52 protein-coding genes and 1 tRNA gene (2 of these 53 cut by a window edge) are annotated in these 56,218 nt (G+C 65.4%); 23 read left to right on the forward strand and 30 right to left on the reverse strand.

The features are described 5' to 3' along the window. From BM118_RS30710 to BM118_RS30740, 7 genes are all read right to left on the reverse strand, one after another. A protein-coding gene (locus tag BM118_RS30710; protein ID WP_011083554.1) for an Hsp20 family protein crosses the window boundary here: on the reverse strand, positions 1–270 show its 5' portion. Its footprint begins 156 nt before the window's first position; the window shows 270 of its 426 coding nt (coding positions 1–270); its start codon is at positions 268–270; its stop codon lies beyond the left edge, outside the window. Positions 271–610: 340 nt separating this feature from the next. Continuing rightward, positions 611–1,696 (reverse strand): sn-glycerol-3-phosphate import ATP-binding protein UgpC, encoded by a 1,086-nt coding sequence (locus BM118_RS30715; protein WP_092190337.1) that lies wholly within the window; start codon positions 1,694–1,696, stop codon positions 611–613. A 20-nt stretch (positions 1,697–1,716) separates the two neighbouring features. After that, entirely contained in the window at positions 1,717–2,565 is an 849-nt protein-coding gene (gene ugpE, locus BM118_RS30720; protein WP_092190339.1) for a sn-glycerol-3-phosphate ABC transporter permease UgpE, read from the reverse strand. Beyond that, positions 2,565–3,446 carry a sn-glycerol-3-phosphate ABC transporter permease UgpA gene (gene ugpA, locus BM118_RS30725; RefSeq protein ID WP_092190680.1) on the reverse strand — a complete coding sequence of 294 codons (882 nt, stop codon included), beginning with the start codon at positions 3,444–3,446 and terminating at the stop codon, positions 2,565–2,567. The genes ugpE and ugpA overlap by 1 nt, the downstream gene beginning before the upstream one ends. Positions 3,447–3,495: 49 nt before the next feature. Continuing rightward, positions 3,496–4,812 (reverse strand): sn-glycerol-3-phosphate ABC transporter substrate-binding protein UgpB, encoded by a 1,317-nt coding sequence (gene ugpB, locus BM118_RS30730; protein WP_092190341.1) that lies wholly within the window; start codon positions 4,810–4,812, stop codon positions 3,496–3,498. A gap of 378 nt (positions 4,813–5,190) precedes the next feature. Beyond that, positions 5,191–6,396, reverse strand: a complete 1,206-nt coding sequence (locus BM118_RS30735) for a CaiB/BaiF CoA transferase family protein (RefSeq protein ID WP_092190343.1) — start codon at positions 6,394–6,396, stop codon at positions 5,191–5,193. Positions 6,397–6,604: 208 nt separating this feature from the next. Next, the gene (locus tag BM118_RS30740) at positions 6,605–7,030 is read right to left on the reverse strand and encodes an organic hydroperoxide resistance protein (protein ID WP_011083560.1); all 426 of its coding nucleotides are present in this window, start codon (positions 7,028–7,030) and stop codon (positions 6,605–6,607) included. A 152-nt stretch (positions 7,031–7,182) separates the two neighbouring features. On the opposite strand from BM118_RS30740, the gene BM118_RS30745 reads away from it, so the two are divergent. Next, positions 7,183–7,644, forward strand: coding sequence for a MarR family winged helix-turn-helix transcriptional regulator (locus BM118_RS30745; RefSeq protein WP_177234853.1), 462 nt, complete (start codon positions 7,183–7,185; stop codon positions 7,642–7,644). 11 nt (positions 7,645–7,655) lie between these two features. On the opposite strand, the gene BM118_RS41835 is transcribed toward BM118_RS30745, so the two are convergent. The 3 genes from BM118_RS41835 to BM118_RS30760 all read right to left on the reverse strand — a co-directional run bounded on the left by BM118_RS41835 (position 7,656) and on the right by BM118_RS30760 (position 8,615). Further along, positions 7,656–7,898 (reverse strand): GIY-YIG nuclease family protein, encoded by a 243-nt coding sequence (locus BM118_RS41835; RefSeq protein WP_177234854.1) that lies wholly within the window; start codon positions 7,896–7,898, stop codon positions 7,656–7,658. Positions 7,899–8,029: 131 nt separating this feature from the next. Next, positions 8,030–8,105, reverse strand: a tRNA-Ala gene (locus tag BM118_RS30755). Positions 8,106–8,204: 99 nt separating this feature from the next. Next, a complete protein-coding gene (locus tag BM118_RS30760; RefSeq protein ID WP_092190349.1) occupies positions 8,205–8,615 on the reverse strand; it encodes a TIGR02300 family protein in 411 nt (136 codons plus the stop codon). Positions 8,616–8,776: 161 nt separating this feature from the next. Between BM118_RS30760 and aroA the strand changes: the two genes are divergently transcribed. The 14 genes from aroA to BM118_RS30830 all read left to right on the forward strand — a co-directional run bounded on the left by aroA (position 8,777) and on the right by BM118_RS30830 (position 22,035). Beyond that, a complete protein-coding gene (gene aroA / locus BM118_RS30765; RefSeq protein WP_177234855.1) occupies positions 8,777–10,114 on the forward strand; it encodes a 3-phosphoshikimate 1-carboxyvinyltransferase in 1,338 nt (445 codons plus the stop codon). Then, positions 10,111–10,749 (forward strand): (d)CMP kinase, encoded by a 639-nt coding sequence (cmk, locus tag BM118_RS30770; protein WP_092190353.1) that lies wholly within the window; start codon positions 10,111–10,113, stop codon positions 10,747–10,749. Before aroA ends, cmk begins: the two co-directional genes overlap by 4 nt. Before the next feature lie 267 nt (positions 10,750–11,016). Further along, a complete protein-coding gene (gene rpsA, locus BM118_RS30775; protein WP_177234856.1) occupies positions 11,017–12,723 on the forward strand; it encodes a 30S ribosomal protein S1 in 1,707 nt (568 codons plus the stop codon). Between the two features lie 355 nt (positions 12,724–13,078). After that, positions 13,079–14,059, forward strand: coding sequence for a signal peptide peptidase SppA (sppA, locus tag BM118_RS30780; RefSeq protein ID WP_092190357.1), 981 nt, complete (start codon positions 13,079–13,081; stop codon positions 14,057–14,059). Positions 14,060–14,230: 171 nt separating this feature from the next. Next, positions 14,231–14,536, forward strand: a complete 306-nt coding sequence (locus tag BM118_RS30785; protein WP_008539997.1) for an integration host factor subunit beta — start codon at positions 14,231–14,233, stop codon at positions 14,534–14,536. 72 nt (positions 14,537–14,608) lie between these two features. Next, on the forward strand, positions 14,609–15,001 hold the full coding sequence (locus tag BM118_RS30790; protein WP_092190359.1) for a lipopolysaccharide assembly protein LapA domain-containing protein: 393 nt from the start codon (positions 14,609–14,611) through the stop codon (positions 14,999–15,001). A gap of 66 nt (positions 15,002–15,067) precedes the next feature. Next, the gene (locus tag BM118_RS30795; RefSeq protein ID WP_092190361.1) at positions 15,068–15,727 is read left to right on the forward strand and encodes a phosphoribosylanthranilate isomerase; all 660 of its coding nucleotides are present in this window, start codon (positions 15,068–15,070) and stop codon (positions 15,725–15,727) included. Next, positions 15,724–16,941, forward strand: a complete 1,218-nt coding sequence (trpB, locus tag BM118_RS30800; protein ID WP_092190363.1) for a tryptophan synthase subunit beta — start codon at positions 15,724–15,726, stop codon at positions 16,939–16,941. The genes BM118_RS30795 and trpB overlap by 4 nt, the downstream gene beginning before the upstream one ends. After that, positions 16,938–17,774: a tryptophan synthase subunit alpha gene (trpA, locus tag BM118_RS30805; RefSeq protein WP_092190365.1), complete on the forward strand. Its 837-nt coding sequence runs from the start codon at positions 16,938–16,940 to the stop codon at positions 17,772–17,774. The genes trpB and trpA overlap by 4 nt, the downstream gene beginning before the upstream one ends. Before the next feature lie 112 nt (positions 17,775–17,886). After that, positions 17,887–18,828 (forward strand): acetyl-CoA carboxylase, carboxyltransferase subunit beta, encoded by a 942-nt coding sequence (gene accD / locus BM118_RS30810; protein ID WP_027546854.1) that lies wholly within the window; start codon positions 17,887–17,889, stop codon positions 18,826–18,828. Next, a complete protein-coding gene (locus BM118_RS30815) occupies positions 18,825–20,168 on the forward strand; it encodes a bifunctional folylpolyglutamate synthase/dihydrofolate synthase (RefSeq protein ID WP_092190367.1) in 1,344 nt (447 codons plus the stop codon). The genes accD and BM118_RS30815 overlap by 4 nt, the downstream gene beginning before the upstream one ends. Positions 20,169–20,314: 146 nt before the next feature. Next, positions 20,315–21,055 carry a metallophosphoesterase family protein gene (locus BM118_RS30820; protein WP_177234857.1) on the forward strand — a complete coding sequence of 247 codons (741 nt, stop codon included), beginning with the start codon at positions 20,315–20,317 and terminating at the stop codon, positions 21,053–21,055. Between the two features lie 81 nt (positions 21,056–21,136). Then, entirely contained in the window at positions 21,137–21,562 is a 426-nt protein-coding gene (locus BM118_RS30825; protein ID WP_092190371.1) for an SRPBCC family protein, read from the forward strand. Further along, on the forward strand, positions 21,559–22,035 hold the full coding sequence (locus BM118_RS30830) for a MarR family winged helix-turn-helix transcriptional regulator (protein ID WP_092190373.1): 477 nt from the start codon (positions 21,559–21,561) through the stop codon (positions 22,033–22,035). The genes BM118_RS30825 and BM118_RS30830 overlap by 4 nt, the downstream gene beginning before the upstream one ends. Before the next feature lie 54 nt (positions 22,036–22,089). On the opposite strand, the gene trxA is transcribed toward BM118_RS30830, so the two are convergent. From trxA to ubiE, 11 genes are all read right to left on the reverse strand, one after another. Continuing rightward, a complete protein-coding gene (gene trxA, locus BM118_RS30835) occupies positions 22,090–22,410 on the reverse strand; it encodes a thioredoxin (protein ID WP_008540017.1) in 321 nt (106 codons plus the stop codon). Positions 22,411–22,478: 68 nt separating this feature from the next. Beyond that, positions 22,479–25,988 carry a double-strand break repair helicase AddA gene (addA, locus tag BM118_RS30840; RefSeq protein WP_177234858.1) on the reverse strand — a complete coding sequence of 1,170 codons (3,510 nt, stop codon included), beginning with the start codon at positions 25,986–25,988 and terminating at the stop codon, positions 22,479–22,481. After that, on the reverse strand, positions 25,982–29,128 hold the full coding sequence (addB, locus tag BM118_RS30845; RefSeq protein WP_092190377.1) for a double-strand break repair protein AddB: 3,147 nt from the start codon (positions 29,126–29,128) through the stop codon (positions 25,982–25,984). The genes addA and addB overlap by 7 nt, the downstream gene beginning before the upstream one ends. Positions 29,129–29,371: 243 nt before the next feature. After that, positions 29,372–30,094 (reverse strand): nucleotidyltransferase family protein, encoded by a 723-nt coding sequence (locus tag BM118_RS30850; protein ID WP_092190379.1) that lies wholly within the window; start codon positions 30,092–30,094, stop codon positions 29,372–29,374. A gap of 166 nt (positions 30,095–30,260) precedes the next feature. Then, complete coding sequence (locus BM118_RS30855) at positions 30,261–30,578, reverse strand: PilZ domain-containing protein (protein ID WP_092190381.1); 318 nt, start codon at positions 30,576–30,578, stop codon at positions 30,261–30,263. A gap of 87 nt (positions 30,579–30,665) precedes the next feature. After that, entirely contained in the window at positions 30,666–32,198 is a 1,533-nt protein-coding gene (gene tsaE / locus BM118_RS30860) for a tRNA (adenosine(37)-N6)-threonylcarbamoyltransferase complex ATPase subunit type 1 TsaE (RefSeq protein ID WP_092190383.1), read from the reverse strand. Beyond that, positions 32,195–34,699, reverse strand: a complete 2,505-nt coding sequence (locus BM118_RS30865; protein ID WP_092190385.1) for a PAS domain-containing sensor histidine kinase — start codon at positions 34,697–34,699, stop codon at positions 32,195–32,197. The genes tsaE and BM118_RS30865 overlap by 4 nt, the downstream gene beginning before the upstream one ends. Positions 34,700–34,890: 191 nt before the next feature. Then, positions 34,891–35,349 (reverse strand): dUTP diphosphatase, encoded by a 459-nt coding sequence (gene dut, locus BM118_RS30870; protein ID WP_092190387.1) that lies wholly within the window; start codon positions 35,347–35,349, stop codon positions 34,891–34,893. Next, positions 35,346–36,785: a bifunctional phosphopantothenoylcysteine decarboxylase/phosphopantothenate--cysteine ligase CoaBC gene (gene coaBC, locus BM118_RS30875; protein ID WP_092190389.1), complete on the reverse strand. Its 1,440-nt coding sequence runs from the start codon at positions 36,783–36,785 to the stop codon at positions 35,346–35,348. The genes dut and coaBC overlap by 4 nt, the downstream gene beginning before the upstream one ends. 57 nt (positions 36,786–36,842) lie before the next feature. Beyond that, on the reverse strand, positions 36,843–38,417 hold the full coding sequence (gene ubiB / locus BM118_RS30880; protein WP_092190391.1) for a 2-polyprenylphenol 6-hydroxylase: 1,575 nt from the start codon (positions 38,415–38,417) through the stop codon (positions 36,843–36,845). Then, positions 38,414–39,175, reverse strand: coding sequence for a bifunctional demethylmenaquinone methyltransferase/2-methoxy-6-polyprenyl-1,4-benzoquinol methylase UbiE (ubiE, locus tag BM118_RS30885; protein ID WP_092190393.1), 762 nt, complete (start codon positions 39,173–39,175; stop codon positions 38,414–38,416). The genes ubiB and ubiE overlap by 4 nt, the downstream gene beginning before the upstream one ends. A gap of 81 nt (positions 39,176–39,256) precedes the next feature. Here ubiE and mutM point away from each other — a divergent pair, with 81 nt between their 5' ends. Next, positions 39,257–40,138 carry a bifunctional DNA-formamidopyrimidine glycosylase/DNA-(apurinic or apyrimidinic site) lyase gene (gene mutM, locus BM118_RS30890; protein WP_092190395.1) on the forward strand — a complete coding sequence of 294 codons (882 nt, stop codon included), beginning with the start codon at positions 39,257–39,259 and terminating at the stop codon, positions 40,136–40,138. Between the two features lie 260 nt (positions 40,139–40,398). Here mutM and BM118_RS30895 read toward each other — a convergent pair whose 3' ends face one another. Both BM118_RS30895 and BM118_RS30900 read right to left on the reverse strand, forming a co-directional pair. Further along, the gene (locus BM118_RS30895; protein ID WP_092190397.1) at positions 40,399–41,142 is read right to left on the reverse strand and encodes a ParA family protein; all 744 of its coding nucleotides are present in this window, start codon (positions 41,140–41,142) and stop codon (positions 40,399–40,401) included. A 245-nt stretch (positions 41,143–41,387) separates the two neighbouring features. After that, on the reverse strand, positions 41,388–42,749 hold the full coding sequence (locus tag BM118_RS30900) for a serine protease (protein ID WP_177234859.1): 1,362 nt from the start codon (positions 42,747–42,749) through the stop codon (positions 41,388–41,390). A gap of 267 nt (positions 42,750–43,016) precedes the next feature. On the opposite strand from BM118_RS30900, the gene BM118_RS30910 reads away from it, so the two are divergent. Next, the gene (locus BM118_RS30910; protein ID WP_092190402.1) at positions 43,017–43,820 is read left to right on the forward strand and encodes a HesA/MoeB/ThiF family protein; all 804 of its coding nucleotides are present in this window, start codon (positions 43,017–43,019) and stop codon (positions 43,818–43,820) included. An 8-nt stretch (positions 43,821–43,828) separates the two neighbouring features. Here the strand turns inward: BM118_RS30910 and BM118_RS30915 are convergent, their stop codons facing one another. Further along, positions 43,829–44,836: an aldo/keto reductase gene (locus BM118_RS30915; protein ID WP_092190404.1), complete on the reverse strand. Its 1,008-nt coding sequence runs from the start codon at positions 44,834–44,836 to the stop codon at positions 43,829–43,831. Between the two features lie 117 nt (positions 44,837–44,953). Between BM118_RS30915 and BM118_RS30920 the strand changes: the two genes are divergently transcribed. Next, complete coding sequence (locus tag BM118_RS30920; RefSeq protein ID WP_092190406.1) at positions 44,954–45,865, forward strand: LysR family transcriptional regulator; 912 nt, start codon at positions 44,954–44,956, stop codon at positions 45,863–45,865. 3 nt (positions 45,866–45,868) lie between these two features. Here the strand turns inward: BM118_RS30920 and BM118_RS30925 are convergent, their stop codons facing one another. Further along, complete coding sequence (locus BM118_RS30925; protein WP_092190408.1) at positions 45,869–46,870, reverse strand: 2-hydroxyacid dehydrogenase; 1,002 nt, start codon at positions 46,868–46,870, stop codon at positions 45,869–45,871. A gap of 328 nt (positions 46,871–47,198) precedes the next feature. Here BM118_RS30925 and BM118_RS30930 point away from each other — a divergent pair, with 328 nt between their 5' ends. Then, positions 47,199–47,729, forward strand: a complete 531-nt coding sequence (locus BM118_RS30930; RefSeq protein ID WP_011083590.1) for an SH3 domain-containing protein — start codon at positions 47,199–47,201, stop codon at positions 47,727–47,729. 149 nt (positions 47,730–47,878) lie between these two features. On the opposite strand, the gene irrA is transcribed toward BM118_RS30930, so the two are convergent. Next, positions 47,879–48,370 carry an iron response transcriptional regulator IrrA gene (gene irrA, locus BM118_RS30935; protein ID WP_092190410.1) on the reverse strand — a complete coding sequence of 164 codons (492 nt, stop codon included), beginning with the start codon at positions 48,368–48,370 and terminating at the stop codon, positions 47,879–47,881. Positions 48,371–48,721: 351 nt separating this feature from the next. On the opposite strand from irrA, the gene fabA reads away from it, so the two are divergent. The 4 genes from fabA (at position 48,722) to BM118_RS30955 (ending at position 53,592) form a co-directional block, all read left to right on the forward strand. Then, positions 48,722–49,243 carry a 3-hydroxyacyl-[acyl-carrier-protein] dehydratase FabA gene (gene fabA / locus BM118_RS30940; RefSeq protein ID WP_092190412.1) on the forward strand — a complete coding sequence of 174 codons (522 nt, stop codon included), beginning with the start codon at positions 48,722–48,724 and terminating at the stop codon, positions 49,241–49,243. A 40-nt stretch (positions 49,244–49,283) separates the two neighbouring features. Continuing rightward, positions 49,284–50,507: a beta-ketoacyl-ACP synthase I gene (gene fabB / locus BM118_RS30945; RefSeq protein WP_092190414.1), complete on the forward strand. Its 1,224-nt coding sequence runs from the start codon at positions 49,284–49,286 to the stop codon at positions 50,505–50,507. A gap of 153 nt (positions 50,508–50,660) precedes the next feature. Further along, positions 50,661–51,458: an enoyl-ACP reductase FabI gene (fabI, locus tag BM118_RS30950; protein ID WP_092190416.1), complete on the forward strand. Its 798-nt coding sequence runs from the start codon at positions 50,661–50,663 to the stop codon at positions 51,456–51,458. 148 nt (positions 51,459–51,606) lie between these two features. Beyond that, entirely contained in the window at positions 51,607–53,592 is a 1,986-nt protein-coding gene (locus tag BM118_RS30955) for an autotransporter family protein (RefSeq protein ID WP_244550283.1), read from the forward strand. 10 nt (positions 53,593–53,602) lie between these two features. On the opposite strand, the gene BM118_RS30960 is transcribed toward BM118_RS30955, so the two are convergent. The 4 genes from BM118_RS30960 to BM118_RS30975 form a co-directional block, all read right to left on the reverse strand. After that, positions 53,603–54,199 carry a glutathione S-transferase family protein gene (locus BM118_RS30960; RefSeq protein ID WP_092190418.1) on the reverse strand — a complete coding sequence of 199 codons (597 nt, stop codon included), beginning with the start codon at positions 54,197–54,199 and terminating at the stop codon, positions 53,603–53,605. Positions 54,200–54,315: 116 nt separating this feature from the next. Beyond that, a complete protein-coding gene (locus BM118_RS30965) occupies positions 54,316–55,128 on the reverse strand; it encodes a hypothetical protein (protein ID WP_143099545.1) in 813 nt (270 codons plus the stop codon). Between the two features lie 9 nt (positions 55,129–55,137). Next, positions 55,138–55,983, reverse strand: coding sequence for a hypothetical protein (locus tag BM118_RS30970; protein ID WP_244550278.1), 846 nt, complete (start codon positions 55,981–55,983; stop codon positions 55,138–55,140). A gap of 91 nt (positions 55,984–56,074) precedes the next feature. Further along, positions 56,075–56,218 carry the end of a GNAT family N-acetyltransferase gene (locus tag BM118_RS30975; RefSeq protein WP_092190422.1) on the reverse strand. The gene runs 321 nt beyond the window's last position, so only the last 144 of its 465 coding nucleotides appear in the window; its start codon lies beyond the right edge, outside the window; it ends in the stop codon at positions 56,075–56,077.

The raw sequence follows: 56,218 nt of genomic DNA on the forward strand, positions 1-56,218 counted from the left end.
GCGATGGATGTATTGCCGGGTCTTGTCGTCCTGCTGCCGCCCGCGGATCACGAGCTGGTTTTCCTCAATGGTTACATCGAGTTGGTCGCGGGTGAATCCGGCGACCGCCAGCGTGATGCGCAAACGCTCGGGCTGGCCGTCCGACCGGTCGCACCTCTCGATATTGTAGGGAGGGTAACCGTCGGCGCCTTTGACGACCCGATCGAGCACGCGCTCGATCTCGTCGAAGCCCAGAAGGAACGGACTGGATAACGTGGGAACACGAGACATAGTTTACAAAGTCCTCTCGAAGCGACTTTGGCATTTCAGGGCCCGTAGAGGCGCCCCTTGGTCAGCAATATGGGCATATCCCCGTGTGGGTTCAAGGACGTAGCGCGGGGCTGTGGATTCAGTCCTTCGACCGTCGCCTGGCGAACAGATTCATCCGGATCGTCATGGCCGGGCTCGTCCCGGCCATCCACGACCTTCCCCGCGGCACCAAGAACGTGGATGCCCGGGACAAGCCCGGGCATGACGAATAGCGGTGTGATTTCCTCAATGAAAACAAGCCCCTTCTACTGTGCATGGGGTTGTTTTCGCGGTTTTTGATCGAGGGGCCCCTCGGAACCGGTCAGGCCTCCAGCCGCGTTCGCCCGTCGCCGCTGAACAGGTGCAGCTTCGGCCGTATCGCGGCGACGCGGATTCTCGCGCCGATGGCGGGGGCCTCGGTTCCGGGAATGCGGACGATGACCTCGCCGGGCGGCAGCTCGCCGGGGTTGGCGGCGACGCGCTGTTCCTCCTGCTCGCGGGAACCGTAGACGAAGGTTTCGGCGCCGACGCGCTCGATCGCTTCCACGGTGAGCGGAAGCGCGACGCCGCCGGCCGGGGTCTGGTCGGTGATGACGAAATCCTCCGGGCGGATGCCGAGGATGCCGGCCTCCGTCGCAGCACCATTGAGCTGCGATTTGATCTCGTCGGCGCGCGTCGACATCAAATTCATCGGCGGGGCCCCGATGAAGGAGGCGACGAAAGTCGTGGCCGGCTTCTCGTAGATCGCCAGGGGATTGCCGACCTGCTCGACCTGGCCGCCATTCATGACGACGAGTACGTCGGCGAGCGTCATCGCTTCGAGCTGGTCGTGGGTGACGTAGATCGAGGTCGTGTTGAGCCGGCGCTGCAATTTGCGGATCTCGACGCGCATCGCGATGCGCAGCTTGGCATCGAGGTTCGACAGCGGCTCGTCGAACAGGAACACCTTCGGCTGGCGCACGATGGCGCGGCCCATGGCGACGCGCTGGCGCTGGCCGCCGGAGAGCTGGCGCGGCTTGCGCTCCAGCATCGATGTGAGCTCGAGCACGCGCGCGGCTTCCTCGACGCGGGTCTTGATCTCGGTCTCGGCCATGCCGCGATTGCGCAGGCCGTAGGCCATGTTGTTGTAGACGCTCATATGCGGATAGAGCGCGTAGTTCTGGAACACCATCGCGATGTCGCGATCGGCGGGCTCGATCTGGTTGACGACGCGGCCGCCGATGTCGATCTCGCCGCCGGTGACGGTCTCGAGCCCTGCGACCATGCGCAGCAGCGTGGACTTGCCGCAGCCGGAGGGACCGACCAGCACGCAGAACTGCCCGTCGGCGACATCGACGTTGACGCCCTTGATGGCCTCGAAGCCGCCGGGATAGGTCTTGCGGACGTTGCGCAGGGTGACGTTAGCCATGAAAACTCACTTGCAAGAACCTACTTTTCCGTCTCGACCAGGCCGCGCACGAACAGCTTCTGCATCGCGACGACGACGAACACCGGCGGCAGCATGGCCAGCACGGCAGTCGCCATCACGATCGGCCATTCGGTCAGCGCGTCGGTGGTGGTGATCATCTTGCGGATGCCGACCTGGATGGTCTGCATGTCGTCGCGGGTGGTGATGAGCAGCGGCCAGAGATATTGATTCCAGCCGAGGATGAACAGGATCACGAACAGCGCCGCCATGTTGGTGCGCGACAGCGGCAGCAGCGTGTCCCAGAAGAAGCGCAAGGGGCCGGCGCCGTCGATGCGTGAGGCCTCCAGCAATTCGTCCGGCACGGTCATGAAGAACTGCCGGAACAGCAGCGTTGCGGTGGCCGACGCGATCAGCGGCAGCGACAGGCCCGCATAGCTGTCGAGCATGTGCAGGTCGGCGACGATCTTGTAGGTCGGATAGATGCGCACCTCGACCGGCAGCATCAAGGTGATGAAGATGATCCAGAAGATCGCCATCCGGAACGGAAAGCGGAAATACACGATCGCATAGGCCGAGATGATCGAGATCGCGATCTTGCCGATCGCGATCGCCAGCGCCATCACCAGCGAGTTCAGCATCATGTTGCCGACCGGCTCGCGGGTCGAGCCGCTCGTGCCGACGAAGATGGTCTGGTAGTAGACCTCGAAGAAATGACCGCCGGGCAGCAGCGACATCTGCCCGTTCGCGATCAGCGCGTTGTCCTGGGTCGAGGCGATGATCGCGATGTAGACCGGGAACGCGACGATCGCGATCCCGATCCAGAGAATGAAATGGGCGACGTAGCGCCTGATACCCTCGTCTTCGACCATCAGTAGGTCACCTTGCGTTCGACGAAGCGGAACTGGATTCCCGTCAGCACGATGACCATGATCATCAGGATCACCGATTGCGCCGCCGAGCTGCCGAGATTGCCGCCGAGCAGGCCGTCCGAATAGACCTTGTAGACCAGCGTTTCCGTCGACTTGCCGGGACCGCCGCGGGTCATGGTGTCGATGATGCCGAAGGTGTCGAAGAAGGCGTAGACGATGTTGACGACCAGCAGGAAGAAGATGGTCGGCGACAGCAGCGGGAACGTCACGGTCCAGAACCTGCGCATCGGGCGCGCGCCGTCGATCGCTGCGGCTTCGAGCACGCTTTTCGGGATGGCTTGCAGGCCGGCGAGGAAGAACAGGAAATTGTAGGAGATCTGCTTCCAGGCGGCGGCGAGGATGATCAGCGCCGCGGCCTGGTCGCCGTCGAGCAGCGGATTCCAGTCGACGCCCAGGCCGCGCAGATAGCGCGACAGCACGCCCAGCGAGGGATGCAGCATGAAGATCCAGAGCACGCCGACGACGGGCGGTGCGACCGCATAGGGCCAGATCAGCAGCGTGCGGTAGAGCATCGAGCCGCGCAGCGGCTTGTCCGCCATCACGGCGAGCAGCAGCGCGAAGGACAGCGACGAGACGGCGATGGCGAACGAGAAGAAGAAGGTCCGGACGATCGCTTCGAAATAGGCGCGATCCCCAAACAGCTCGACGTAATTCTCGAACCAGACGAAGCTCGTCGACAGACCGAAGGCATCCTGGAGCAGGAAGGACTGGATCACCGCCTGCAGGGCCGGCCAGTAGAAGAAAATCAGAACGATCGCGAGCTGCGGCGCAACCAGCGCGTAGGGCAATAGCTTTGACTGGAAAATGGCTTGCTTTTGCATGATGTCATGGGAAGCGGCAGGCCGGGTCGCGGCCTGCCGCTTCAATGCCTCACTTGACGGCGGTCTTTTCGAACTGGCGCAGCATGGTGTTGCCGCGTTCGACGGCGGCGTCGAGCGCCTGCTTGGCGGTCTTCTTGCCGGCGAGCGCCTGCTCGATCTCTTCCGACCAGACGTCACGCAGCTGCACCATGTTGCCGAGGCGCAGACCGCGCGAGTTCTCGGTCGGCTCCTTGTTGGTCAGCTCGAGCAGCGGGGTCTCGAGATAGGGCTGATCCTTGTAGAAGCCCTCGGCCTTGGCTTTCTCATAGGCCGCCTTGGTGATCGGCAGATAGCCCGAGGCCTTGTGGATATAGACTTGGCGATCGGTGTCGGAGAGGAAGGTCAGGAACTTCGCGACGCCCTTGTATTCCTCGGCCGACTTGCCGCCCATGACCCAGAGCGAAGCACCGCCGATGATCGAGTTCTGCGGCGCGCCCTTCACGTCCGGATAATACGGCATCGGCACGGCGGTGAAGGCGAACTTGGCCTGCGCCTTGACGTTGCCGAAGAACGCCGACGAGGTCAGGTAGATCGGGCATTCGCCCGAGGTGAAGCGGCCCTCGCCGGTGTTGGTGCGGCCGGCATAGTCGTAGACCTTGGTCTTCTGGAGCTCGACCAGGGTTTCGAGATGCTTGACCTGAAGCGGTCCGTTGAACTCCAGCACGGTGTCGAAGCCGTCGAGGCCGTTGGCCTTGCTTGCCAGCGGCACGTTGTGCCAGGCCGAGAGCTGCTCGAGATTGACCCAGGTGATCCAGGAGCCCGAGAAGCCGCAGGTGTCATGACCTGACGCCTTCAGCTTCTTGGCGGCCTCGAACGTTTCGGGCCAGGTCTTGGGAATCCCGACGTTCGCCTTCTTGAGCTCGTCGAGGTTGACCCACATCACGGTCGAGGACGAGTTGAAGGGGAACGACAGCATCTCGCCCTTCGACGTCGAATAGTAGCCGGTGATGGCGGGCAGGTAGATCTTGGGATCGAACTTCTCGCCGGCCTCGGCCATCAGCTTGTAGACCGGCTTCACGGCGCCGGTCGCGGCCATCATGGTCGCGGTGCCGACTTCGAACACCTGCATGATGTGCGGCGCGTTGCCGGCGCGGAACGCGGCGATGCCCGCGTTCATCGTATCGGGGTAGTTGCCCTTGTAGGTCGGGATGACCTTGTAGTCGGTCTGCGACGCGTTGAAGTCGGTGGCGAGCTTGACGATGACGTCGTTGTTGGCGCCGGTCATCGCGTGCCACCACTGGATTTCGGTCACGGCCAGGGCCGGAGAGGCCGACATGCCGACCGTGATTGCAAATGCGGCAGCTGCCCCAAAGTGTCGAAGAGCCATCAAGAAAACCTCCCTTGCCCGTCAATAAAGAAGCGCTTGCGCTAGCAGCGCCATATGACGTTCACATGACTGTGTAAGCGGCCGAAACGAAAGCGGCAAGCGCGGGAAAAGGGAAGCTGTCAAATAGGCGAAGACGCCGCGGGCAGCCTCCTCCATTCGCGCTGCACATGCGTGCTCGCGCCGCAGTGCGGCATTGGATGATGTGGGGCAGGCGAGGCCGCGGGTTCGAATACCTCTCCCGCTTGCGGGAGAGGTCGCGCCGAAGGCGCGGGTGAGGGCTTTCTCCTCGGGGGATTGTCCAATTGTGGAGACTCCCTCCCCCGCAAGCGGGGAGGGAGCGCACCCGCGCTGCCGCTCGATCTCGTTCTCTTCGAAGCCTTAGCGCTTGCGCTCGGGACCGCAGACCGTGCCCTTCTTGACCATCGCGTCGATCTCGGCCTTGGAATATCCGAACTCGCCCAGCACCTCCGCCGCGTGCTGGCTGAATTTCGGCGGCAGGCGGCGCAGGCTCGGCTTGCTGCGATCGAGCCGGATCGGCGAGGCCACGCCCTTGTACCAATCCTTCTCGATGACATCGCCGCGGGCGATCGTGTGCGGGTTGGTCAACGCCTGGTCGATCTTCTGCACGGGGCCTGCGGGCAGGCCCGCTGCGAGCAGGCGATTGCAGAGCGGCTCGGCCTCGTGCTGGCTGAACACGGCGGCCAGTTCGGCGCGCAGCGCCTCGCGATTGGCGATGCGGTCCTTGTTGCGGGCAAAGCGCGGATCGGTGCCGAGCTCGGGCTTGCCGATCTCCTTGGCGAGCTTCCTGAAGGTGCCGTCATTGCCGACGCCGATGAAGATGTTGTCGGTCTTCGTCGGGAAGATTGCGTAAGGCACGAGGTTGGGATGCTCGTTGCCGGTCAGGCCAGGCGGCTTGCCATGCATGAAATAGTTCGCGGTGTGCGGATGCATGATGGCAAGGCCGGTCTCGTACAGCGTCGTCTCCAGGAACTGGCCCTTGCCCGAGCGCTGCCGCTCCGACAGCGCCATCAGGATGCCGATCGCCGCATAGAGGCCGGTCGTGATGTCGACCAGCGGCACGCCGATCCGCATCGGTCCGCTCTCGGGCGAGCCGGTCGCCGCGATCATGCCGGTCATCGCCTGGATGATGGCGTCATAGCCGGGATTGCCGCCGCGCGGACCATCGGCGCCGAAGCCGCAGATCCGGCAATGTACGAGGCGCGGGAATTTCTCGCGCAGCACCTCGTTGCCGATGCCCCATTTCTCCAGCGTGCCCGGCTTGAAATTCTCGATCAGGACGTCGGCCGTCTCCAGCATCTTGAGCAGCACGACGCGGCCGCCCTCGGAGGCGAGGTCGAGGCCGATCGAGCGCTTGTTGCGGTTGATGCCGATGAAATAGGCCGCGTCCTCCTCGTGGAAGGGAGGGCCCCAGTCGCGCACCTCGTCGCCGGCGGGCGGCTCGACCTTGATCACGTCGGCGCCATGGTCGGCGAGGATCTGGGTGCAGTAGGGGCCGCCGAGCACGCGCGTGAGATCGATGACGCGCAGTCCGCTCATTGCACCCGTAACGGCTTCAGAACTCATGCCTTCGCTTCCCCTGTGTCGATCGTTGGTCACAGGCCTAGCGAGGTTTTTTTGCGCCAGCAATGGCTTGTTGCGTAGGGCCGCATGCACCGCCGCGCGTCAATCCCGCGGCATGGCAAAACAGGATCTGGCAAAACAGGATCCGGCACAATCAAACGGAAGCGGCCGGCCCGAGGGGGATCCCGGGCCAGCCAATCCGCACTTTCGATCAGACGACCGTCAGGCGAACGTCGACATTGCCGCGCGTGGCATTGGAATAGGGGCACACCTGGTGCGCCTTGGCGACCAGCGCTTCGGCCTCGGCGCGGGCAAGGCCCGGCAGCGAGACGGCGAGGTCGATGTCGAGGCCGAAGCCGCCTTCGGAGCGCGGGCCGATGCCGACGGTCGAGGTGACGGCGGCGTCGGCGGGGACCTTCGGGCCGCCCTGCGAGGCCACGAACTTCATCGCGCCGATGAAGCAGGCGGCGTAGCCGGCCGCAAACAGCTGCTCGGGATTGTTGCCGGCGCCGCCGCCGCCGCCGAGCTCCTTCGGCGTGGTGAGCTTGACGTCGAGCGCGCCGTCGAGGGTCGCGGCATGGCCGTCGCGGCCGCCGGTGGCTTTTGCGCTGGTCTTGTACAGGACGTTCACGGACATTTTCGTCTCCCTGGGTTTCGGTGGGGTGCGATCTCTATCGCAGACAATTAGATTGTGCGCAATTGAAATTGCGACGTCTCACATTTAATTGTTCGCAATTGAATGTCCCGCCGCACGGCCCCACAATGCGGACAAACCTCGTGAGATTCTCCATGGCTCGGAAACACTCGGCAGCGGACGCGCCGCTGCGGCTCGACAACCAGATCTGCTTCGCGGTCTATTCGGCCGCGCATGCCTTCAACCGCGTCTACAAGCCGCTGCTCGACCGCCTCGGCCTGACCTATCCGCAATATCTGGTGATGCTGGTGCTGTGGGAGCGCGACGACGTGCCGGTCAAGGACATCGGCGAGAGGCTGTTTCTGGATTCGGGCACGCTGACGCCGCTGCTCAAGCGCCTCGAAGCCGCCCACCTGGTCAAGCGCACCCGCTCGAGCGAGGACGAGCGTCAGGTGCTGATCGCACTGACGCCGCAGGGCCACGCGCTGAAGGACAAGGCGCGCGCCGTGCCGCAGTCGATCCTGGCGGCGTCGGATTGCTCGGTGTCGGAATTGGTGGCGATGAAGGATGAGATCGTCGCGCTACGCGATCGGCTCAATGCGGTGATCGGGGAGTAGGGGGGCGGCGCTTACGACAGCCGCTTCTTCGTGAAGGCGCGGCCGGAGTGAGACTTCAGGTACGCCTCAAACGCGAGCGCCTTATGCTTGTCGGGGAAAGCGCAGTACCAGATCAGCTTCCAGGGCTTAAACTTGGCGGTGTGGGAAGACTTGCCCGCATTGTGTTCCGGAACACGCCGTTTCAAATCTTCCGTGGCGCCGATGTACTCTTGTTCAGGAAATTCGATGCTGCGGAGAATGTAGACGTACCACATTGACGGCTTTCGCCTGGGCAGTCGTTGAGGGGAGGCAATTCTACCAGTCCGTCTTCGCCCTTCGCCGGACACCACGCTTCGCCCTTCGGGCCCCGCGCGGCTGCGCCACGCGTAGCCCGAAGGGCGAAGCGTGGTGGAGCCAGGCGGGATCGAACCGCCGACCTCTTGCATGCCATGCAAGCGCTCTCCCAGCTGAGCTATGGCCCCTTAAGTCTTCCAGTGGGGAGGATCCTGGGGGATCCGTCCCGGCCGGCGAGCCCTAGGCGACTCGCGCGGTGCACCCTTTTTCACAGATCAGGGCTGATCTCAAGTCTCTTCATCGCCTCCGACATCACCAATGATGTCGGTCACGTCCTCATCGCCCTCTTCTTCGTCGGCAATGAAGGTCGAATCATCGTCATCGTCGTCGTCGAGGGTCTCGTCGACCTCGATATCGTCCTCCGATTCGGGCACGACGGCCTTGACCTTGCCGGTGTTCTCCTCGGCATCAGCCTCCTCGAGGGAGACCAACTCTTCGGCCTCCGCCGGCTCCGGCGTGGTGTCCGCAGCGGCCGTGTGGCGGGCTTCGGCGCCGCGAGTCGCGCGCGCAGGCGCCACGGGCGCGATCGGGACCACTTCGCCGGTATAGGGCGAGATCACCGGATTCTTGTTGAGGTCGTAGAACTTCTTGCCCGTGGTCGGGCAAATACGTTTGGTTCCGAGTTCGGACTTGGCCACGGCAGAGGAATCCTGGGAATGTCTGAAAAGCGGTGTTTCACTTGGCTAGTTGGCGGCCCGCTGTCAATAGCGCATTACGGGAGAAAGACATGCCGGTGACGGGGCGCGGACCATGTGGTACCTGCGCCCCAGCTCTCCGGGGCATATTCAAGGACACAATCTTGACCCATTCCGACCAACCGAGGCCGCTTCAGTCGCGCGCAAACGGTCCCCTGACCGGGAAAGTACGGGTGCCCGGGGACAAGTCGATCTCCCACCGCGCCCTCATCCTGGGCGCGCTCGCGGTCGGCGAGACCCGGATTTCGGGCCTGCTGGAGGGCGAGGACGTCCTCAACACCGCCAAATCCATGCAGGCGCTGGGCGCCAGGGTGGAGCGCACCGGCGATTTCGCCTGGAAGGTGCAGGGCGTGGGCGTCGCTGGCTTTGCCCAGCCCAAGGCGGCGCTGGATTTCGGTAACTCCGGCACCGGCTGCCGGCTGGTCATGGGCGCCGTCGCCGGCTGCCCGATCTCGGCGGTCTTCGACGGCGACGCCTCGCTGCGCAGCCGTCCCATGCGCCGGATCCTGGACCCGCTCGAGAAGATGGGCGCCAGGGTCGTCTCCGGCGGCGAGGGCGGCCGTCTGCCGCTGACCGTCCAGGGCGCGCGCGATCCGCTGCCGATCACCTACAAGACGCCGGTCGCCTCGGCCCAGATCAAATCCGCCGTGCTGCTCGCGGGCCTCGCGGCGCCGGGCATCACCACGGTGATCGAGAACGAGGCCAGCCGCGACCATACCGAGCTGATGCTGAAACACTTTGGCGCCGACATCACCTCCACGAAGGAGGGCCTGCACGGCCGCCGCATCACCCTCGTGGGCCAGCCCGAGCTGCATGGCGCCAATGTCGTGGTGCCCGCCGATCCCTCCTCGGCGGCCTTCCCGGTCGTTGCGGCGCTGATCGCCGAGGGCTCCGATGTCGTGCTGTCGGATGTCATGACCAATCCGCTGCGCACCGGCCTGTTCACCACGCTGCGCGAAATGGGCGCCTCGATCGAGGAGAGCGAAGTGCGCGGCGATGCCGGCGAGCCGATGGCGCAGCTGCGCGTGCGCGCGTCAAAGCTGCGCGGCGTCGAGGTGCCGCCGGAGCGCGCACCCTCGATGATCGACGAATATCTCGTGCTGGCGGTTGCGGCCTCGTTCGCCGAAGGCACGACGATCATGCGCGGCCTGCACGAGCTGCGCGTCAAGGAATCCGACCGCCTGGAGGCCACCGCCGAGATGCTGCGCGTCAACGGCGTCGAGGTCGAGGTTTCCGGCGACGATCTGATCGTCCAGGGCCGCGGTCACGTCCCCGGCGGCGGCACCGTCGCCACCCACATGGACCATCGCATCGCGATGTCTGCGCTGGTGATGGGCTGCGCCTCCGACCAGCCCGTGACCGTCGACGACACCGCCTTCATCGCCACCAGTTTCCCGGATTTCATTCCGATGATGCGTTCGCTTGGGGCCGAGTTTTCATGATCATCGCCATCGACGGGCCCGCGGCTTCGGGCAAGGGGACGCTGGGCAAGCGTCTCGCTCATCATTACGGCTATCGTCATCTTGATACCGGCGTGATCTATCGCGCAGTCGCCTACGCCTTGATGCAATCGGGCCATGATCTCCGCGACGAGGCGGCTGCGGTCGCGGCGGCGCTGGAACTCGATCCCGAAAAGTTCGGCGATCCCGCCCTGAAGACCCAGAAGGTCGGCGAGGGCGCCTCGATCGTCTCCGCGATCCCAAGGGTTCGCGAGGCCCTGGTCAATTTCCAGCGGCAATTCGCCGCCGATCCGCCCGGCGCCGTGCTGGACGGCCGGGACATTGGAACCGTGATCTGCCCTCATGCCGACGTGAAGATTTTTGTCGTGGCGGACCCCAAGGTTCGCGCCCGCCGCCGCACCATGGAGGCCAAGGCGCGGGGCGAGGAGGCGGACGAGGCGGCCGTGCTCGCCGACATCATCCAGCGTGACGAACGCGACAAGAACCGGCCGATTGCACCCCTGAAACCCGCCCCTGATGCTTACTTGCTAGATAACTCCCAACTCGATATAGAAGGCGGCGTCCGGGCCGCCATCGACATTATCGAGGCCGTCCGAGCGGGCCGGTCGCGGGGTTAAGCCGCAGCCGTCATTGGAGGAAGCGCCCGCTCCCGCTCTTTGAGGTCGATACCCCCGGTCCGCCTGTTTCGGGACCGGTGCGATCCAGGCTCCGGACAAAGATTTCCACGTATCGAACGCGCGGGCCTCAGCCGGCCCGCTTCCGCCGTTCCGGTGCCAGCCGGGGCAGCAAGCGGTCGCTCGAAGGTCTTGCGGACCTTCCGACACTGCGCGTGCGATGCGCCCATGAACCCAACGGCCGGCAAGACATCCGCAACTGGAGAACAAATGGCTTCGATTTCTGCTGATACCTATAGCCCCTCGCGCGACGATTTCGCCGCGATGCTCGACGAGTCCTTCGCAGGTGGCAACCTGCAGGAAAGCTCCGTCGTCAAGGGCAAGGTGGTTGCAATTGAAAAGGACATGGCCGTCATCGACGTCGGCCTGAAGACCGAGGGCCGCGTCGCCCTGCGCGAATTTTCCGGCCCCGGCCGTGACAGCGAGATCAAGGTCGGCGACGAGGTGGAAGTGTTCCTCGATCGCATCGAGAACGCCCTCGGCGAAGCCGTGCTGTCGCGCGACAAGGCGCGCCGCGAAGAGAGCTGGGGCAAGCTCGAGAAGGCGTTCCAGAACAACGAGAAGGTCAACGGCGTCATCTTCAACCAGGTCAAGGGCGGCTTCACCGTCGACCTCGACGGTGCCGTGGCCTTCCTGCCGCGCTCGCAGGTCGACATCCGTCCGATCCGCGACGTTGCGCCGCTGATGAACAACTCGCAGCCGTTCCAGATCCTGAAGATGGACCGCCGCCGCGGCAACATCGTCGTCTCCCGCCGCACGGTGCTGGAAGAGACCCGCGCCGAGCAGCGTCAGGAGCTGGTGCAGAACCTCGAAGAGGGTCAGGTCATCGACGGCGTGGTCAAGAACATCACCGACTACGGTGCGTTCGTTGATCTCGGCGGCATCGACGGCCTGCTGCACGTCACCGACATCGCGTGGCGCCGCGTCAACCACCCGACCGAGGTGCTCTCGATCGGCCAGACCGTGAAGGTCAAGATCATCAAGATCAACCACGAGACGCACCGCATCTCGCTGGGCATGAAGCAGCTGCTGGACGATCCGTGGCAGGGCATCGAAGCCAAGTACCCGCTGGGTGCCCGCTTCACCGGCCGCGTCACCAACATCACCGACTACGGTGCGTTCGTCGAGCTCGAGCCGGGCATCGAAGGCCTGATCCACGTCTCCGAGATGTCGTGGACCAAGAAGAACATGCACCCCGGCAAGATCGTCTCGACCTCGCAGGAAGTCGAAGTGCAGGTGCTGGAAGTCGATTCCATCAAGCGCCGCATCTCGCTCGGCCTCAAGCAGACCATGCGCAACCCCTGGGAGGTCTTCGTCGAAGGTCACCCGACCGGTTCGGTGGTCGAGGGCGAGGTCAAGAACAAGACCGAGTTCGGTCTGTTCCTGGGTCTCGAGGGCGACGTCGACGGCATGGTCCACCTTTCCGACCTCGACTGGAAGCTTCCGGGCGAGCAGGTGATCGACAACTACAAGAAGGGCGACATGGTGAAGGCCGTGGTGCTCGATGTGGACGTCGAGAAGGAGCGTATCTCGCTCGGCATCAAGCAGCTCGAAGGCGATCCCTTCGCCGAGCCGGGCGATGTCAAGAAGGGCGCGGTCGTGACCTGCGAAGTGCTCGAAGTGAAGGAGAGCGGTATCGAGGTGAAGATCGCCGGTACCGACTTCACCACCTTCATCAAGCGCTCGGAGCTCGCGCGTGACCGCAACGACCAGCGCGCCGAACGCTTCGCCGTCGGCGAGAAGGTCGATGCCCGCGTGATCCAGTTCGACAAGAAGGCCCGCAAGGTCCAGGTGTCGATCAAGGCGCTCGAAGTCGCCGAAGAGAAGGAAGCCATCGCGCAGTACGGCTCCTCCGATTCGGGTGCGACGCTCGGCGACATCCTCGGCACCGCGCTCAAGAACCGCGACAGCAAGTAAGCGAAACGTTCGTTTCGCCGACATCAAAGCCCCGGCGCAAGCCGGGGCTTTTTTTGTTGCGATCGTCGTCCCGGCGAAGGCCGGGACCCATACCGCGTGATCTATCGATGGTGGGCGGTAGAAGTACCGAACGAAGAGTCTTCGCCAAATTACCTTTTGTGGTTATGGGTCCCGGCCCCCCGTGCGCAATTGCGCACTAGGCCGGGACGACACTTGAGTGTGTGGCGGCGTCCGGGCCTACACCGCAGCCAGCCTTGTTTTCTTCAAATTGCGCCGCAATTGATGTATCCAGATAAGCCGTTGGTCACGCCGTGACGGCACAACGCGCCTGGGCCTTTCATTTGGAGATATTCCGATGTCGCTCGATTCGGACATCATCGTCGATCGCCGCAGGATCCGCCGCAAGCTGACGTTCTGGCGCGTCGTGGCCGCGCTGATCGCGATCGCGGCGATCGCGGGCTTCGCGCTGATCGCGACGCCCGGTGCGCGCGGCACGTTCGCATCCGCCGGCTCGATAGCGCGGGTCCAGATCGACGGCCTGATCCGCAGCGATTCCGATCGCACGCAGGCGCTGGAGCGGCTGGAGAATTCGCAGGCTGCCGCCGTCATCGTTCACATCAACTCGCCGGGCGGCACCACCGCAGGCTCCGAGCAGCTCTACGACTCGCTTGTCCGGCTCAAGGCGAAGAAGCCGCTCGTCGTCGTGGTCGAGGGTCTCGCCGCCTCCGGCGGTTACATCACGGCGATCGCGAGCGACCACATCATCGCGCAGCAGAGCTCGCTGGTCGGCTCGATCGGTGTGCTGTTCCAGTATCCCAACGTCACCGAGCTCCTGAAGACCATCGGCGTCAAGGTCGAGGAGGTAAAATCCTCGCCACTGAAGGCCGCGCCCAACGGTTTTGAGCCGACCAGTCCCGAGGCGCGGGCCGCGCTCGACGCGCTGGTGAAGGATTCCTACGCCTGGTTCAAGGGACTGGTGAAGGAACGGCGTGGCATGGACGACACGCAGCTCGAGAAAGTGGCCGACGGCCGCGTCTTCACCGGACGCCAGGCGATCGATCTCAAGCTGATCGACCAGATCGGCGACGAGAAGGCTGCGGTGACCTGGCTGGTCGAGCAGAAGGGCGTCAAGAAGGGGCTTTCGGTACGCGACTACAAGCTCCAGACGCGCTTCGGCGACCTGCCGTTCCTCAAGACGGCCGCTGCCGTGACGCTGGAAGCGCTGGGTTTAGGCTCGATTGCGCATCAAATCGGGCAAACCGGCGTCGCGCAGGCCGTCGACCGGTTCGGAATGGATGGAATGCTGGCCTTGTGGCAGCCGGCTGCGTCAAACTGACGGGGACGGGCGAGCGCTCAAGGGTATTCTCGTCTGGCGAGTGTCGGGGCAGCCTGCTTTTTTGGCATTTGTCACGCATTTTCACGACGCTCAACCTTGATTTAGCGTCTTGACAGATCACGGTATTTTCACGGAAATGGTCATCCGCACGCTTCCGGGTCCTATCTCTCGATGATCAAATCCGAACTTGTTCAGCGTATCGCCGAGCACAACCCGCATCTGTACCAGCGGGATGTCGAGAACATTGTGAATGCGATTCTCGAAGAGATCGTAGCGGCTCTCGCACGCGGCGACCGCGTCGAGTTGCGCGGCTTCGGTGCCTTCTCGGTCAAGCATCGCCCTGCACGCGCCGGGCGCAATCCGCGCACCGGCGCCCATGTGCCCGTCGATCAGAAGAGCGTTCCGTTCTTCAAGACCGGCAAGGAAATGCGGGAGCGGCTGAACCGCGACCATCCGGATCCCGGCGCGGCAGACTAAGGCCCGGCGTCAGGGTTTCCCGCGGTCGCGAGCGATGCGGCCGGAAGCTTGATTCAAGGCGAGCGAAGCGAGATGCGAAAGTTCCTGACCGCGCTGATCGTGATTCCGCTGGGTCTGATCCTGGTGGTGTTCGCCGTCTCCAACCGGCATTTCGTCACGGTCTCCTTCGATCCCTTTGTCTCCGACGACCCGGCATTGTCGGTCACGCTGCCGCTGTTCCTGCTGCTGATCCTGGTGGCGGCGCTGGGCGTCCTGGCCGGCGGCTGTGCCGTCTGGTTGGGCCAGCGGCACTGGCGCCGCGCGGCCCGCCGGCATGAGGCGGACGCGCGCAGCGCCCGGACCGAACTGGCCGGCCTGCGGGCCCAGACGGTCGCGGCGAAGCCCGATTCCCAGCGCCTCCCCGCCCCCGTCGGGGTGGGCCTTTACGGGCCCGTCGGGCGAGACAAGCAGCGCGCGACGTTGTAGAAGCGGCCGCAACCGAAAACCCTGCTTTCCGGCCGCGGACTTGCGGCCTTTACCTGCTTTGAGACCATGTCCCTGCTCGTCAAAATCTGCGGCCTGTCCACGCGCGAGACGCTCGAAACAGCGCTCGACGCGGGCGCCGACATGGTGGGGTTCGTGTTCTTTCCGCCGTCGCCCCGGCATTTGTCGCTGGAGCTTGGCCGCGATCTCGGCCGCCAGGTGCAGCGGCGCGCGCTCAAGGTCGCGCTCACGGTCGATGCCGATGACGCCACGCTCGACAACATCATGGACGCGCTGTCGCCGGATATTTTCCAGCTCCATGGCAAGGAGACCGTCGCGCGGCTGCGCGACATCAAGCAGAAGTTCGGCCGCCCCGTGATGAAGGCGGTGCCGGTCGCAACGTCAGCCGATCTTGCCGTGCTGCCCGGCTACGCCGCGGTCGCCGACCGCATCCTGTTCGATGCGCGCGCGCCGAAGGACGCGACGCGGCCCGGCGGCTTAGGGGCGCCGTTCGATTGGCACCTGCTCGAAAACCTCGATCTGAAATTGCCCTACATGGTCTCGGGCGGGCTTCACGCCGACAACGTCACTGAAGCCCTTCGCGTCACCCGCGCCGGTGGCGTCGACGTGTCCTCCGGTGTCGAGAGCGCCGCCGGCGTCAAGGACCCCGAGATGATCAAGGCCTTCATCCGCGCCGCGCGCGCCACCCAAGAGTTGAGCGTCCGATGAACATCGCCAAGCCAAATTCCTACCGCAGCGGCCCCGACGAGCGCGGCCATTTCGGCATTTTCGGCGGCCGCTTCGTCGCCGAAACTCTGATGCCGCTGATCCTCGATCTCGAGAAGGCCTACACCGCGGCCAAGGCCGACCCGGCTTTCCAGGCCGAGATGAACGGCTATCTCAAGAACTATGTCGGCCGGCCCTCGCCGCTCTATTTCGCCGAGCGTCTCACCGAGCATCTCGGCGGCGCAAAAATCTACCTCAAGCGCGAAGAGCTCAACCACACCGGCTCGCACAAGGTGAACAACGTGCTCGGCCAGATCATGCTGGCGCGGCGCATGGGCAAGAAGCGCATCATCGCCGAGACCGGCGCCGGCCAGCACGGGGTTGCCACCGCGACGCTGTGCGCGCGCTTCGGCCTCGAATGCGTGGTCTATATGGGTGCCGTCGACGTCGAGCGGCAGCAGCCCAACGTCATCCGCATGGAGATGCTGGGTGCCAAGGTGGTCCCGGTGCAGTCGGGCACGCGCACGCTGAAGGACGCCATGAACGAGGCGCTGCGCGACTGGGTCACCAACGTGCACAACACGTTCTACTGTATCGGCACGGTGGCGGGCCCGCATCCCTATCCGACGCTGGTGCGCGACTTCCAGTCGATCATCGGCAACGAGACCAAGGCGCAGATGCAGGAGGTCGAAGGCCGCCTGCCGGATTCGCTGGTCGCCTGCATCGGCGGCGGCTCCAACGCGATGGGCCTGTTCCACCCCTTCCTCGACGATTCCACCGTCGAGATCTTCGGCGTCGAAGCCGCCGGCCACGGGCTGACGCAATTGCATGCGGCGTCGATCGCAGGCGGCCGTCCCGGCGTGCTGCACGGCAATCGCACCTATCTCTTGATGGACGCGGACGGCCAGATCCAGGACGCCCATTCGATCTCGGCCGGTCTCGACTATCCCGGCATCGGCCCCGAACATTCCTGGCTGCACGAGGTCGGCCGCGTGAATTATCTGTCCGCGACCGACGACGAGGCGCTGGCTGCGTTCCAGCTGCTGTCAAAGCTGGAAGGCATCATCCCCGCGCTCGAACCCGCGCATGCCATCGCCAAGGTGATGGAGCTCGCGCCGAAGCGGGCAAAAGATCACCTGATGGTCGTCAATCTCTCCGGCCGCGGCGACAAGGACGTCCCGCAGGTCGGCGACATCCTGAAGGGCAAGAGCAAGTGACCACGCGTATCGACACCCGTTTTGCCGAGCTTGCGAAGCAGGGCCGCTCGGCCTTCGTCACCTTTCTGATGGCCGGCGATCCAGATCCCGCCACCTCGCTCGAGATCATCAAGGCGCTGCCGAAGTCCGGCGCCGACGTGATCGAGATCGGCATGCCCTTCACCGATCCGATGGCCGACGGTCCGTCGATCCAGGCGGCGGGCCTGCGCGCGCTCAAGGCCGGCATGACGCTGAAGAAGACGCTCGAGCTCGTGCGCGGCTTCCGCAAGGACGATAATGCGACGCCGATCGTGCTGATGGGCTATTACAATCCGATCTACATCTACGGCGTCGACAGGTTCCTGGTCGATGCCAAGACTGCCGGCGTCGACGGCCTCATCATCGTCGATCTGCCGCCGGAAGAAGACGACGAGCTCTGCCTGCCCGCCATGAAGGCCGGCCTGAACTTCATTCGCCTGGCGACGCCAACGACCGACGACAAGCGCCTGCCGGCCGTGCTCGCCAACACTTCGGGCTTCGTCTACTACGTCTCGATCACCGGCATCACGGGGGCTGCGGCGGCGGACTCCTCGGCGGTGAGCGAAGCGGTCGCCCGCATCAAGCGCCACACCAAGCTGCCGGTCTGCGTCGGTTTCGGCATCCGCACGCCGGAGACCGCGCGCGCCATCGCGTCGCATGCGAACGGCGCGGTGGTCGGTACCGCGCTGGTCGATGCGCTCAAGAACAGCCTCGATGCAGAGGGCCGGGCCACCGCCAAAACCGTTAACGCCGTCGCCGAATTGACGGCGTCCCTGGCCCAGGGCGTCAAGGGCGCGCAGCAGGCGGCGGAATAGGCCATAATTCCGCTTTTGGGGCGGACGACACGGCGGCTTGCCGGGGCAGGGTCCGGCAGCCATATATTCCTTCAGGCGGTTCCCGGAGCGGGATCGCACATCGGAGCAAACCATGAACTGGCTTACCAATGTGGTCCGGCCGAAAATCCGCAACATGCTGCGGCGGGAGACGCCGGAGAATTTGTGGATCAAGTGTCCGGATTCCGGGCAGCTCGTGTTCTACAAGGACGTCGAGGCCAACCAGTTCGTCATTCCCGGCTCCAACTACCACATGCGCATGGGCGCGGTGGCACGTCTGAAGTCGATCTTCGACAACGAGACCTGGTACGACGTCGCGCTGCCCGAGGTCACGCCGGACCCGCTCAAGTTCCGCGACGAAAAGAAATACGTCGACCGCATCAAGGATGCGCGTGCGCGCACCAACCTGAATGACGCGATCAAGGTCGGCTACGGCAAGCTCGAAGGCGCCGCCGTCGTCATCGCCGTGCAGGATTTCGACTTCATGGGCGGCTCGCTCGGCATGGCCGCGGGCGAGGCCATCGTGCGTGGGCTCGAACTGGCGGTCGAGAAGAAGTCGCCGTTCATCGTGTTCGCCGCATCAGGCGGCGCGCGCATGCAGGAAGGCATCCTGTCGCTGATGCAGATGCCGCGCACGACCGTTGCGGTACAGATGCTGCGCGAAGCAAAGCAGCCCTACATCGTCGTGCTGACCAATCCGACCACCGGCGGCGTCACCGCCTCCTACGCGATGCTGGGCGACGTGCAGATCGCCGAGCCCGGCGCGCTGATCGGCTTTGCCGGCGCGCGCGTGATCGAGCAGACCATCCGCGAGAAGCTCCCGGAAGGTTTTCAGCGCGCCGAGTACCTGAAAGAGCACGGCATGATCGACATGGTCGTGCATCGCCATGAGCTGCGCCCGACCCTGGCGCGGCTCTGTCGCCTGTTGACCAAGGCTCCGGCGCTGGAGACCGCGTCGAAATCGGTGCAGCCGGTCGTCAGCCCGGCGCAGATCGTATCGGCTTCCGAGACGGCGCCGGCCGCGCCGCACGCGTGAACGCATCTCCTGACAGCGCAAAGCCACCGCTCGGCGAAATGATCGGGCGGCTGTCGGCCCTGCATCAGAAGCGCATCGATCTCGGGCTGGAGCGGATGCATCGTCTGCTCGAGCGGCTCGGCCACCCCGAACGCAAGCTGCCGCCGGTGATCCACATCGCCGGCACCAATGGCAAGGGCTCGACGCTCGCTTATCTGCGCGCGACGCTGGAAGCAGCAAACCTGCGCGTCCACGCCTACACCTCGCCCTATCTGGTTCGCATCAACGAATGTTTCCGGCTCGGCCGCCTCGGTGGCGGCGTGCTGGTCGGCGACGACGAGCTGTACGCCGCGCTGGAAGAGGTCGAGCGCGTCAATGCCGGCGAGCCTGCGACCGTGTTCGAGCTGAAGACGGCCGCCGCGTTTCATCTGTTCGCGCAGAACCCGGCGGACGTGGTGCTGCTCGAAGTCGGTCTCGGCGGACGGCTCGATTCGACCAATGTGGTCGACACGCCGGCGGCCACCGTGATCACGCCTGTCAGCATGGACCACATGGACTTCCTCGGCGATACGCTGACCTCCATCGTCGGCGAGAAGGCGGCGATCATCAAGCGCGGCGTGCCCGTGATCTCGGCCGAACAATCGCCCGAGGCCATGGCTGTGATCGAGGCGCAGGCCAAGCGCATGCGCGCGCCGCTGTTTGCCGCGAACGAGAGCTGGCACGTCAATGTCGAGCATGGGCGCCTGGTCTATTCCGACGATCGCGGCCTGATGGATCTCGCCGCGCCGCGCCTGTTCGGCCGTCACCAGTTCGACAATGCCGGGCTTGCGATCGCGACGCTGCGCGCGATTCCGACGTTCAAGGTCAACCAGGCGGCGTTCGAGGCCGGCATCGTCGGCGCCGAATGGCCGGCGCGGATGCAGCGCATCACCTCGGGCGAGTTGCTCTCCTGGGGGCCGCAGGGCTCGGAGATCTGGCTCGACGGCGGACACAATGCGGAAGGCGGGCGCGTCGCAGCGGCCGCGCTCGGCGATCTCGAGGAGCGGGTGTCGCGGCCGCTGGTTGTGATCGCGGGCATGATGGCCAACAAGGATGCGCGAGGCTTTCTCGCCAATTTCGCCGGCCTCACCCGTCACATCATCGCGGTGCCGATTCCCGATACCGAGAATGCGATGCCGGCCGACCGTCTCGCGGACGCCGCACGCAGCCTCGGCATGCGGGTCGAGCCCGCGCCCGGCATCGAGGCCGCGCTGCGTGCGCTGTCGAAGCTCGCCTACGAGGTGCCGCCGCGCATCCTGATCACGGGTTCGCTCTATCTCGCCGGCCACGTGCTCGGCATCAACGGCACGCCTCCTGCATAGACGGTCTCGTGTCCCGGACGCGGCGCGGCATGAAATGACGCGACGGCAGAGCCGGGACCCAGAATGCCGTAACATGGGCCCCGGCTCTGCAGCGCACCGCTGAAGAAGCGCCGCGCTGCGTCCGGGGAACGAAAGAGAGACTGCCAATGCGCTTCGCCGCGATTGCCGACGTCCATGGAAACCATCTCGCGCTGGAAGCGGTGCTCGCCGACATCCGCGCCCAGGGCATCGCCGACATCGTCAATCTCGGCGACATGCTGAGTGGCCCGCTCGATGCGCGGCGGACCATCGAGATCCTGATGCAGCTCGACGCCGTGCATGTGCTCGGCAATCACGACCGCTATTTGCTCGACCGTCCGCCGGAGAAGATGGGCTCGTGGGATCGTCCTGCCCATGCGGCGCTCAATGCGGCGCAACTCGACTGGCTGCGGGCGCAGCCGATGACGCGCGTGTTTCGCGACCGGGTCTTCCTCTGCCACGCAACGCCCGACGACGACGAGGTCTATTGGCTCGACACCGTGCATCCCGACGGCACGGTCGCGCTCTCGCCGCTCGATCGCATCGAGCAGTTCGCGCAAGGCATCACGCAGTCCCTGATCCTCTGCGCCCACACCCATCTCGCCCGCGCGGTGCGGCTTCGCGATGGCCGGCTGATCGTCAATCCCGGCAGTGTCGGCAGCCCCGGCTATCGCGACGTGCACCCGTTCCCGCATGTGGTCGAAGCCGGCACGCCGCACGCGCGCTACGCGATCCTCGAACTCACTGACGGTGCCTGGCAGGTGACGTTCCGCCAGATCGCCTACGACCATGAAACGATGGCGGCGCTCGCCCGTCGCAACAACCAGCCGGAGCTCGCGAACGCGCTGGCGACGGGGTGGATCAAGTAGACGGCTCCATCAGGGCTGCGGGCTTGACATTATCATATGCGCGCTTATTATAAGCGCACATATGAAACGAGAGGTCATGCCATGAGCGACGAAAACACCTGGCGGAGCGAATACGCCATCGAGACGCCGGCGACCCCAGAGACGATCTGGAGCATCTTTCGCGATGTCCCCGCCTGGAAAAACTGGAACGCGGGCATCGAGCAGATCAACATCGACGGACCGTTTGCGACCGGCACCTGGTTCACGATGAAGCCGCCCGGCGAGGAGGCGCTGCGCTCGCAGCTGGTCGACGTTCGCGAGAACGTCTGCTTCGTCGACGAAACACGGGTGGGCGATCTCGTCATCCTTGTCGCCCACCGCATCGAGCCGCTTGGACCGGCGCGCACGCGCATTGTCTACGCCGTCGATGCCCGCGGCCCGCAGGCCGCCGAGATCGGCCCGGCGGTTTCCGCCGATTTTCCCGAGGTGCTCGCGAGCCTGTCCAAACTGGCCGAGGGGGCGCGATGACGAAGCCGCCACTCCCGACCCGTCTGTCCGGACCCGCCGAAAGCCCGGGCTTCCTGCTCTGGAAGATCTCGAACGCCTGGCAACGCCGGTTGCGGGTGGCGCTTCAGCCTTACGAGCTCACCCATTCCCAATTCGTGTTGCTGGCAACGGCGACCTGGTTCGGCGCTGAGGAAACGCTGACCCAGGCGCGGCTCTCTCAGCTCAGCGGCATCGATCCGATGACCACGTCCCAGGTGTTGCGCGCGCTGGAAGCAGCAGGGTTGATCGAGCGGGTCGATCATCCCCAGGACCCGCGCGCCAAGGCGATCACGGTCACCAAGGTGGGCCGCGATCTCGCGCGGAAAGCTGTCGTGGCAGTCGAAGACGCCGACGCCGCGTTCTTTAAGCCGCTGGCGTCCGACACCAAGCGACTGGTTGCGATGTTTCAGGCGCTCGTCGAAGGCATCGAGCGCGCCGCGGCAGACGACAAATAAAACGGCCGGCTATTCGCCGGCCGTTGCAGAATTCTCAGTTACTCGCGACGCGGATCACACCGCGGAGGTGATCCACTGCTGGAGCTTCGCCTTCGGCGCTGCGCCGACCTGGCGGGAGGCCATCTCGCCGCCCTTGAAGATCATCAGGGTCGGGATCGACATCACGCCATACTTCGACGCGGTCTTCGGGCTCTCGTCGACATTGAGCTTCACGATCTTGACCTTGTCGCCCATCGCGCCGGCGATCTCGTCGAGGGCGGGGGCGATCATGCGGCAGGGGCCGCACCACTCGGCCCAGAAATCGACGACCACAGGGCCGTTCGCCTTGAGCACTTCGGCTTCGAAATCGGCGTCGGAAACCTTGCTAACGGCCATTGGAGTACCTCACTCGGTTGTAAAGAATCGGCGCGGTTGGGAATCGCGCCCGGGATCATGGCGTCAACCTATGAACGGCCCCTTGCCGGGTCAAGGACGCTCACACTGAGATGAAGGGATGCCAGCGCCGCGTCCAGCGCGGGGGCTGAAATCTCCATATATTCAAGGGCCTCGGTCCAGAGCAGGACGGCCCTGACAGGCTTTTGGGGATAAAGCCTCGACAGCACCGCCCGGTACAGCGCGAGCTGGCGGACATAGGCCGCGGGCGCCTCGGCCGCGCTTTTGGGCGCCGCCTGGTTGGTCTTGAAATCGACGATCAGGACCTCGTCCGGACGAACGACCAGCCGGTCGATCTGCCCCGACACCAGCGCCGGGCTGCGGCCCGGCCGCTCCAGCCTGCCGGCGATGGCGACCTCGGCCCGGCTGCCGGCGGCAAAGACCGGGGCAAAGCGGGGCTCGGCGATCAAGGCGAGCACCTTGTCGGCCAGCGCGGTACTGTCGGCCTCCGCCCAGTCCGAGGCATTGCGCGCCATGAAGCCGAGCGCGGCCTCGCGCCGGCGTTCGGTGGCGATGTCGGGCAGCGACTGGAGCAGCCGATGCACCAGCGTGCCGCGTTGCAGCGCAAGCGCGCGCGACTGCACCGATTCGCCTGACCGCACCGCGCGGCCTTCCTCCGCGGACTGGCCCGAGGGGCGCACGGCATCGTCGTCAAGCATCTCGCGCGGTGCCGGCGTCCGCAGCCAGTCCGGCAACGCGATCGTCTGATCCACGGATGTCGCGGGCGTGCCGAGGGCAACGGCGTCCTCCGGCCGGGCGAATCGCGTCACCTTGCCAAGCGGCGTCTCCACCGTCTGCTTCTCCAGGCCCGAGCCGGTGAGCCCTGTGTCGACCAAATCGTACCAGCTCAGCTTGCGGACCGTCCTCATATTGCCGGGCATGCAGCCGCCGACGATCAGCCGGTCGGCCGCGCGCGTCATCGCGACGTAGAGCAGGCGGCGGTATTCGTCCTCGGTTTCCTCGAGCATGGCCTTGCGCGCCTCGACGACCGGCTTGGGATCGTCCGCCTTGCGGCCGGCCCACACCACCACCTCGCCGCCGTTGCCGCGCGGCACGTGGATCAGCCGCACCCGCTGCGAGTCCGCAGGCGACGATGTCGTGTCGACCATGAACACGACCGACGCCTCCAGGCCCTTGGCGCCATGCACAGTCATGACCCGCACCTCGTCGCGCGAGATCTCCATGTCGCGCTTCACTTCGGTGTCGGCCGAGCGCAGCCAGGCCATGAAGCCTTGCAGCGACGCCGGCGCCTTGCGCTCGTAGTTCAGCGCCAGCTCCAGGAATTCGTCGAGCGCGTCATTGGCCTCGTGGCCGAGCCGGCGCAGGATGCGCGCGCGGCCGCCGTCGCCGCCGAGCAGCCAGGCGTAGAAGGCGAACGGCGTCTCCTCGCGCGCGCGCATCTCGCAGGCCTCAAGCCGGCGCAGTGCCGTGGCGAACTTCCCGCTTGTCGGTGCGTGCTCTCCGAGCGCCCGGCGCAGCGAGCCCTTGCGGCCATGGGCAAGCTGAAACAGATCGTCGTCGTCGAGCCCGAACAGCGGGCTCTTCAGCGCCACCGCGAGCGCGAGATCGTCCTGCGGCAGCAGCAGCGCGTCGGCGAGGTTCATCAGGTCGATGATGCCGATGTGCTCGGTGAGCTTCAGCCGGTCGGCGCCGGCGACCGGCACGTTGGCGTGCTTCAGCGCCTGGATCACGGCGTCGAACGCGTTGCCGCGGCGGCGGACCAGAATCAGCATGTCGCCGTAGCGCAGGGGGCGGCGTTCGCCGTCATGTCCGGTCAGCGTGCCGCTCTCGACCAGCCGCTTGATCTCGGCCTGGATGCGGCGGGCGAGCTTGACCTCGGGGCTGGTGACGGCGACGCCATCGAACGGTGCGCGCCAGCCCTCGATGTCCTGCCGATCGTCGGCTTCAGCCAGATCCCACAGCTCGATCACGCTGGGCCCTGCATCGGCGAGCGCATTGTGCAGGGGATGGCCGATCTCGACCGAATGGATGCTCTTGTAGATCGCGGGGTCGCGGAAGACGTGATCGACCGAGTGCAGGATCGCCGCGCCCGAGCGGAACGAATAGGTGAAGGCGACCGGATCGAATTTCAGCCCGGCGGCGGTGAATTTGCGGTGCAGCTCGCGACGGCGCGCGTCGAATTCGTGGGGAGCGGCGCCCTGGAACGAGAAGATCGACTGCTTCTCGTCGCCGACGGCGAAGATGGTGCGGTTCAGCCCCTCGCGCGCGCCTTCGCCCGCGGTGAATTCGGAGATGATGTGCGCGACGATGTCCCATTGCCGCGGGCTGGTGTCCTGGGCTTCGTCGATCAGCACGTGGTCGACGCCACGGTCGAGCTTGTAATGCACCCAGCCGGAGGAGACTCGGTTCAGCATCGCCAGCGTCTTGTCGATCAAATCGTCGTAGTCGAGCAGCCCGCGCTCCTGCTTCTCGCGCCGATAGTTCGCTGCCGCCGCGGTCGCGATATGGAGCAGGGCCGCCGTGCGGTCACGCATGGTCACCGCACGCCGCTTCTCGATTAATCCACTGATGCGCTGCGCCTCGTTCTCGAACAGGCGGGCCATGGAGGGGTTGTGATCGCAAAACTTCCTGGTCAGCACCGCCTTGCGCGGCAGCTTCTCGTCGGTGAGGAAGACGCCGAGATAGGCATCGACCTGCGCGCTGCCGGAAAAGGCTTTTGCCTCGCGGAGCCGGCTGGCCTGGTCGTTGTCGGACTTGCTGCCGTCCTCCAGTGCGAAGGCGATGTCGTCCCAGCGCGATCGCGGCAGGAACGGACCGTCGAGAATCTCCGTCTCGACGTCCTCGATGCGGTCGGCGGCGTCAACGCCGAGCACGGCCGCCATTTGCGCGGCTGCAGCTTCTGCGTTGCCGGCCTCGTCGGTCCAGGCCATGAAATGATCGCGGCTCAGACAAGCCTCGCGCACAACCTCCTTGAAGGTGACGTCGGCGGCGCTGGCCATCGCGGTCAGCAGCGCGCGGCCGGTGATCGTCTCCGGATCGCGCGCGGCCTCCAGCAGCACCTTCAGATTGGCGCGTTCCATCATGTCGGTCTGGTCGCGCTCGTCGATGACGGAAAAGCGCGCCGGCACGTTGGCCTCGAACGGAAACTGCTGGAGCAGGCGGGTGCACAGCGCGTGGATGGTCTGCACCTTCAGTCCGCCGGGCGTCTCCAGCGCGCAGGCGAACAGTTTTCGCGCTTCGCGCCGCAGCTTTGCGTTGGGATGCGGGATGCCGACGGCGCGGATCGCCGCATCGAGCGCGGTGTCGTCCAGCGTCACCCAATGGCCGAGCGTGGTGAACACGCGCTCGGCCATGTTGGCGGCGGCCGCCTTGGTGAAGGTGATGCAGAGGATCTTTTCCGGCGGCACGCCGGACAGCAGCAGGCGGATCACGCGCTGCACCAGCACATGCGTCTTGCCCGAGCCGGCATTGGCCGACACGAAGGCCGATGCCGTCGGATCGGATGCGCGCGCCTGCCGCGCGCGCACCTCGTCGGGGATGGGGCGTGGCGCCTTTACCATTCCTCGATCCCCAATCCGCCGGCCGCCGACCACTCCTTGATGCGGGCGAGGTCGTCATAGGTGCCGTAGCGGTTGGACCACATCGGCAGGTTCAGCGAGGTGTAGGCCTGGTTCTCGTCCTCGAAGGCGCGGATCAGCGCTTCCAGCTTGGCCCGTGCCTCAGCGGCAGCAATATCCGGCGGCTGCGGTTCGTCGCCTTGCTTGAACTTGAGCTCGAGGATGCGCTCCTCGCCCGGCGGATTGTTGCCGCTGAGGCGGACATAGACGAGCTGGCTCACGGTTGAGCCGGCGTCGATGTCAGGGAAGCCGCCTTCGCGCAGGATCGCCGCCTCCAGCGTGAGCTGCGGCGACAGGCCCATGCGGACCTGCTTGCCGGTCGGCGGCTGGCCGGTCTTGTAATCGAGGATGGCGTAGCCGCCGCCCTGGCGCCGTTCGATGCGGTCGGCGCGGGCAGAGAGACGGAAGCTGCGTTCATTGTCGAGCGTGATCGAGATCTCACCGCGGGTCTCCGCGGTGATCGCCTCGACCACGTCGCGCCGTGCCGTCTCCCATTCGCCGAACCAGCGCGCGATTCGCTGGAAGCGCGGCCACCACAGCGCGCGCGCCTCGGGGCGCTCCATCAGCGGCGCGAAGTGTTTTTCGCCGATCGCGCGCAGCACGCGGGCGGGATCGTCGGGCAGGCGCGTGGCATAGCTTTCCGTGAATTCGCCGATCGCATCGTGGATCGCCGAGCCGCGGTCTGCGGCCGACAGCGGCATGTCGACGGGATCGAGCGCATCCAGCCGCAAGATGTGCTTGGCGTAGATCGTGTAGGGATCGCGCAGCCAGTCCTCGATCGCGGTCACCGACATCTTCAGCGGCCGTGTCGCGCGCGGTGGCCGTGGTTCGGGTTGCTTGATCGGCCTGACCGCGTCGGGCTGGTCCAGAGCATCGGCGAACTGCACGTATTTCTCGCCGGCGCGAATGGCCGCCTTCCAGCGATCGTCACCCGCAACCGCCTCTAGCCGGTGCAGGAAACGCGAGGCCACCGCCGGCGCGCCGCCGGCCTTGGCGGAATGGGTGAGGATCACCTCATCTCCGCCGAGCAGTTGCGCGAAATCGTGGGCGGAGAGGCCGATGCGCCGCTCCGGCAGATCGAGGCCGAGCTCGTGCCGCATCGGCCGGCTGAGCCAGGGATCGATGCGCGGCGCCGGCGGCCAGACGCCCTCGATCAGGCCACCGACGATGATCCGGTCGGCCTGCATCAGGCGCGATTCCAGCGGGCCGTAGATCTGGAGCCGCGCCCCCGGTCTGTCACGCCGCCGCACCGCGCGATCGCCGAACGCGGTCTGGAAGACGTCGGGGTAATCAGGCAGCGGCACCATCAATCCGCTGGTCGTGCCGCCGCGCAGGAGATCGTCGAAGGCGCTGGCGAGCGCGAGGCCCTCGCGCTCCTCGAAGGCCAGCGGGACGCCCTGCTCGTCGCGCGACAGCTCGATCATGATCTCGCGATGCCGATGCGCGAGCTCGGCGAAGTCATACGGTTTCGATGATGCGAGACTCTCGATCGGCGCCAATGCTTGTCGCAAGGCATCGATCAGGGCCTGGATGCGATCGAGATCCTCCGCCTTGAGGCGTGCACGCGGCTCGGCCCTGTGGAGCGCGGAAACCTCGCTGCGCCACAGCTTGGCCAATTCCTCGCGGAAGCGGTTGAATTCACGCAGCAGGCCTGCCGTGCCCGCAGGCGGGCGCGTGCCGCGCAAGACGGCGAGCTCCAGGCCTTCGATTGCGGCCTTCCAGGCGCCCGGAGCGCGGCCGAGCCGGCACAGCGGATGCTTCAGCATCGCCAGCAGCGTCGGCGGCTCCAATCCCTTGGTCGCCGCTTCGGCCGCAAGGCGCGCAAAAACGCCGGCGGACGTTTCCATCAGCACGTCGCCGCCGGAATCGTCGAAGGCGAGATCCCATCGGGTCAGCGCAGCCATCACCCGCCGTGCCAGTGCGCGGTCCGGCGTCACCAGCGCCGCCGACTTGTCGAGCTGCCGCGCCTCGCGCATCGCGATCGCAATCGCCAGCGCCTCCATTTCAGGGTTGGGGGCCTCGACCACCGCGAGGTTCTTCATGCCGCCGGCGATCTTTGCCGCGACAGCCGGCTGCTTCAGCCGGTCGTGCCAAACTTCCGTCTTGGCCGACGGCCGCATCGATTCCGATGCGAGCAGATCGCGGCCGCCTTCTGCAGGCGGATGAAGCAGCTCGACGTCACTGCGCTTGATGCCGAAGCGCTCCAGCAGCGCGTGCATGGCATATTGCGGATGGTTCGACGCCGGATGTTCCGCGAACTTGCCGAGTGCATCGCGGACGCCGCCAATGGTCCGCCAGGCGTCATCGTCGAGATCGGTGTCGAGCCCCGGCAACACCACCGCGCCATGCGGCAGCGAAGCGACCGCATGCAGGAATTTTGCGGTGGCCGGCATCGAGCCGGTCGAGCCGGCCGCGATCACGGGCCCATGGGGATGCGCGGTCAGGCGCCTCGCTTCCGCGGCGATCAGGAGATCGCGCCGTGCCGCGGGCTCGATCCGATTGATCTCGGCAAGATGGCCGGGCCAGGCGATGCGCGCGATGCGCAGGAATTCGAGCGAGTGCTGCCAGTAGCGATCGAGCTGGTCCGGCACCAGGCCATCGAGCGCGCTCCAGTCGACGCCGCGCGTCACCATGTCGTCGATCAGGCGCGCGAGATCGCCGGCGAGAGCCAGCGTCGAGGCGGGGCCGCCGACCACCAGCGGCGACAGCACCGGGCCCTTGGCCCAGGCCGCGACGAGTTGCGCCAGCGTCAGCCGCCGTTCGAGCTCACCGAGCCGGGGCGGAATGTCGAGCGGAGTGGCGCTCGCGAACTGCTCGCCTTCATCGGCAAAGGCGAGCTCGTCCTCGTCGATGTCGCCGAGCGCGACGATGCGCGGCAGCACGACGGCGTCGGCCTTTATCTCGTCGAGGAAGATCTCGCGGACGACGCGCATGGCGCGCCGGGTCGGCAGGTACAGCGTGGCGTCCGCAAGCCGCGCCGGCTCCTTGCGCGCCTCGAATCCCTCGACCAGCCGGCCGTCGAGCAGGGCCGTGACGACCGTGCGCAGGAACGGAACTGAGATGGGAACACTGAAAACGCGCATCGGCTGCCTGATTCGAGGGATCAGGCGCCAATATAGGGAGGCGGACTCAAATGGTCATGGGCGGAGGTGAAGTCGTCCCCGCTGTTCGCCATCCTACGGTTCTGGCGGCTTGTTTCCCGCTGTCATCATCCGCGAAGGCGGATGATCCAGTATTCCAGAGACGGTCGAGATTCAGCCGAGAAGCCGCGGCGTACTGGATGCCCCGCCTTCGCGGGGCATGACAGCGATGCGAGTGGCTGAACTCTAAGCCACGCTCTCCAGAAACGCCTCTTCGGCGGCATGCACGGCATCAGGGGTGCCGACATGCATCCAGACGCCGTCGAGGCGCAGGCCGAACAGGCGCTCCTGCTCGTTGGCGCGGTCGAACATCCTGGTCAGCGAGAACTCGCCCTGCGGCGCATCGGCGAAGATCGACGGCGACAGGATCGCCGCGCCGGCATAGACGAAGGGAACGACCTCTTTCTCCTTGCGCTTGCGCAAGGCCCCGTCGGGCAGCATGCCGTAATCGCCGCGGCCGCTATAGCCGATGCTGGTCGCCGTCGGCGCCATCAAGAGCAGGATGTCCATGCGTGCGGGATCGAAGTTTTCGGCAAGGCGCGCCAGGTTGGAGCGCACGCCGTCGATCCACAGCGTGTCGGAATTGACATGGAAGAACGGCGCGTTGCCGAGCAGCGGCAGCGCCTTGACCACGCCGCCGCCGGTGCCGAGCACCTGGTCGCGCTCGTCCGAAATGGTGACGCGCGGTTGCTGGCGCGATGCAACGTGATCGATAATCTGGTCCGGCAGGTAGTGCACATTGACCACCGCCTCGGTCACGCCGGCCTGGCCGAGCTTGTCGAGCACGTGGTCGAGCAGCGGCTGGCCCGCCACTGGCACCATCGGCTTCGGCATCTTGTCCGTCAACGGACGCATGCGCAGGCCGAACCCCGCGGCGAGCACCATGGCTTTGGTCGGTTTGACGGACATCGTTTGCCTTCTCGGATTCGTCTTTCTCAGCCTCGTGGACTCAGAACTCTCGGAATTACTCTTGGAATTCGCGTTCGCAGCAATCCTAGCACGGCCCTCATTCAGCCGCACCGCATCTCAACCGCCTTAACCACCTGCCGTGACGGTTGTACGACGGGTGTGACCGTTACGCCCCGACGGATGCGGAACGGGCCTTTTTCTTCTTCTCGCCGAGCTTGAGGAAATTGGCGCCGATCTGGTCGCCATTGACCCAGGCCAGCTCGCATCGCCGGTACGCGAGTCCGGTGGACGACAGCAGGAGAAAGAATTCCTTCAGATGGAGGCCTTCGACCGAACCGTCGATGGTCAGCTTGGCGCCGCTCTCGGAGACGTCCTCCATGGTGCAGTCGCGCCGCCACGTGCCGTCGATCCCCATCATCTGGGCCGGAATCCCGCGTTCGAAAACAACCCGGCTGTTGCCGCGCTGGTCCGTCTTTACTGCCATCTGTCCCGCTCCAGCCCCGCAATCATCCGGCTGCCTCGCCGCCAGAATACCGACGTCTTGGCTAACAGCCGGTAAATCGGGCCCGAATCAGCCTTCAGGCAGCCCTTGGGGCGGCGGGACGCAGGCAAGATACCAGTCGCGCAAATGGGCGAGCGAGGGATGCGCCAGCGAACGCTGGAGATAGGTCCAGATCCGCGGCTGGTGGCGCAGATAATGCGGCTTGCCGTCGCGGCGGTTGAGCCGGGCGAAGGTGCCGAGCAGGCGGGTGTTCCGCTGCGCCGACATGATGGCGTAGAGCTCGGCGAAACCGGCCGGATCGAAGCTCGCATCATCAGCGCGGCGCGCTTTGATGTAGCGCGACAACAGCGTCAGCTCGAGATTTTCGGGCACGTCGATGCGGGCGTCCTGGAGCAGCGACACCACGTCGTAGGATCGCGGCCCCAGCACGGTGTCCTGGAAGTCGATCACGCCGACGCGTTCGATGCCGGTGCGCATCCCGAGCCAGATCAGATTGGGCGAGTGGAAGTCGCGGATGATCCACGTCGTCGGCGCGGCCAGCGGCTTCTTCAGCAGCTCGCGCCACATCGCAAGGAATTCCGTACGCTTCGCCTCGCTCAGCGGCGCGTTGCGATCGGGCAGATACCACTCCAGCATCAATCCGATTTCGATCAGCATCGCCTCGGTGTCGAAGACCGGAATGGCGTAGGTCTGCCCGTCCAGCGGCAGCGTTTCCGGCAGCGTCTTGCCGTGCAGCACCGCCAGCACATCGGTCGCGGCCTCGTAACGCTCGACGATCGGGCGCGGCGGGTCGCCTTCGATCACGCCTTCGCTGCCAAAATCCTCGGTGATGAGGAAGCCGTGGTCGAGATCGCAGTGGTGGATCGCGGGCGCGGAGATTCCCTGTGCGCGCAGGCCTTCGTCGATGGCGACGAAAGGCTTGACGTTCTCGGCGAGATGCACCGCGGCGCTGTAGGATCTTCCGTTGTAGAGCGCTGCGCCGTCGGGGCGCTGCGGAAAGTTCATGAGGATAACGATCTCGTCGTCGCGCACCAGCCGCGCGTAGGAGCGGGTCGAGGCGTCGCCGGCCATGCGCCGCCGCGTCGCGTCGAGATAGCCGGATGTGTCGAGGAATTCGCGCAGCGCCTTCAGACGCGCGACCTGGGCTGCGCCCTTGCCGTAACCGGTGATGTCGGCCGCGCGCGCATTCGAGCCCAGAGCCGGACGATGCGTGAGTGCGATGTCGATGCGATCCGCGGGCATCGCCGACGGCGCACGCTCCGGCCATTCGATCAGGACAAGCGTGGCGTCCGGCAGCGGCGACAGCCCGATCTCCTCGAGCTCGCTCTCGTCCTCGACACGGTAGAGGTCGGCATGCATGACCGGGAACGGCGGCAGCTCATAACCCTGCACCAGGGTGAAGGTCGGGCTCGGCACTTCCAGCGCATCGTCTGCGGCGAGGTAGCGGATCATGGCGCGCGCGGCCGCGGTCTTGCCGGCGCCGAGGTCGCCGGTGAGCGTGATGACATCGCCCGGGCCGACCAGTAGCGCGAGATCGGCCATCAATTGCGCGGTGGCCGTCTCGTTGTGAAGCGCGACGGAGAATGTGGTTGGCGCAGTCATTCGGCGGCGTCGCGATGCGCCGCCTGGTCGGTCGGGAAGTCGCAGATCACGACCGTGCCCCTGCCCACGATCGAATCCACCCGCACCTTGCCGCCATGCAGCTCGACGAAGGAGCGCACCAGCGACAGGCCGAGCCCGGCGCCGCGGTGACGCGACCCCTGCGAGCGGCTTTCGAACCAGTTGAACACCTTGTCCTTCATGTCGGCAGGTATTCCAGGCCCGGAATCTGTCACAGTGAAGACCACACTGTGCTCGGTGCGGCGCGCGCTGATGCCGACGGTGGAATCCTGTGGAGAAAACCCGACGGCGTTGGCGAGGAGGTTATAGAGCACCTGCACCACGCGCTTCTCGTCGCCGGTGAAGCTGCCGATATCGGGCGCGATCTCGACCTTCAGGCGGATACGGTCGGTGGCGAGCCGGTCCTGGATGCCTTCGGCGGCGAGCTCGATGGCCTTGCTGACGTCGACCGGTCCGAGTTCCAGCTTCATCGCACCGGCGTCGATGGTGGCGAGATCGAGGATGTTGTTGGTCAGCGCCAGCAGCGCGTTGGTCGATTTGGTGACGTAGTCGAGATATTCGGCCTGTTTCGGCGTCAGCGGTCCGGTCGAGGGATCGCTGAGGAAATGCGCAAAACCGATGATGGTGGTGAGCGGCGAGCGCAGCTCGTAGGAGACGTGGTGGACGAAGTCCACCTTCATCTGGTCGGCGGCCTCCAGCGCCTCGTTGCGCTCGCGCAGCGCGCGCTCGACGTTTTCGGTGTCGGTGATGTCCTGGAACGTCAGCATGGTCGCGCCGTCATGCAGCGGCCGGATCATGCCGTCGAGCACGCTGCCGTCCTTGCGCTCCAGCTTCAGCGGCACGTCGGCGCGGCTCTCGATCGAGGTGACGGCCTCGCGGATCTGCCGCCAGACCACGGGGTCGTCGAACAGCTGATGGCACCAGCCTTCGACGGTCTGGATGTGCGGCTCGTCGCGCATCGCGTCGCTCGACAGCTTCCACATCCGGACGAAGGCCGGGTTGAACAGCTGCGCCTTGCCGTTGCTGCCGAACACTGCGACGCCCTCGGCGAGGCTGTCCAGCGTCTCGCGCTGGACGCGGATCATGCCGTCGAAGCGGCGGGCGAGCTCGAGGCTCGCGGTGACGTCGTCGAACAGATAGGTGACGCCGCCTTCCGGGTTCGGCGTGGTGACGACGGAGAGGGCGCGGCCGTCGGGCAGGTACCAGGTGTCCTTGGCCGCCTCGACCGCGCGATACGCCTCGTGCAGCTTGGCCTTCCAGGCGCGGAAGTCGGGCTGCTCCGGCAGTTTTCTCGCGGCACGGAGCTGGTCCAGCACGCTGGAATCATCGGGATCGGCGTCGAGGAACGAGCGGTCGAGGTCCCACAGCCGGCGGTAGGAATCGTTGTAGAAGGCGAGGCGCCGCTGGCCGTCGAACACGGCAACGCCGGAGGAGAGCTGGTCGAGCGTGCGGCGATGCGCCTCCGCCATCCGCACCAGCGCCGAGCTCAGCGCGTCCGCCTCGCTGGCGTCGATCGCGACGCCGACACTGCCGCTGCCGACTTTGACGGCGCGCACGTCGTAGATGCGCCGCTCGCCGTCGATCACGATCGGCAGCCGCGAGGTGAAATTGGCCGCGTCCTTCAGTCCCCGTTCCATCGCGCTGCGGTCGGCGCTGTCGAGCAGCTCGAGCTTGCGCTCCTGGGCGTCGCTGAAGCTCGCAGCCTCGGTCGCGCGGACATAAGCCGGGTTGGCGAAAGTGAGCGCGCCGTTCCCGCCCTTGGCCCAGATCGGCCAGGGTGCCGTGGCAGCGAAGCCGCGCAGCATCTCGGTCTCGTCGGAGAGCGCCTTGTAGCGCAGATTGGTCTCGGCCAGATCGCGGCGCAGGCCCGAGAGTTCGCGAATCCTGACAATGGCCTGGCCGCCGATGGCGCGGCCGATGGCCTCCAACGTGTGGCCATGCGCGGTGGTCAGCGTCAGCTGGAACCCGTCGCCGCGGTCGCGCAGCGCATCCACGGCGTGGTCCATCTGGAGGGCGGGTTCCGGCGGCAGCCAGGTTCCGAAGGCGAGCACGCGCTGCGGGGAGGAGTCGCGCGGCAGCACCATCGAGATGTCGCCGGAAATCTGCGCGCGATTGTCGCCGGCCGGCCAGGAGATCAGGATCTGCGGCTCGGCGAACAGCAGCGCGCCGAAACGGTCGGCCTGGAGTTGCAGTTCCCCGATCCGCGCGCGCAGCCGCGCCTCGCTCTTCGCCGTGCGCACGCGCGTGCGCATCAACAGGATCGCGGCCACCACCGAGAAGCCAAGCAGCGCCAGCGCGGTGGCGAGCACCGCGAGTTCCTGCCGGTTGAAGTCCAGCAATTCCGAGAGTGTGTCGACGAAGTCGGCGGCCTCAGCCGGCGCAGCCGGCAGCAGCGCCGCAAGAGCGCTCCCGATCAGGCCGTTGCGCACGAGCGATGAGCACGATAGCAGCGTCCGACGCATCGACACGATCACGCCTGACATAATTGCCCCAAGACCGCACGAATTTACGCGCGGCGACCCCCGTCGCGCGCGAATCAAACGACAATACCCTCACCGCGACTCCACCGGTAAGAGTCCAGATCGTGAACGCAAAGGTGGCCCCAAAAAAATGCGGGGAGTGGCGTTCCAGGCTCCCGTAGTTCTTCGGGTGATTCGGCTGGAATTGCCGTGCGTTAGCGGCCGGTCGAGCCGAAGCCGCCGGCGCCGCGATCGGTCGCTGACAAGGTCGCCACGGGAACCAGCGCGGCCTGAACCACGGGCGCAATGACCATCTGCGCGATGCGCTCGCCGCGCTTGATCACGAAGGGGACCGCGCCGTGGTTGATCAGGATCACCTTGATCTCGCCGCGGTAGTCCGCGTCGATGGTTCCGGGCGTATTCAGCACCGTGACGCCGTGCTTGGCGGCAAGTCCCGAGCGCGGCCGCACCTGCGCCTCGTGCCCGGGCGGCAAGGCGATCGCAAGTCCCGTCGGCACCAGCGCATATTGGCCGGATGCAAGCGTCAGCGGCTCGCTGTCCGGAACCGCGGCCATCAGATCGAGACCGGCGGCCTCCGCCGTCTGATAGGCCGGCAGCGGCAGGCCCTCGGCGTGGGCCAGCTGCTGCAGTTCGACGGTGACCTTCGTGCTCAAGATGCGGATTCCAGGGATTTGCCGGTCACGCTCCTTGCGACATGCGCGACCAGTTCGATAGCGACCTGTTCCTTGGTCATCACCGGCCAGGAATCAACTGCAATCTCTCCATCCCTGCGACTAATCAAATGCACGGTGTTGCGGTCGCCGCCCATCACGCCGGTCGCCGGTGAGACGTCGTTGGCGACGATCCAGTCGCAGCCCTTGCGGGCAAGCTTGGATTTGGCGTTGTCGATGAGGTGCTCGGTCTCGGCGGCGAAGCCGATCACAAGCGGCGGGCGCTTGTCGGTCAGCTTCGAGATCGTGGCGAGGATGTCGGGGTTCTCGACCAGCTGAAGCGGCGGCATGCCGGCCGAGGTCTTCTTCAGCTTCTGCTCGCCTTCATTGGCGACACGCCAGTCGGCGACCGCGGCGGCGAAGATCGCGATGTCGGCGGGAAGGGCGGCCTGCACCTGCTCCAGCATCTGCCGCGCCGATTCCACATGCTTTACCGTCACGCCCTGGGGATCCCCAAGATCGACCGGGCCGCTCACCAGGATCACCTCGGCGCCGGCGACGTGCGCGGCAGCGGCGATGGCAAAGCCCTGCTTGCCGGAGGAGCGGTTGGCGATGTAGCGCACCGGGTCGATCGGCTCGTGGGTGGGGCCAGCGGTGATCAGCACGCGCTTGCCGGCAAGCGGACGCGGCACCGGCGGCCGCAGCAGGCGTTCGGCGGCGGTGGCGATCTCGATCGCTTCCGACATGCGGCCGACGCCCGCTTCGCCGGCCTCGGCCATCTCGCCGGAATTGGGGCCGATCAGCACCACGCCGTCGCGCTGGAGCAAGCCAACGTTGCGTCGGGTCGCCGCGTTGTTCCACATCAGCGGATTCATTGCCGGCGCCAGCAGCACCTTGCGATTGGTCGCGAGCAGGATGGCGCTGGCGAGGTCGTCGGCATGGCCGTTCGCCATCTTGGCCATCAGGTCGGCGGTGGCGGGGGCGACCACGATCAAATCGCAGTCACGCGCCAGGCGGATATGACCGGCGTCGAACTCGCTCTGGGGATCGAACAGGTCGGTATAGACGCGCTCATGCGAGAGGGCGCTGACCGAGAGCGGCGTGACGAATTGCTGCGCCGCCTTGGTCAGCACGCAGCGGACCTCGACGCGGCGCTCCTTCAGCCTTCGGATCAGGTCGAGCGATTTGAAGGCTGCAATCCCGCCGCCGATGATCAGGGTGACGCTGGCCTCGGGAAGGGCGCCGGTGCGCTGAGGTGCCGGAGCGGTGGATGCCGCAGGCGGCACCGAAAACGGCGTCAGCGGCTCCTCACGGCCCTCGATCAGCTCCCGCAGGATGACCCGGACCTCTTCCTCGACGGACCTGTGGTTCTTGGCCGAACGCAGCCGTAGATAGGTTTTGACACCCTCGTCGAGCTTGCGGATGGTCAGGCTTGCCATGACGCCCCTCCAGCACGGAATGATAGCGATGCTATCATTCACATGATTGCAGTGCAATCATAGATTCCGGACGGCGATCAGGATTCCGATAAAGGTCGCGGCGATGATCCAGAGCGCCACGGTGCGCCAGCGGTTCTTGCGGCCCTCGCTGCGGCCCATCGCCGCGATGCTCTCCGGCGACAGCCGCAGGCCCTCCCGCGTCATGGTCTCGAGCTGCTCCAGCACCGCGACCGAGCGCTGCGCGATGTCGGGCAGGCGCATCAGCACACGGGCAAGATCGCCGCCGCCGGAAATCGCGCCCTGCACGCGGCCGATCGGTCCGAGATTGCGCTCGATCCATTCACGCACCACGGGGTCGGCGACCTTCCAGATGTCGAGCCTGGGGTCGAAGACGCGCGCGACGCCTTCGACCACCACCATGGTCTTCTGGAGCAGGATCAGCTCGGGCCGCGTCGTCATGTCGAACAGGCCGGTGACCTCGAGCAGCAGCGTCAGCAGCCGCGCCATCGAGATCTCCTCGGCGGTGCGGTTGTGGATCGGCTCGCCGATGGCGCGGATCGCTTGCGCGAAATTCTCGACCGAGTGGTGCGCGGGCACGTAGCCCGCTTCGAAATGCACCTCGGCGACGCGGCGATAATCGCGCGTGATGAAGCCGAGCAGGATTTCCGCGAGGAAGCGCCGCTCCTTCATCCCGAGCCGGCCCATGATGCCGAAATCGACCGCGACGAGGCGGCCGGTATCGTCCAGGAACAAATTGCCTGGATGCATGTCGGCATGAAAGAAACCGTCGCGCAGCGCGTGGCGCAGAAAACTCTGGATCACCTTGCGGCCGAGATCGGGCAGATCGACCTGGGCTTCTGCAAGGCGCTTGTGATCGTTCAGCGCGATGCCGTCGATCCACTCCATCGTCAGCACGTTATGCGTGGTGCGGTCCCAATCGACGGTCGGCACGCGGAAATCAGGATCGTCGCGGGTGTTCTCCGCCATCTCCGACAGCGCCGCCGCTTCCAGCCGCAGATCCATCTCCATCGCGACCGAGCGCGACATGGTGTTGATGACCTCGATGAGGCGCAGGCGCCGCGCCTCGGACGAATAGGCTTCGGCCTTGTACGCGACGAAGAAGAAATCGGAGAGATCGCGGCGGAAGCGCGAGGCGACGTTGGGCCGCAGCACCTTGACCGCGACCGACTTGCGCATGCCGTCGCGCAAGACTTCCCCGCGATGCACCTGTGCGATCGAGGCGGCGGCGACCGCCGGGCCGAAGCTCGTAAACACGTCTTTCAGCGGGCGTTCCAGCGAGGTCGCGATCGCCGCTTCCGCTTCCTCCTGCGAAAACGGCGGCAGGCGATCCTGGAGACTTTCCAGATCGCGCGCCATGATGAAGCCGACGACGTCGGGGCGCGTGGCCAGAAACTGCCCGAGCTTGAGATAGGCCGGGCCCATCCGGGTCAGCGCGCGCGACAGTCGCGGTCCGTGCTTTGGACCGCGCCGTTCGACGATGCGCGCAAGCTTCAGCGCGAGCTGCCCGGGCGGCGGCACCAGGCTCGGGTCGACGGAGCCGAACACGCCCTCACGCGCGAACACGAACGCAGCGCGCATCAGGCGCGCAGTGTGGGTGATGGCAGAAATCACAAACGCCAGCCCGTATGCAGTGCGACGATGCCGCCGGACAATATCTGCCAGTTCACGCGGGCGAAGCCGGCGTTGCGGATCATGTCGGCGAAGGCGTTGGGCTTGGGAAACTTGCGGATCGATTCGACGAGATATTGGTAGGACTCGGCATCGCCCGTGATCATGCGGCCGAGCGGCGGGATCACCTTGAAGGAGAACAGGTCATAGAGCTTGTCGAGGCCGGGCATCTCGACGGTCGAGAACTCCAGGCACAGGAAGCGGCTGCCGGGCCTCAGCACGCGGTAGGCCTCGCGCAGCGCCAGGTCGATCTGCGGCACGTTGCGAATGCCGAAAGCGATCGTATATGCGTCGAAGCTGCGGTCGGCAAAAGCGAGCGCTTCGGCATTGCCCTCGACGAAATCGACCTGGGTCTCGAGATGGCGCTTGGCGGCGCGCTCGCGGCCCACGGCAAGCATGTCGGAATTGATGTCGCAGACCGTGGCGTGAAAGCCGGGGCCGGCCGCCTTGGCGGCACGGAACGAGATGTCGCCGGTGCCGCCGGCGACGTCGAGCAACGCGAACGGCCGGTCGCTCCTCGGCGGATCCAGCGCGTTGATCATGATGTCCTTCCAGACCCGGTGCAGGCCACCGGACATCAGGTCGTTCATCAGGTCATAGCGCGACGCCACGCTGTGAAACACATCGTTCACCAGCGTCTGCTTGTCCCCCAGGGGAACGTCCCTGAAGCCAAAATGCGTGGTTTCGCCCGGCCGATCCATTACTCTACTCCACGAGGCGGACCATAGCGCGCCCGCCGCAATGGCGCTATCACACCGCCCTCATAAGGTGAATGCCTGACCATGCCTGAATTGCCCGAAGTCGAGACCGTCCGCCGCGGCCTTCAGCCCGTCATGGAGGGTGCGAAAATCGTCGTGGCGGAGGCCCGCCGGCCGGACTTGCGCTTTCCGTTCCAGCCGGATTTCGTGGCCCGGCTCCAGGGGCAGGTCGTCACCGGCCTTGGCCGCCGCGCAAAATATCTCATGGCCGATCTGGCCTCCGGCGACGTGCTCTTGATGCATCTGGGCATGTCGGGCTCGTTTCGCGTCATCAAACCGGACAATGATGCCGCACCTGGCGAGTTTCACTATCCGCGCGGTAAAGACACCACCCATGACCACGTGCTGTTTCGGATGTCCTCGGGCGCCGACATCGTCTTCAACGATCCGCGCCGCTTCGGTTACATGAAAGTGATCGCGCGCAACGCGCTCGAAGATGAGCCGCTGTTGCGCGGCCTCGGCCCCGAGCCGCTCGGCAACGAATTCGATGCCGCGATGCTGGCGCGATCCTGCGAAGGCAAGACCACGAGCCTGAAGGCGGCGCTGCTCGACCAGCGCGTGGTGGCCGGGCTCGGCAACATCTATGTCTGCGAGGCCCTGCATCGCTCGCATCTCTCGCCGCGCCGGATCGCCGCGACGCTGTCGACCAGGAAGGGCGAGCCGACAGACCATGCGAAGAGATTGGTCGGTGCGATCCACACCGTGCTGAACGACGCCATCAAGGCCGGCGGCTCGTCACTGCGCGACCATCGCCAGACCACGGGCGAGCTCGGCTACTTCCAGCATTCGTTCAAGGTCTATGACCGCGAAGGCGAGACCTGCAAGACGCCTGCTTGCGGCGGCACGATCAAGCGCTTCAACCAGAACGGCCGGTCGACCTTCTGGTGTTCGAAATGTCAGAAGTGAGGATCAGGCTCGCAGCCGAGAGGCCGTAAGTCTCTGCGAGGGGCCGCGCCTGCCACGAGCGTCATTGCGAGCGCAGCGAAGCAATCCAGGGTCTTCCCGCGGAGGAATTCTGGATTGCTTCGCTGCGCTCGCAATGACGGGATGGATGGAGCCGAAAACGCGAAGCGAAGCAATCCGGCCGGGCTGGTGGCCGAATTGCTTCGTCGCTGGGGCCCTTCCGGATGGTGAAGGGCTGGCGGCCGCCTGAGCGATCGCCCCGCTCAGGACGCCAGTGTCGTGGTCTCGTCCGCCGCAAGCTCGGTGGCGGCATGCAGCATGCCGTCCGTGGCCGAGATGACCTGGTCGATCAGCACATTGGTCGTGGCGCTGAGCTCGAGCCGGGTCTCGATCCACTGCCACAGGCCGCGGATCTCGTCCGCCGACTTGCCGTTCGGCGCGAATTCGCTGACGGCGAGGCCGCTGGCGAGTGAATCCTGGTGGTCGTTGCGCATCGCGATCAGCGGGCGCGCGAGCACTTCGGCGAGATCGAGCGCGGCTTCCTCGGCGAGTGTGTTGGCGGCGTTGTCGATGCGCTGGCCGCGGATCGGCGTCTGGTTCAGCGCGAAGCTGTAGGGCCGCTTCCAGGCGCGCGCGACGCTGAGCGTCGAGGCGGTCGCCTCGATGTCGGCGACGCTCGGGCGGGCCGGGATCAGGCAGAGGTCGGAATGGCGGATCGCGGCGGTGGTCGCGGCGCTGAGGCCGGCCGCGGTGTCGACGATCGCAAGCTGGAGGCCGCTGTCGGCGAGCATCTTCAGGCGCGGGCCGATGTCGGCGGCGTGATAGATCGGCTCGACCACGAGATCCTCGGTGGTGCGACGGCGCAGCCAGTTGGACAGGGTGCCCTGCGGGTCGGTCTCGATCAGGCGGACGGTGAAGCCGGCCTGCTTGGCTGCCAGCGCGAGGCCGATGGCAAGCGTGCTCTTGCCACTGCCACCCTTTTGGGTGGCCAGTACGATCGTGTGCATGGAAGATAAATCCTTTGGAGTGCCTGGGTCAGGAATACGCCACGCGAACGTGCATCGCTTCTGGATGCTGAGCTCTTCTCGCTCAGGACGTGCCGGCCCGATCCAAAGGGGATCGCGGAGGTCCGAATCAACGGTAATAATGATGGCGGAATCGGGAATGCCAGCTAATCCGTACCATTACTGGACCCGTAGTCGTACGTGCGATGTGCGCCGATCGACACGAGAGATTGTGATTGTCGACCGGCTTACTTCCGCACGCAGATGACACGCACGACAGCCGCCTTCGCATCCGTTGACGTGCCGTTCGCCGTGACGCCGTTGGCCTTCAGGAAATCGCGCACCGTCTCCGCTGAGACCATCACGGCTTGCGATGCCGGCACCGCTGTCGCGGGTCCCGCCACCATCGCCGGCTTCAGCAGCGCAATGCCGGCGAATTTGCCGTCGGCGTCGATCGCGGGGCTACCGGAAAATCCGACCGCCGGTGGCGGCGACAGTGCGGAATCGCTGTTCGTGACGGGCGCCAGCGCGCCCTTGACATTCGAGACCCCGGCCGCGCCGCCCTGGCTTTGCGGATCGGCGATGCCGACGACGTCGACATTCGTCTTCGCCCCGCCACCGGCGAGGCTGAGCGGCTTCAGGCCGCGCGCGCCGTAGATGTGCAACAGCGCGAGATCGTGCTCCTTGTCTTCGGCAAGACGATCGGCGCTGCCGTAGCCGGCGATGGTGATCGCGAGACAGCTGTCGGTGACGAGGCGGTCGGTGAGGATCGCGCCGTCGTCGCTGACGACGATGCCGGTGCCGTATTCGACGGTCTTGCGCGGCGCCGGTCCGGCTTGCGGTCCTGCCGGAAATGCGTTGAACGCGCTCGACATCGCGATCACGACCGGCTCGACCGTGTTCTCGGTGGCCTGATCGTAGAGGATCGTCATGATGCGGACTTCGTCGCCCTTGAAGGTGCCGCGCACGTAGAATTTCTTCAGGCCCTGGAGACCGGACAGCGCGAAGAAGTCGGGCTTCACCACGGTGTAGTCGATCTTGCGGCCGGCCGGCTCCTTCTTCTCGGCGTCCGCGAGCTTTGCGGTGGTCGGGTTCGCCTCCTTGCGCCGGCTGAGCAGCACCTGCACCGTTCCGGTCGGCGAGGTCCATTTCGAGCCGTTGGCGTCGGTCGCCTGCTGCGGCACCAGCTTGCCGGGGATGCCGAGCCGGGCGCCGCTGGTCGGCTCCATCACGATCTTCCAGCCGACGCTGTCCTGCTTCCGCCGCGCGGTCTCGGCGAGCGCGGCACGCTCCTGCGGATTGAGCACGCCGGTCGGCTTGCCGCCCTTGTTCTTCTGGTACTCCTTGATGGCATTGACCATGCGCTCGCTGACGTCGCCGGTGATGGCGCCGTTATATTGGCCGACCCAGGCGAGGTCGAACTGGAGCGACAGGCGTTCGGCCTGCGCCATGGCATCGGCCGTTTCCGACGGTGTTTGGAGTGCGGGCGGGCGGATCGGAACGGTCTGGACCGTCTTCGGCTTGGTGCCGGGGCTCTGCGGCGTCGTCATCTGGGCGTTCGCGCCTGTGGCGGCCGCAAACATCAGTGTTGCCGCAAGCATCGATCTCATGACAAATCCAGCCAGCCCATTGAACGCAATGCCATTGAAGCACATCTCGTTGGTCGCGAACAATCTCGGGGTGGTTCAGGCCTGCGGGCAGGCCGGATCCTCATCTGAGAGGACGTGAGTGTTACGGAGTCATTCCGGGGCGGCTCAAAGAGCCGAACCCGGAATCTCGAGATTCCGGGTTCGATGCTTCGCATCGCCCCGGAATGACAGTATGTGCGACTTCCGCGCTCCTCACGGGGAGCGGCAGCAATCTAGGAAGAGCTGAGAATGCTGAGCCCGGACGAACTCGAACGCTATGCCCGCCATATCGTGCTGCGCGACGTCGGCGGCCCGGGCCAGGCTGCGCTGAAGCGGGCCTCGGTGCTGGTGGTCGGCGCCGGCGGGCTCGGTGCGCCCGCCTTGATGTATCTGGCCGCCGCCGGGATCGGCACGCTCGGCGTGGTCGATGACGACGTGGTATCGCTGTCCAACCTCCAGCGCCAGGTGATCCATACGACGCCGGACATCGGCCGCCACAAGGTCGAGAGCGCGGCCGAGCGGATTTCCGCGCTCAATCCGCATGTGCGCTTCGTCGGTCACGCCACCTGGCTCAACGCCGACAACGCGCTCAGCCTGATCGGCGACTACGACCTCGTGCTCGACGGCTCCGACAATTTCTCGACGCGTTATCTGGTCTCGGATGCCTGCTTCTTCGCGAAGAGGCCGCTGATCACCGCGGCGCTCGGCACCTTCGACGGCTCGCTCACCACCATCCGCGCACATGAGACGAACGAGCAGGGCGTGTTCAACCCGACTTATCGCTGCCTGTTTCCGGAAGCGCCGCCGCCCGGCACGGTGCCGGCCTGCGCCGAGGCGGGCGTCATGGGCGCGCTCGCGGGCGTGCTGGGCTCGATGATGGCGCTGGAGGCGATCCGCGAGATCGTCGGTTTCGGCGACGGCCTCGTTGGCCGCCTCCTGATGATCGATGCGCGCGCGATGCGCTTCGAGACGCTGCGCTACGAGCGCGATCCGGCCAATCCGCTCAACGGCGATGGGCCTGTGATCACCGACCTCAGCGCCCATCGCACCTGATTGCCGGCCTACGCGCCGGCCGGCTTCTCGCTGTCGAGATGCGCCATCTGCTCGGCCGCATAGCGCGTGCCGGAAGCGACATTCGGCGGGAAGGCCTGTGCCAGGGCCGCAAGATGCGCCGGTGTCAGCGTCACCTTGGTCGCGCCGAGCGCTTCGGTGAGGCGGTTGCGGGTGCGGGCGCCGACCAGCGGCACGATCTCTTTGCCCTGCGCCGCCACCCAGGCGATCGCGACCTGCGCCGGTGTCGCGCCGATCTCGGCCGCGATGGCACGCAGCCGCTCCACCAGCGCGAGATTGGCGTCGAGATTGTTGCCCTGGAAGCGCGGCGTCATCAGCCGGTAGTCCCTGCCGGCCTTGCCCGAGTCCTTCGACCAATGGCCGCTGATCAGGCCCCGCGCGAGCACGCCATAGGCGGTGATGCCGATGCCGAGTTCGCGGCAGGTCTTCAGAATGTCGCGCTCGATGCCGCGCTCGATCAGCGAATACTCGATCTGGAGATCGACGATCGGATGCACCGCATGCGCGCGGCGAATTGTGTCGGAGCCGACCTCGGACAGTCCGATATGCCGGATGTAGCCGGCCTTCACGAGATCGGCGAGGCCGCCGATGGTCTCCTCGATGGGAACGTTGGGATCGAGCCGCGCCGGGCGATAGACGTCGATGTAGTCGGTGCCGAGACGCTGCAGCGAGTAGGCGAGGAAGTTCTTTGTCGCGCCCGGCCTTGTGTCCATGCCGGCGAATTCACCGGCGGGGCCGCGCAGCGCGCCGAACTTGACGCTGATCTGCACTCTGTCGCGCGGGACGTTCGTCAGCGCCTCGCGAACCAGCATCTCGTTGTGGCCCATGGCGTAGAAGTCGCCGGTGTCGAGCAGCGTGATGCCGGCATCGAGCGCCGCATGCACCGTAGCAATGCTCTCGCCGCGATCGGCGGGGCCATAGACCTCCGACATGCCCATGCAGCCGAGACCGAGGGCGGAGATGGTGGGGCCGGTTGAACCGAGTTTGCGCTGTTCCATGATGGCTCTCCTCGAAAAGGCGGGCGGATTGCGCCGCGTGACGAGGCTGGATATGCGCCCGGGCGATTGCGCCGATAAGCTGGACAATCTGGAATAGCTTGTTCACATTAGCGAACAATGACGGATCCTGACCTGCGCGATCTCGATGTCTTCGTGGCGGTCGCCCGCACCCGCAATTTCCGGCGCGCGGCGGTTGAAATTCGCGTGTCGGTGTCGAGCCTTAGCCAGAGACTACGGGACCTGGAAGAGCGCCTTGGCGTCCGCCTGATGAACCGTACCACCCGCAGCGTCGCCCTGACCGAGGCGGGTGAGCTGCTGCTCTCGCGCGTGGCTCCGGCGCTGCGCGATGTCGGCGATGCGCTCGATCAGGTGCGGGGCCTGCGCGAGGTCGCCTCGGGCCGCCTGCGCATCAACGCGCCGCCGCCGGCAGTCGATCTCGTGCTGGCGCCGATGGTCGGGCCGTTTCTTCAGGCGCATCCGCAGGTCGCTCTCGACATCGTCAGCGAAAGCGGCTTCGTCGACATCGTCAGCGCCGGCTTCGATGCCGGCGTGCGCTATGGCGAGCATCTCGCGCAGGACATGGTGGCGGTCCCGCTGAGCGGCCCGCAGCACTATGTCGTCGTCGCATCGCCTGCTTACCTCGCGCGCCGCGGCAGGCCGCGACATCCGAAGGACCTGCTCGATCATGATTGCATCCGCGCCCGCTACTCGAGCGGCGTCATGCACGATTGGGAGTTCGAGAAGGGTGGCCAGATCATGAAGGTCGATCCGCCCGCAAAACTGATCTCGACCAATATGGGCCTTGCCATGCGCGCCGCACTCGATGGCGTAGGAGTGTGGGCAACGCTCGACGGCTATGTCGGTGAAGCCTTGAAGTCCGGTGCGCTGGTCAGCCTGCTCCAGGATTGGTGCGAGCCGTTTCCGGGACCGTTCCTGTACTATCCGAGCCGGCGCCAGGTGCCGCCGGCGCTGCGCGCCTTCATCGATTTCGTCGCCGACTGGCGCAAGCGCGAAACGCGCAGCAAATAAGCCTCAGAGCATGCTCGGCAGCACGCGATCCGGCGGCTTGTGCGCGTCGAGGAAGGTGCGGATGTTGATGATCACCTTCTCGCCCATCTCGACGCGGCCTTCGATCGTGGCCGAGCCCATATGCGGCAGCAGCGTCACCTTGCCGGCCTTGGCGAGCCGCACCAGCTTGGGATTCACCGCGGGCTCGTGCTCGTAGACGTCGAGGCCGGCGCCGCCGATCTCGCCGCCTTCGATCAGCTTGATCAGCGTGTCCTCATCGGTGACCTCGCCGCGCGCGGTATTGACGATGTAGGCATCCTTGCGGATCAGCTTCAGCCGCCGCGCCGAGAGCAGGTGATAGGTCGCCGGCGTGTGCGGACAGTTCACCGAGAGGATGTCCATCCGCGCCAGCATCTGGTCGAGGCTTTCCCAATAGGTCGCGCCGAGCTCTTCGGCGATCTTCGGCGCCACGGGACGGCGATTGTGGTAGTGGATCTGAAGGCCGAAGGCGCGGGCGCGGCGCGCCACCGCCTGGCCGATGCGGCCCATGCCGATGATGCCGAGGCGCTTGCCGCCGATGCGGTGGCCGAGCATCCAGGTCGGCGACCAACCGGGCCAGGGCTTTCCTTCCGTCAGGATCGAGGCGCCTTCGATCATTCGCCGAGGCACGGCCAGGATCAGTGCCATGGTCATGTCGGCGGTGTCTTCGGTCAGAACCTTTGGCGTGTTGGTGACGGTGATGCCGCGGGCATGCGCGGCCTCGACATCGATATTGTCGACGCCGTTGCCGAAATTCGCGATCAGGCGGAGCTTGCAGTCGGGCTGGTTGACGATGTCGGCGGTGATGTGGTCGGTGACGGTCGGAACCAGCACGTCGGCGGTGCGCGCGGCTTCCGCGATCTGCTCGGGCGACATCGGCGTGTCGTCGAGATTGATCCGCGCGTCGAACAGCTCGCGCATCCGCGTCTCGATCGAATCCGGCAGCTTGCGCGTCACCACGACGAGGGGCTTTTTCTTCACCGACATGTCCTGCTCTCATGAGGCATCGCAAGCCGCCTCTGTCGCCAAAGGCCGGCCGTTCAGGCCTCATTAACCCGGTTGTTCGACACTGCCCTTGCCGTGTCGTCCCCGGCGTTTCCTTCAAGCTCTCCCGATATTTCCACCCGGAAAATCGGGCCAAACTGGTTGTTCAAGCGTCCGTCCTCTCTAGCAGAAGGCCGGGCCAAGACAAGAACCACGGGCCGGGCTTGGGGAACACCCGCGTGGGGCGGGTCAGGGACGACCGCGGCAGGGTTTTTTTGGAATTTTGGGGTGAGGGTCCGGCTCGGCCGGGTCCTCGACAGGAGACGGGTTGATGGCGTTGGGGCGTTTTTGTTCGGTGATGGCGCTCGTTTGCACCTGGTTGAGCGCCTCGGTCAGCCCATCGCATTCGGCGAAGGACAATACCCCCCAGAGCGCCAGCGGCCTCCCGGTGCCGCGCTATGTCAGCCTCAAGTCGGATCACGTGAACGTCCGTGCCGGCCCGACCAAGGACAATGACGTGGCCTGGGTCTATACCCGTGCCGGCCTGCCGGTCGAAATCACCGCCGAGTTCGAGAACTGGCGCCGGGTGCGCGATTCCGAGGGCGCCGAGGGCTGGGTCTATCATTCGTTGCTGTCGGGCCGCCGCACCGCGGTCGTCACCATGAAGCACAAGGACGAGCTCGCGCCGATCTACGACCGCGCCGATCCCGACAGCGCGGTTGCGGCCAAGCTCCAGGCCGGTGTCGTCACCCAGGTGAAGAAGTGCAGCGCAAACTGGTGCCGCGTCACCGGTAACGGCTTTGACGGCTGGATCCAGCAGGAACGCCTCTGGGGCGTGTATTCGGACGAGCAGGTGAACTGACTTGGTTGTCGTCCCGGCGAAGGCCGGGACCCATAACCACAGGCAAGAGTTTTACGAAGACTGGTGGTTACTCAGTCGTCCCGCGGGACGGACAGCTGTTCCTATCGATAAATCACGCGGTATGGGTCCCGGCCTTCGCCGGGACGACGCTAGCGCTTCTTGCGCAGGCGCACGACCATGTCGATGCGCGAGATCTCGTAACCCTCGGGCACCTCCGGCATCTTGGACAGGGCCAGATGCGGATCCTCGATGTCGACCAGCTCATGGCTGTTCTCGAGGTAATAATGGTGGTGGGTGGTGACGTTGGTGTCGAAATAGGTCTTGGTGCCGTCGACACTGACCTGGCGGAGCAGGCCGGCGTCGGTGAGCTGGTTCAGCGTGTTGTAGACGGTCGCCAGCGACACCGGAACCTTGGCCAGCGTGGCTTCCTCGTACAGCATTTCAGCCGTAAGGTGGCGCGCACCCTTGCCGAACAGGAGCCAGCCCAGCGCCATGCGCTGGCGCGTCGGACGGAGCCCGGCGGACTGGAGCATTTCGTTAACGTCGTGCCACGGGCAGCCGGTCAAAGCCGGCTGGCGGCCCGATAGGAGGGCCGCGGCATGGACGTCGTCGTCGTGATGGGACGCGGTATTCTCGCTCATTTCCAGATTTCGGGCACGCGTGAACAATATGTACCTGCAATATAAGAACAGATAGATGCAGATGCAAGTTTCTCGCAACTAGAGAGGTTCTAATCAGGCTGGAACCGAGCGAGCAGCCCGTCATTTTACCTTCATGACAGTGCTTTGCCGCCGAAATGGCCTGTGTTAGAGAGCGCGCGGTTCCGCTTAGCCGATTTTGGTGCACCCGGGCATCGAGGCCCGGTCCGCAGTCCATACGGGGCTTGTGGGAGTTGCGCCTGACGATGGCAGTTGGCGTTGCTCTCCGACCGGGACGGGGCCCATTTTCGCCAAAAAACGTCGCTCAATCGGACTTTGAACAGAGGCTCATGCATGCTGAACAGGCGCAACGGTTACGAATACGAAGATCTGCTGGCGTGTGCCCGCGGCGAGATGTTCGGCCCGGGCAATGCCCAGCTGCCGCTGCCGCCGATGCTCATGTTCGACCGCATCACGGAAATCAACGACAATGGCGGCGAGTTCGGCAAGGGACTGGTGCGTGCCGAGCTCGACGTGAAGCCCGACCTCTGGTTCTTCGGCTGCCATTTCAAGAGCGATCCGGTGATGCCCGGCTGCCTCGGCCTCGATGCGCTGTGGCAAATGGTCGGCTTCTATCTGGGCTGGAGCGGCGGTGAAGGTCGCGGTCGCGCGCTTGGCCTGAACGAGCTGAAGTTTAGCGGCCAGGTGCTGCCCGAGGCCCGCAAGGTTGTGTACAACGTCGATATCAAGCGCGTGATGCGGGCAAAGCTCGTGCTCGGTATTGCCGACGGGTGGCTTTCGGTCGACGACCAGATTATCTATCGCGCGAAGGACCTGAAGGTCGGCCTGTTCAAGCAGGGCACGAGCCTGGGCTGAACGCATCACAAAGAAAGACAACGATTTAGGCGAGGCTGTCATGAGGCGGGTTGTGGTCACCGGGATGGGCATCGTCTCGTCCATCGGAAACAACACCCAGGAAGTGCTTGCGAGCCTTCACGAGGCGAAGTCGGGCATTTCGCGGGCTGAGAAATATGCCGAGCTCGGCTTCCGTTCGCAGGTGCAGGGTGAGCCTACGCTCGATCCTTCGACGGTGGTCGATCGCCGCGCCATGCGTTTCCTCGGCCAGGGCGCAGCGTGGAATCACGTCGCGATGGAGCAGGCGATCCAGGATTCCGGTTTAGGGCCTGACGAAGTCTCCAACATCCGCACCGGCATCATCATGGGCTCCGGCGGCCCGTCCGCCCGGACCATCGTCGAATCCGCCGACATCACCCGTACCAAGGGGCCGAAGCGCGTCGGACCGTTTGCCGTGCCGAAGGCGATGTCCTCCACGGCCTCGGCGACGCTCGCGACCTGGTTCAAGATCAAGGGCGTCAACTATTCGATCTCCTCGGCCTGCGCGACGTCGAACCACTGCGTCGGCAATGCCTATGAGACGATCCAGATCGGCAAGCAGGACGTCATCTTCGCCGGCGGCTGCGAGGAGCTCGACTGGTCGCTGTCGGTGCTGTTCGACGCCATGGGCGCGATGTCCTCGAAGTACAACGACACGCCCGCCACGGCGTCGCGCCCCTACGACCTCAACCGCGACGGCTTCGTCATCGCCGGCGGCGCCGGCGTGCTGGTGCTGGAAGAGCTCGAGCATGCCAAGGCGCGCGGCGCGCGCATCTATGGCGAGATCGTCGGTTATGGCGCGACGTCCGATGGCTACGACATGGTTGCGCCTTCCGGCGAGGGTGCCGAGCGCTGCATGCGCATGGCGATGTCGACGGTGAAGACCAAGGTCGACTACATCAATCCGCATGCGACCTCGACGCCGGCCGGCGATCCGCCGGAGATTGACGCGCTCCGTCGGGTGTTCGGAAGTGGCGAGAAGTGCCCGCCGATCTCGGCGACCAAGGCGCTGACCGGCCATTCGCTGGGCGCCACCGGCGTGCAGGAGGCGATCTATTCGCTGCTGATGATGAACAACGGCTTCATCTGCGAGAGCGCGCACATCCAGGAGCTCGATCCCGTGTTCGCCGACATGCCGATCGTGCGCAAGCGCATCGACAACGTCAAGATCGGCACCGTGCTGTCGAACTCCTTCGGCTTCGGCGGCACCAACGCCACGCTGGTGTTCAGCCGGCTGGATGTGTAAGCCCAGCACGCTGTCATGCCCCGCGGAGGCGGGGCATCCAGTACGCCGCGGCCTCGCGATTATCATGACTGTCTCGGAATATTGGATCGCCCGCCCCAGTGCGCAGCGCGCACAAGGCGGGCGATGACGTCGAGAATAGGAGCGACGGCTGCAATGCAGGAACTGATGAAGGGCAAGCGCGGTCTGATCATGGGCATCGCCAATGATCATTCGATCGCGTGGGGCATGGCGAAGACGCTGCATGCCCACGGCGCCGAGCTTGCCTTCACCTTCCAGGGCGATGCCTTGGGCAAGCGCGTCAAGCCGTTGGCGGAGCAGCTTGGTGTGGATCTGGTGCTGCCGTGCGACGTCGAGGACATCGCCAGCGTCGATGCCACCTTCGCCGCGCTCCGCGAAAAGTGGGGCCGGCTCGATTTCGTGATCCATGCGATCGGCTTCGCCGACAAGAACGAGCTGAAGGGCCGCTACGCCGACACCAGCCGCGAGAATTTTTCGCGCACCATGGTGATCTCCTGCTTCTCGTTCACGGAGGTCGCAAAACGTGCCGCCGAGCTGATGACGGAGGGCGGCAGCATGATCACGCTGACCTTCGGCGCCTCGGAGCGCGCGATGCCGAACTACAACGTGATGGGCGTGGCCAAGGCGGCGCTGGAGGCGTCGGTGCGCTACCTCGCCTCCGATTTCGGACCGCGCGGCATTCGCGTCAACGCGATCTCCGCCGGCCCCATCCGCACGCTCGCCGGCTCCGGCATCGGTGAGGCGCGCGCGATGTTTGCCTTCATGCAAAAGCATTCGCCGCTCCGCCGCGGCGTCACGCTCGACGAGCTCGGCGGCTCGGCGCTGTATCTGCTGTCGGACCTCTCCGGCGGCGTGACCGGCGAGATCCATTACGTCGATTCCGGCTACAACATCGTTTTGATGCCGAGGCCGGACGATCTGAAGCCGGAATAAAACGTCCGCAGGCCGCTCGAAGCCGCGACGTTTCCTCGCATCCCCCACGATCATGGGGCAGACTCTCCCATAAGATGGTGTTTCCTCTGCCCGGTGGCGCCGCGTGAATGGCGCGTCCCGCGGTTCAGGAGGAACGATCTTGCCGAGGGTGCATGCGATTTGTCGCGCAGGCGCGCTGGCGGCCGCCATGGGCGTCGCGTTGGTCTGCGGCAACTCCCGTGCCCTGGCGCAGTCGGCGATCTGGGATTCGACGCTCTCCAACACGAACTGGTACGTACCAACCGCGCAGCTGCTGGCCTACGCCGCGCCGAAGACCGGCTTCTCCAATCCAATCCCGATCGGCGACCAGACGCTATGGTCGCTTGCGGCCGCGACCAACGGTGCTTTCACCGGAACGAGCGTGGCGCAACTCAAGCTTGGTCCGGCGCTTCTGACGGATACCTCGACCATCCAGGGGTTCGTCACGACCGCGGGCCAGATCACGATGCTGTTCACGCCGACCGCGGGCGGCGCAGTGACCGTCGGTCTCGGCCATATGCGAACCGTCAACGGCGTGACCGCGATGGAAATGCAGATGATCACCGGCGACAGCCTGCTGGTGACGCACTGGGCCTATATGCTTCCTTACGATCCCGCGACCTTCACGCCGCCGGCCTCGCAGGCCGTTCCCGCGAACTCCGTACCGCAATGGGCCTGGACATCGGGTACGCCGTGGCGGATCGTCAGCTCCACGTTGTTCGGCACGTCCGCGCCCGGCCGCTTCGTCATCACGAATTACCAGAATGGATATTTCTGGGGCGCCGGCGTCGCGCCCGCGGGAAGCAGTGCCGCGAACTTCACACTGCTGGGGTCGGTGACGCCGGAGGGCAACGTGCTCTTCAACACGCTTTCGCGCGGCACGCTCGCCAGCCTCTATGGCGCAGCCAGCGGCGACGCATCGGGCGCACGGATGCTCGTCAGCAGCTACGATCTCTCGGGCAACCCGATCGGCGGCGTCGCCTATCTCTCCTTGGTGCGCCCCTACGCCGAAACGCTTCAGGCGCAGAACAGCCGTGCGGGATCAGGCGCGGCCGACATGCTCTATCGCCTGTCCGCGACGTCACTCGGCTGGACCGGCAGCATGGCGACCGGGTTCACCGCGCTCGACAATCTCAGCGGCTCCGGTCTCGTCAACGCCGTCAACCAGACATTGCCTGTACTCACCGGCGCGGCATCGCAGGCGACCTATTCCACGCAGCGCATGTTCCATCAGGCGATGACGGGGCGGCTGGACGACGTGCTCGGGTTGAACGCGGGTGCAACACCTGAGCGGAGTTTTTGGATGAAGCCGCTCGGCGGCAGTGTCCGGCAGAGCAGCGTGGATGGCGTCCCCGGCTATAACGCGTCCGGCGGCGGCGTCGCCGTCGGTGCGGACACGACGGTCTCGCCACGCGCAATGCTAGGCGGTGTGTTCGCCTATTCGCATCAGACGATCACCGGCAGCGAGGATGCAGTCCCGAACCGGCTCGCCATCGATTCCTATCAGGCCGGACTCTACGGCGCCTATGCGCTCGGCCATGGCGTTCAGGTCGATGGCCAGCTTGACGGCGCACTGAACGACAATGGCGAGAGCCGCTCGCTCACGTTCATCAACAGTTCCGCTGCGGCCGGCTATCGGTCCTATAGCGGGCACGCCGGTGCGGGTGTTCGCAAGCTGATCCCGATCGAGCCTGGATTTGCGATCGCCCCGTCACTGCGGCTGGACTATGGACAGGTTCGTTCGCCCGCCTATCAGGAAGGTGGCGCAGGCGGCTTCAGCCTCAACGTGGATTCGCAAGCCTATCGCGAATTGACGCTGACGGCAGGGCTGAAGGGCGCCTACAGGATCGCGCAGCACGTCTATCTTACCGGCGATGTCGGCGTCGGCTACAACGCGCTGAATCAGGGACTTCAGATCAAGTCAGCGTTTGCCGGAGGCGGCGAGACCTTCACGATCGGCGGCCTTGCCCTGTCGCCGTGGATCTACTCGACCGCGCTGGGCCTCGTCGCGGCCGACAACAGTCGTTTCGATCTTGGCCTCCGCTACGGCCTCTCGGCGACATCCTCCGGGCTGCTCCAGCAGTCCGGGCTCGCCGTCCTCAAGATCAGACTGTAAGCGAGCTGCTTCACCCGGCCGCGATCTTCTCCGCGCGCTGAAATGCAGGTCGTGCCATGCAGCGCGCCAGATAGGCATCGAAGGCCGGGCGCGACGGCACCATCTTGAACAGGCGCACCGCAAAGTTCAGGCCGGAGCCGATCGTGATGTCGGCAGCCGAAAAATCCTCGCCGAGAATCCACGGCCCCTTGGCGAGCGCAGCTTCCAGCACGTCGAACACCTGCGTCGCGCTGCCCCACGCCGCCGTCGAGGTCGCGATCTCGATCTTGGTGAAGATCTGGATGATGGCGGGCTCAATGCAGCCCGGCGAGAAGAACAGCCATTGCAGATAGCGCGCGCGGCGCGGATCAGTCACAGCGGGTGCAAGCTTCGTCTCGGGATAGCGGTCGGTGATATAGGCGCAGATCGCCGCGGCCTCGCCGAGTGCCGCGTCTCCGTCGCTGAGCGCCGGCACCTTGCCCATCGGGTTGATCTCTAGATAGTCCGGCGCCTTCTGCGCGCCGGTCGAGATGTCGGTCAGCACGCGCTCATAGGGCAGGCCGCTCTCTTCCATCAGCCAGAGCGTCGTGAACGAGCGCGAGCGGGGCGACCAATAGAGCTTGATCATGGCGAGAAACCTTCCATCGGCAGGAGGCGAACAGCGCGCAATTCATGGCGCGTTTGCCGTGCATTCGCAACGCACTAGGCCTAGATGGATGCGCCGTGCCGCGAGCGACATCTTGGTCAACGCGACGGAGGCGGTGCCGGACGTTGCAGCAGGGCCGGCAGCGTCTTGTCGAGGCTCTTCGTCAGCATCGTGCGCACGCCGTCGCGCAGCGCTGGATTGTTGGCTACGTCCGCCGGTTTCTCCGGAAACATCGCGCGATCCAACTGGGTCGACGGGCCGCCAAGCGGATAATGCAGCAGGCGCTCCGAAAACGTGTCCTCGGTCATCAAGGCGGGCGCTTCCTTGATCAACGCGAAGGTCGTGCCGTCATAGACCCTGATGTACATCATGGCGAAGAGATGTACGGGCCCGTTGAAAGGGTATTGCGAGATTCCAATGCCGTACTCCCGTTGGCTCCCGCCGTGACGATGCACCATGACGTAGCGCTCACACTGGACTTTCGGCGCGAGAAACCGAACGAAGTCTTCGAGGTCGGACGCGATGCGATAAGAAGAAAATAGCTTCTGTCCTTCTCGACCTCCGGACTTGAGCTCTTCCCTGGTGAAGGGAATCCTTTTCACGGCAATGCCGGGGGCAGCGGCGCGAACGCGCGAGACGACGAGGTCGTCGAGCGCCCACGCCGCAACGGAGGTCCGCGAATATTTATCCAGGGACCTGAAGGGTCCGAATTTCTCGACCATGAAGAGGTCGCCGGCGATCGGAATCACGCCGATCTGGCACGGGCCAGTTTCGACAGGCCTGGTCGGAGCGACAGTTGCGGGTTTCCTGACGGTAGGCCTGACCACCTCCGGCTTTGGCGCAGGCTGCACTTGCCCACCTGTCGGCGACAAAAGCGCATATGAGACCAATGCGGCGGCAAGCAGGTTCATCGTCACACGTCACCGCGCCTCACTGCGCGAAATAGGGTGGCAAGGTTTGTCCAGCCGCTCCGTCAGGAAATCGCGAATGTTGTCGCGCAGGGTCGTGTTGCTGGCGGAGTCGGCCGCCGTGGCCGGAAACAGGGAGTTGTCCACTTTGCGCAGATGTTCGTCTTGCACAAAGTTGTCAGCCATATGCCTCATGACGCCTTCCAACGTCACGCCAGGCCCCTTCTTGATTTCAAAGGTCTGGCCGTCGAGCACGGTCACGCCGACATAGACGTAAAGATACGAATAGCTGATGATACCTACACCACGATTGAGAATGCCGAGTCCCCGGAGCGGCTGATTGGTCCCCGGCAGCATCCCCTCGCCGCGCGTGACGACGATATATCGTTCGCAGCCAGCATTGCCCGCGATCTGACGGACCAGGTTCGACAGCTCTTCGCGGTCGTTGCGAAACAGGCTGGGCTTCGGGTGATAATAGGTGTCGAACGCGCCTTTGGCGTAGGCGATTCGCCGGAGCGGCGTTGCGCCCGCCGCCGCACGCACACGTGCGAAAACTAGATCGTCAAGGCCCCAGGAAACCGGCACTTCCGCATATACGTTGCCGAACACCGTTAGGCCGATCTTCTCGACGACGAACGGGTCCTGCGTCGCCGCGATCACACCGATGCCGCAAGGACCGGCCGTCGTCTGTTCCGCGGGTTTGGCCGGCGCTGCTTTTGGCTTCGCGGCCTTCTTGGCCGCCGGCTTTGCCGGTGTCGCAGTTTGAGCGGGAAGTGCGGTGGTTGCGGGAGGGGTTTGCGCAGCTGCCGGAGCGAGCAAGGACAGCAGGGCGACGACCGAGACAGCAATTCGAACCATGGATTCCAGAAGATCAGAAGCAGGAGAATGTCGGACACGCCACACTAGGTTGGGATTGTGACAACCGCAAGCTGCGGCCGGTGGTCACTGCCTATCCGGCGGCGCGCTGCCGCTTCCACCGGTAGCACTTCATCATGAAGCCCGTTGCCGTCGCGACCTCTTCCTTCTCGAACACAAAACCCTCGCGCTCATACCAGCGCCAGGCCTTTTCGTTCTCGCGCACGCAGCGCAGGTA

The organism is Bradyrhizobium sp. cf659 (assembly GCF_900113725.1).
GTDB lineage: Bacteria > Pseudomonadota > Alphaproteobacteria > Rhizobiales > Xanthobacteraceae > Bradyrhizobium.

What these genes read in the sequence shown, in the direction of transcription:
- BM118_RS41835 (WP_177234854.1), bottom strand. Translation starts at nt 7,898, where the DNA reads ATGTGGTACGTCTACATTCTCCGCAGCATCGAATTTCCTGAACAAGAG.
- BM118_RS30925 (WP_092190408.1), bottom strand. Translation starts at nt 46,870, where the DNA reads ATGTCGGTGAAGAAAAAGCCCCTCGTCGTGGTGACGCGCAAGCTGCCG.
- fabI (WP_092190416.1), top strand. Translation starts at nt 50,661, where the DNA reads ATGCAGGAACTGATGAAGGGCAAGCGCGGTCTGATCATGGGCATCGCC.
- accD (WP_027546854.1), top strand. Translation starts at nt 17,887, where the DNA reads ATGAACTGGCTTACCAATGTGGTCCGGCCGAAAATCCGCAACATGCTG.
- trxA (WP_008540017.1), bottom strand. Translation starts at nt 22,410, where the DNA reads ATGGCCGTTAGCAAGGTTTCCGACGCCGATTTCGAAGCCGAAGTGCTC.
- BM118_RS30795 (WP_092190361.1), top strand. Translation starts at nt 15,068, where the DNA reads ATGTCCCTGCTCGTCAAAATCTGCGGCCTGTCCACGCGCGAGACGCTC.
- BM118_RS30930 (WP_011083590.1), top strand. Translation starts at nt 47,199, where the DNA reads ATGGCGTTGGGGCGTTTTTGTTCGGTGATGGCGCTCGTTTGCACCTGG.
- addB (WP_092190377.1), bottom strand. Translation starts at nt 29,128, where the DNA reads ATGCGCGTTTTCAGTGTTCCCATCTCAGTTCCGTTCCTGCGCACGGTC.
- BM118_RS30960 (WP_092190418.1), bottom strand. Translation starts at nt 54,199, where the DNA reads ATGATCAAGCTCTATTGGTCGCCCCGCTCGCGCTCGTTCACGACGCTC.
- BM118_RS30820 (WP_177234857.1), top strand. Translation starts at nt 20,315, where the DNA reads ATGCGCTTCGCCGCGATTGCCGACGTCCATGGAAACCATCTCGCGCTG.
- sppA (WP_092190357.1), top strand. Translation starts at nt 13,079, where the DNA reads ATGTCGCTCGATTCGGACATCATCGTCGATCGCCGCAGGATCCGCCGC.
- BM118_RS30735 (WP_092190343.1), bottom strand. Translation starts at nt 6,396, where the DNA reads ATGAGTTCTGAAGCCGTTACGGGTGCAATGAGCGGACTGCGCGTCATC.
- coaBC (WP_092190389.1), bottom strand. Translation starts at nt 36,785, where the DNA reads ATGGCAAGCCTGACCATCCGCAAGCTCGACGAGGGTGTCAAAACCTAT.
- addA (WP_177234858.1), bottom strand. Translation starts at nt 25,988, where the DNA reads ATGGTAAAGGCGCCACGCCCCATCCCCGACGAGGTGCGCGCGCGGCAG.
- BM118_RS30970 (WP_244550278.1), bottom strand. Translation starts at nt 55,983, where the DNA reads ATGGTTCGAATTGCTGTCTCGGTCGTCGCCCTGCTGTCCTTGCTCGCT.
- mutM (WP_092190395.1), top strand. Translation starts at nt 39,257, where the DNA reads ATGCCTGAATTGCCCGAAGTCGAGACCGTCCGCCGCGGCCTTCAGCCC.
- BM118_RS30715 (WP_092190337.1), bottom strand. Translation starts at nt 1,696, where the DNA reads ATGGCTAACGTCACCCTGCGCAACGTCCGCAAGACCTATCCCGGCGGC.
- ugpE (WP_092190339.1), bottom strand. Translation starts at nt 2,565, where the DNA reads ATGGTCGAAGACGAGGGTATCAGGCGCTACGTCGCCCATTTCATTCTC.
- BM118_RS30855 (WP_092190381.1), bottom strand. Translation starts at nt 30,578, where the DNA reads ATGGCAGTAAAGACGGACCAGCGCGGCAACAGCCGGGTTGTTTTCGAA.
- BM118_RS30965 (WP_143099545.1), bottom strand. Translation starts at nt 55,128, where the DNA reads ATGAACCTGCTTGCCGCCGCATTGGTCTCATATGCGCTTTTGTCGCCG.
- fabA (WP_092190412.1), top strand. Translation starts at nt 48,722, where the DNA reads ATGCTGAACAGGCGCAACGGTTACGAATACGAAGATCTGCTGGCGTGT.
- BM118_RS30790 (WP_092190359.1), top strand. Translation starts at nt 14,609, where the DNA reads ATGCGAAAGTTCCTGACCGCGCTGATCGTGATTCCGCTGGGTCTGATC.
- BM118_RS30920 (WP_092190406.1), top strand. Translation starts at nt 44,954, where the DNA reads ATGACGGATCCTGACCTGCGCGATCTCGATGTCTTCGTGGCGGTCGCC.
- BM118_RS30745 (WP_177234853.1), top strand. Translation starts at nt 7,183, where the DNA reads ATGGCTCGGAAACACTCGGCAGCGGACGCGCCGCTGCGGCTCGACAAC.
- BM118_RS30900 (WP_177234859.1), bottom strand. Translation starts at nt 42,749, where the DNA reads ATGAGATCGATGCTTGCGGCAACACTGATGTTTGCGGCCGCCACAGGC.
- BM118_RS30825 (WP_092190371.1), top strand. Translation starts at nt 21,137, where the DNA reads ATGAGCGACGAAAACACCTGGCGGAGCGAATACGCCATCGAGACGCCG.
- ugpA (WP_092190680.1), bottom strand. Translation starts at nt 3,446, where the DNA reads ATGCAAAAGCAAGCCATTTTCCAGTCAAAGCTATTGCCCTACGCGCTG.
- BM118_RS30785 (WP_008539997.1), top strand. Translation starts at nt 14,231, where the DNA reads ATGATCAAATCCGAACTTGTTCAGCGTATCGCCGAGCACAACCCGCAT.
- BM118_RS30915 (WP_092190404.1), bottom strand. Translation starts at nt 44,836, where the DNA reads ATGGAACAGCGCAAACTCGGTTCAACCGGCCCCACCATCTCCGCCCTC.
- ugpB (WP_092190341.1), bottom strand. Translation starts at nt 4,812, where the DNA reads ATGGCTCTTCGACACTTTGGGGCAGCTGCCGCATTTGCAATCACGGTC.
- BM118_RS30850 (WP_092190379.1), bottom strand. Translation starts at nt 30,094, where the DNA reads ATGTCCGTCAAACCGACCAAAGCCATGGTGCTCGCCGCGGGGTTCGGC.
- BM118_RS30895 (WP_092190397.1), bottom strand. Translation starts at nt 41,142, where the DNA reads ATGCACACGATCGTACTGGCCACCCAAAAGGGTGGCAGTGGCAAGAGC.
- trpB (WP_092190363.1), top strand. Translation starts at nt 15,724, where the DNA reads ATGAACATCGCCAAGCCAAATTCCTACCGCAGCGGCCCCGACGAGCGC.
- rpsA (WP_177234856.1), top strand. Translation starts at nt 11,017, where the DNA reads ATGGCTTCGATTTCTGCTGATACCTATAGCCCCTCGCGCGACGATTTC.
- irrA (WP_092190410.1), bottom strand. Translation starts at nt 48,370, where the DNA reads ATGAGCGAGAATACCGCGTCCCATCACGACGACGACGTCCATGCCGCG.
- BM118_RS30865 (WP_092190385.1), bottom strand. Translation starts at nt 34,699, where the DNA reads ATGTCAGGCGTGATCGTGTCGATGCGTCGGACGCTGCTATCGTGCTCA.
- BM118_RS30830 (WP_092190373.1), top strand. Translation starts at nt 21,559, where the DNA reads ATGACGAAGCCGCCACTCCCGACCCGTCTGTCCGGACCCGCCGAAAGC.
- tsaE (WP_092190383.1), bottom strand. Translation starts at nt 32,198, where the DNA reads ATGACTGCGCCAACCACATTCTCCGTCGCGCTTCACAACGAGACGGCC.
- ubiE (WP_092190393.1), bottom strand. Translation starts at nt 39,175, where the DNA reads ATGGATCGGCCGGGCGAAACCACGCATTTTGGCTTCAGGGACGTTCCC.
- BM118_RS30740 (WP_011083560.1), bottom strand. Translation starts at nt 7,030, where the DNA reads ATGTCCGTGAACGTCCTGTACAAGACCAGCGCAAAAGCCACCGGCGGC.
- BM118_RS30910 (WP_092190402.1), top strand. Translation starts at nt 43,017, where the DNA reads ATGCTGAGCCCGGACGAACTCGAACGCTATGCCCGCCATATCGTGCTG.
- cmk (WP_092190353.1), top strand. Translation starts at nt 10,111, where the DNA reads ATGATCATCGCCATCGACGGGCCCGCGGCTTCGGGCAAGGGGACGCTG.
- fabB (WP_092190414.1), top strand. Translation starts at nt 49,284, where the DNA reads ATGAGGCGGGTTGTGGTCACCGGGATGGGCATCGTCTCGTCCATCGGA.